The sequence below is a fragment of the Paraburkholderia mimosarum LMG 23256 = NBRC 106338 genome, from assembly GCF_000739815.1.
GTDB classification, from domain to species: domain Bacteria; phylum Pseudomonadota; class Gammaproteobacteria; order Burkholderiales; family Burkholderiaceae; genus Paraburkholderia; species Paraburkholderia mimosarum.
On record NZ_BBJJ01000003.1, the window covers coordinates 1 to 54,894 of the forward strand.

Here is a 54,894-nt window from a genome sequence, read left to right on the forward strand (position 1 = left end):
TACCTGACTACCGGCTTCTTTCTGCGTTGCTGCGTCAGCAGCAGAGAAACGAAATTATGAAGACTGCCGGGCGATCTGTCAACAGGTTTTTTTACTTCGCTTGACCTGCCGCGCAACCTCGAACCACCCGCAGACCCAGACGCCACAAGGCTTTCGCCCGGGCTTCCCGTCTCCCCGCGCCTTCATCGAAAGCGCGAAAGACCGGAATTCTAGTTAGTCACGCCCGTGACATCTTGCAAGCGGTTTTTTGACGCCCAGCAAATTCGCAAAACGCGGAAAAGGAATCGCCTCAGGCGTGGCGCTGCATCACGCGTTCGACAAGCTGCAGATAATGTTCGAGATCCGGCGTCGGCTTGCCCGCCACCTTCGCGAGATCGTCCCAGCGGCGCAGGCGCACCGCTTCCTCTGCATAAGGGAGCGCCGCGAAATCGCGCGCCTGATCCGCGCTAAAGATACCTCCTTGCAATTCGAGACTTCGCACTGAGTCGGCGGATAGGCAGCCGAAATACGCTTCGTCCACCGCGCAGAGATAGCGCTTGGCGTCGACGTGCAGGCGGATCGGTTCGAGCACGCTATCGGGCAGCACGGGGCGCAGAAACGGCAGCGCATAGTACTGGTGCAGATCGTCGATGCCGCGCTCTGTCGGCGTTTCGCCCTGCCGGGTGAGCAGGTGACCCAGATCGTGCAGGAACGCCGCGGCGATCAGCTCTTCGCTCGCACCGTCTTCTTCCGCCAGCGCGCCGCTTTGCAGCGCATGCTCCAGTTGCGTGACCGGCTCGCCGCTGTAGGCCAACGCGCCGTACTTCTCGAACAGCTCACGAATATCCGCGAGGCTCAGTGCCATCTTCTACCCCTCATTATGTGGACAGGGCAGCAGCGAGCCCGCCGCCCATCGTTCCTGATGCCCTCAATCGCCGCACGACTCGCGCATGCGTTTGGCCGCTTCATCGGCATCGCGCGAAGCGAGCGCGTTCAGCAGCGCACGGTATCCCGTATAGGAAGCATCCATCGCGCCATGCGCGGGCGCAGCCCGACGCGGCGAAAGCCGCAGCTCGCTTACCGTCCGCTCGTAGGTCTCGCGCAGCCTGGCATTGCCCGCCGCCGCGAGGAGCGTCCAGCGAAACGCATCGCGCGCCTGCAGAAATGCCTGGGCGTTCTCTCCGACCACAGCGTCGCGCATCGCGTTGAGATGCTCACGCAACGCCGCGACCTGTGCCGCATCGATGCGCCCCGCCAGCATCCGGCACGCTGCTTCACGCAGGGCCGCACACACCTCGCCCAGCTCCTGCGCTTCCGCCGCACCGACGCGGCGCACGAACACGCCCCGATGCTTTTCGTTGCGCACGAGGCCCGCCTGCTCCAGCGCACGAAAAGCTTCTCGAACGGGGCCGCGCGACACCGCGAGGCGAGCCGCCCAGTCGGCCTCGTTGAGCTTGTCGCCGGGCGCCAGCAGGCCCGCCGCGATGCGCCGCTCGATCTCATCGCGAACCAGCGCAGTCAGCGAATGCTGACGCACCATCTCGAGCGGCGTCGTGTCGGACGACGGCGCGGGAGTTGCCGGCACGGCACCCATCGCGCCGCTACCCGCGCGCGCTTCGGTCGCTGGCTCTTGCACGTTCTGCCCTGCCCGCCTGTTGCGCGCCTGCGGCGCATCGGACCGCATGGCCACCATCCGTTCAATCCGCACGCCGGCGCGGCACGCGCGCCGCGATCAGCAAAAGCGCCGCGAGTGAAACGAGCAGCAGGATCAGCGAGAGCGCCGAAGCCGGCAGGTAGTAACCGCGCTCGACCGCGCCCACGACGACGATCGGCACAGTCGCGAACCCCGGCGGATACACCGTTAGCGTCGCACCGAGTTCGCCGAGCGACAGCGCGAAGCCTAGTGCGAGACTCGCGCGGATGGCGGGCACGAGCTGCGGCAGCACCACGCGGCGCAGCACCATCGAAGGCGGCGCACCGAGACTCGCGGCCGCTTCGCGCAGCACGGTCAGCTCGGGACGCAACGCGGCGGCCGCGCATCGATAGCAAAACGGCAGCACCAGCGCGAGCTGCACGAACACGACGATCGCCGCAGAGCTCGACAGATCCACCGGCGCCTTGTGATAGGCGATCAGCACCGCGAGGCCGAGCACCACGCTCGGCACGCCGTTGGGCACCATCGCGAGCGTATCGACGATGGCGCCGAGGCCGCGCCGGTCGCGCCCTTCGAGTGCGAGGGCGAGCCAAAGGCCGAGCGCCGTGCCGAGCACCGCCACGCCGAATCCCACTTCGAGACTCGTTGCGAGCGCATCGAAATCGCTCGAGCCGAGGCGCTCGAACCAGCGCATGCTGAATCCGTCAGGCAGGATCGTGCCCGACCAATGCGACGCGACGCTCGACAATGCGACGACGCCCACTGGCAAGACGAAGAGCCAGAAGCACGACAGTGCTGCGAAGCCGAGCAGTGCCGCGCTGGCAATGCGAGCGACGAGGCTGCGCTCCACGGGCCGCGCGCGATGATGCTTCGGCGGCAGCGCGATGCGATCCGAATCCGCTGCGGGATTAGTTGACATTGCGCGCGCCTCCATAGCTGCGGCGATTCACGCGCCGATAGAGCGCATACAAGGAAAGCGACATCGCAAGCATGACGACGGCGCCTGCGGCGGCCGTCGGCAGATCGAGATCGACCGTCGCCGAACTGTAGATCGCCACCGGCAGGGTAACGAGGTGCGCGCTCCCAAGCACGAGCAAAATGCCGAACTCGTTGAAGGTAAGCAGGAAACAGAGGATCGTGCCCGCGGCGATACCGGGCCATGCCAGCGGCAGGATCACACGCAGGGCGACCATCCGCCCGTTCGCGCCGAGACTGCGCGCGGCTTCGATCAGGCGCATATCGAGCAGCGCGAACGCGGCGAGCGTCGGGCGCACGACGAACGGCGCGTAGAACACCACTTCGGCGAGCACCACTCCGCCTATGCCGAACAGGAAGTTGAGCGGCGGCGCCTGCAAGTGAAAGAGCCTTTGCAGCGCGATGCTCACCGAACCCTGTGAACCGTAAAGAAAGATGAGCGTGAACGCGACGAGAAACGACGGGAACGCCACGAACAGCTCGAGAAAGCGCGTGACGAGACGCGCACCCGGAAACGGCTTGAAAAACAAGAGCGCAGCCAGCGCGACGCCGAGCACCGAAGCGAGGCCCGCACTCAAGAACAGGATCCACAGCGTCGTGGCGATCACGCCGCGCGAATCGGGGTTGCCGAAGAAGGCCCCGTAAGCGTGGAAGCTCAGGCCATGCGCGCCCGAAAGGCTCAACAGCACGAGTCGCACGAGCGGATAGATGACGAGCGGCCCGAGCGCGAACACGAGCAGAAACGCGATATGCCACTGCGCTCGCCGCTCGCGCCGGCGCACGGCGGCCGAGTGCGCTTCAGCGCCTGACAGCGGGAGTGCGGAATCAGGGGTTGATAAGGACGACATCGTCAGCCTCGTAGCGCAGGGACACACGCATGCCTTTCGCCGGCGTCATGCCGTGGCCGCGCTGCATGGTGACGAGCACCGGTTCGTTCGGCATCGCATCGAGCAGCACGGGCACCGAGAGCACCGAGCCATACCACTCGACCGATTCGATCGTGCCGTGCAGCGCGCCTTCGCCGAGCGGCACGATGCGCAGGCTTTCGGGGCGCAGGCACGCCAGTTTGTCGCGCACGTCGTGGCGCGCGTCGCCCACGGCAAACGCGACGCCCGGCGGCAGCAGGTTCGCCGCGCCGAGGTAGCGAGCCACGTAGGCGTCGTTGGGCGTGTCGTAGAGCTCCTGCGGCGTGCCGAGCTGCGCGATGCGGCCATCGCGCATCAGCAGCGTGCGGTCGGAGAGCACGAGCGCGTCGTCCTGATCGTGCGTCACGCACACGATCGTCAGATCGGGCAGCCGCTCGTGCAGCGCCTTGAGTTCCGAGCGCACTGACGCGCGCAGATTGGCGTCGAGCGCCGAGAGCGGCTCGTCGAGCAGCAGCACGTCCGGCTCGATCACGAGCGCGCGAGCGAGCGCCACGCGCTGCTGCATGCCGCCTGAGAGCTGCGCGGGCATGACGTGGCCCGCGTCGCCGAGTTGCACGAGCTTGAGGGCGTCGGCCACGCGCCGCGCGATGTCGCGCGACGGCACGCGGCGCGCCTTGAGCCCGAACGCGACGTTCTCGAATACCGAGAGATGCGGAAAGAGCGCGTAGCTCTGAAACAGCAGACCCAGGTTGCGCTGATGCGGCGGCACATGGGTCAGATCGCGGCCCGCCACGGTGAGCGAGCCCGCGAGTCCATCGGCTTCGATGAAGCCCGCAATGAATCTCAGCAGCGTGGTCTTGCCGCAACCACTGCGGCCCAGCACGGTCAGTAGTTCGCCGCGGCGGATCGTGAGCGACAGATCGTCGAGCACGGTGCGCGCGCCGAAACGCACGCTCAGGTGCTCGATCTGCACGCCCGCCGCATCGCGCGCATCCGTGGCGTCGGTCAGTCCGGACACATCCGGCAGCGCGCGGGCCATGTCGGCCGACGCGAGGCTTGCGGTATTCACCGGGTTCATCTCCTCAGGCGACACTCTGGTAATGCTCGGGTATTGCCAAATGGCGCGCCGCGGCCGCTCTCGCGGGCCGCGGCGGGCGCCCGTTGCATGCCGCTTATTGCTTCGGCTTCACGACTTCCGTCTCTTTGCCCGACGAGCCGATCACTTCGTTCTTCCAGCGCGTCGTCCAGTCGGCCTTCTTCGTCATCACGTGGTTCCAGTCCACCGGAATCAGCTTCACGCCGGCGATCGCCTGCTTGACCGCTTCGCCGTTCTTGCCCGAGAGCGCCACGTCCGTACGGGCCGGAATACCGAAGATATCCGGCACCTTCGATTGCACGTCCGTCGACATCAGGTAGTCGATCAGCTTCTTGCCTTTGGCCTGGTTCGGGCCGTTCTTGATCAAGCCGATCGCATACGGCAGCTGGAACGTCGTGGGATGGCCACCCGGCTCGGCCGCGAGGAAGATCGGCTTGAGCGACAGGCCGCCGTTGGCTGCGTCGTCGAGATCCATCTGCAGGTCGCCGTTGGCCACCGAAATTTCGTTACGCGAGAGCAGCACGTCGAGGTAGCCCGTGCCCTTCGTGTGGAACTTCGCGCTCTGCTCGAGCTTCTTGAGGTAGTCGAACGCCTTGTCTTCGCCCATCAGCGAGGTCGTGAGGATGATCACGGCCATGCCGTCGCCGGCCGTTGCCGGGTTCGAGTAAGCGACCTTGCCCGTGTAGTCCGGGTGCAGCAGGTCAGCAAACGTCTTCGGCTCGGTCTTGACGACTTCGGGGTTGATCGCGAACGAGAAATAGTTGTTCACGAACGTGGCCCACGAGCCGTCCGTCGCCTTCGCGATGGCCGGCACGTTCTTGTAGTTCACGCTCTGGTACGGCTGCAGCAGGCCGTTTTGCTGCGCCTGCTGGATGAACGGCGGCAGCGTGACGATCACGTCGGCCTTCGGCGAATCCTTCTCGACGTTGGCGCGGTTCACCACTTCGCCGCTGCCCGCCGTCACGATATTGACCTTCACGCCTTCCTTCTTCTCGAAGGCCGGGAGCACATCCTTGTAGAGATTCTCGAGGCCGTCGGCCGTGTACAGCACGACTGCGTCTGCGGCGTGCGCGCTCATTGCTGCGCCCAGCAGCGCGGCGGCAGCCGCCATCGGCAGCAGCTTGCGTGCAAAACCCGCGCGATGGAATTTCGTGTGGTTCATGTCACTCTCCGAAGGCAAAAACCCGTTGCACGGGGTTACCCGATGCGTTGTGATTGGATGGATCGAACGATTCGAACTTCGGGCGGACTGCGCCGCCTGCCATTGCCCGCTGGGAATCGCAATCGCGCCGCGGATTGCAGATTGTCTACAATCCGGCGCTTCTCGCCTGAACCGGCCGCTGCGGCGGGGCACCGTGCTGCCGCCCGCTTCGCTCTACCGGCCCGTCCGGACGGGCCCCGCAAGAATCACAGGTTTTGATGACACCGGCATGACGATTTTGGCGTTTGTCAAGAAATTCCACAATTCGCCAATATTCGACAAGCCACATAACGGCACGAATTCCGTTCGCGGCACGCCGGCGGAAGGCTTGCAAACGGTTTGCGGAAAGCGCGGCGTACGCGGCCGCGCAGCGAGGTTCAGGCGATGACGAGTTCGGGGCCGCGGGCCGCGATGGCGCGAGCGATGTTTTTCTCGGGCGCAAGCTCGGTGATGACGTAGCGCGCGTGCTCGAAGCCGTTGATGCGCACGGGCGTCACGCGCCCGAACTTCGAATGGTCGGCGACGACGATTGCGCAGGCCGTGGCCGCGAGCATGCGGCTGCGCACCTCGGCGACCATGCGTGAGTAGTCGGTGAGCCAGCCGTCGGCGGTGATGCCGCCCGCGCCGACGAACGCGAAGTCGGCGTGGTATTGGGCGAGCTGCTGCACCGTATCGAGGCCGAAGGTCGCCTCCTCGTGGTCGGACAGTTCGCCGCCCAGCAGCGTCACGCGGTTCCCGTTGCGGCGGCCGAGCAAAAGCGCGATGCGCCAGTCATTGGTGTAGACCGTGAGCCGGTGGCGGTCGGTGAGCGCACGTGCTAGCGCATGCGTGGTACTGCCTGAATCGATGATGAGGGAGGCGCCATCGGGAACGAACTCTGCGGCGCGCTCGCCAATCGCGCGCTTGGCGCTCGCGTTGGCGGCCTCGCGCACATCGAGATCGGGCTCGCGGCGGTCGCTCGAAAGCGCGCCGCCGTGTGTCGTGACGAGCAGCCCGCGCTCGGCCAGCGTATTGAGGTCGCGCCGGATCGTCTCGCGCGAGACGCGCAGCTCGCGCACGAGATCCGCCACCGAGAGCGCGCCGGTCCGGTTCACTTGCGAGAGGATGTATTGGTGACGTTGTTCTGCAAGCATCTTGGTGGGTGCGGAGGGTGCGTGGGAAACGCGGGCAATGACATGAATCCGGAAAAGCCGCCGTATTGTATTACGCAGTCGCAGCACGAGCCTGTCCTGCCATCGTGCGCTCATCCCTGCTAATCTCGTGCGGATCGGGCGCTCACGCGGCGCTCGCTTCGCCGACACTCGAAACTCATGCGTTCACGACTTCGTCAACTGCGTCTGCTGTTTTGTGCACTGCGTTATGGCTTCCGGTTGATCTGGCTCGCCGCGCCCGAGCATCACAAGCTGCACTGGTTCGTCACGCTCGCCTCGCGCGTGCACGGCGACCCGCGCCTCGCCTCGCGCCTTCACGGTGCTCTGCCGCGCCTCGCGCCGCTGGCCGCGGCGTTCGCACAAACGCTCGCCACGCGCCCCGAGCTCGCAGGCGCGACGTTGCATGACGCCATCGACGCAATCGAGCAATACGAAGAACCTCTCGCCGGAGAAGCACTCGACGCCATCTTGCGGGCGGCGCTCGGAAAGCCGCCCGAATCGGTGTTCATGTGGATCGCGCCCACGCCGGCCAGCAACGGCTGGTGCGAGCAGACACACATCGCGCGGCTCGCGCTGCCGCTGAACGGCCACCAGACGATCACGCTGCGCGTGCTGCGCCCGAAGCAAGTCCAGGAAGTCGACGACGACGCAGCGCTTCTGTGCGCCGTGGCCCGCTGGGTGGAGCGTTTTTCGCGCGCCGCGCGCAAGCTCCGGCTGCACGCGCTCGCGCAGGCGCTGCGCGAAGACTTGCAACGCCGCTTCGATCTGCGCGCCCAGGCCGCGAACCTCAGCCAGAGCGGCCATCAGCTCGGCGACGACCCGCGCATCGTCGTCCCCGACGTAATCTGGGACCTCTGCACCGCGCAGATGATCGCCGTGCAACATATCGACACCGTGCGCGCAACCGATATCGCCGGGCTCGTCGAGCACCGCATCAACCCCACGCGAGTGGCGGCGCATCTGATCGAAGTGATCACGCGCCAGGCATTCGAGCATGGCTTCTTTCATAGCGCGCTCGATGCCCGGCGCGTAGCCGTGAGCGTCGAGCCTGAAACGCAGGGGCGCCTCGTCCTTGCGAGCGCAGCGCTGATGACGAGCCTTTCCTCGCCCGAGCGCGAATTCTTCGTGCACGGCGCGACAGCGTTGTTCGAGCAGGACTATGGGCGGCTCGCGACACTGCATCACATGGCGGGCCACGTGCCCACGCACACGCGCACCGAACAAGTCGAGGCCGAGTTGCGCACGCGCAGCGAGGCGCATTTTTCGGCTCACAACGACGAGCGCAGCGCCGGGGCGCTGTTCCATCATCTGCTGCATTCGGTGCAGCCTTTCGGGGGCGAAGTCTCGCCGCGCCTCGTGGCAGCGCAGCGGACGTTCAGCGAGGCGGAAGCGCTGGCGCGCTCGATTCATCCGGGCGTCGATGCGTGGGGCATTGCGCGGCACACGCTCGCCGATATCGCGCGGCGAGACCTTGGCCACCACGGATGGATCCGGCGGCTTTCGCAGGAGCTGCCGCACCTCGCGCAAATCGCGCCACGCGTGCCGCAGATGCTGTTTCGCTACTTCGAGCATCACGCGAAGCTCTGGCAGGCTCCTGCGGCAGGGCACGCCTCGCAGGGCGCCGTGCTCGATGCCTGGCGACGCGAGCATCGGCGCACGCGCGCGCTGCTGCTCGCTTGTGCGGTATGCGGCGGACTAATCGGCGTAACAGTGGTGCTATTTGGCGGCTAAGCCGCTGCGTGCGAGCTCGGCCAAATACTCTGCTTGCATTCGCGGATGCGGCGCGGATTTGGCTGTTAGTTGCATCTTGACCACTGTTCGCGCAACGACCTTTGCAGCCGCGCCACGCGAGTCCGCAAGTGCAGTCCCGAACAAGACCGCATGGCATGCGGCACGCGATACTCCGAGCCTTTCGCGTATCGCGCGCGCAGCGTCAACGCGCGCCCTCTTTGACTCCGATGCTCGCCACGTTCGCCCCATCCCTGTTCGTCGCCCTTTGGTCAACCGGTTTCGTCGTCGCGCGCGCGATAGCGCCGTACGCCGCCCCCAACCTGTTCCTGCTCGCCCGTTTCGGCGGCACGGCCGCGCTTTTCGCGGTCGTCGCCGTGGGCATGCGCGCACCGTGGCCGCGCGGCCGCGACATCGGCAAGCACCTCTTCGCCGGGGCGCTGCTTCAGGGCGTGTACCTGGGCGCGGGCTACTGGGCAGTCGCGCAAGGACTGAGCGCGGGCGTCATGGCGCTGCTCGGCGCGCTCCAGCCTTTGCTGACGGCCGCGATCGCGGCACGCTTGTTCGGCGACCGCCTGGCGCCGCGGCGCTGGACGGGCATGGCGCTCGGACTCGCCGGCGTCGTGCTGGTGCTGAGCCCGAAACTGTACGCCGCCATACACGCCGCGAGCGGCGCGCTCGCGGACACCGCAGCCGGGCAAGGTCACGCGCACCCGCTGCTGGTGGTGATCGTCGCGGTGGCGGCGGTCGGCTCGATCACAGCAGGCACGCTCTATCAGAAGACCTCGCTCGCCCAGGCGGATATCCGCAGCGCGAGCGCCGTGCAGAACGCCGGCGCGGCGATCGTCGCCGCTGCACTTGCGCTCGGGCTCGGCGAGACACGCTGGGTCGCGTCGCCGACCTTGTGGTTCTCGCTGGCGTGGGGAATCGTCATGCTTTCGGGCGCGGGCGTGACCCTGCTAGTGTGGATGGTGCGCCACGGCGACGCCGCGCGCGCCACGGCGCTCTTCTTTCTCGCGCCGCCGCTCGCGGCGCTCGAAAGCTGGCTGCTGTTCGGCGAAACGCTCACGCCCACGCAGATGGCGGGCTTCGGCGTCGCGCTCGCGGGCGTGCTGATCGCGCGGCGCGCGTAGCCGCAGCGCATCCATCGCTGCGCTGCTCAGGCGCGGCTCCAGGCGGCCGCGCCCGGCGGCGCACATCGACTCAATCCGCGGTGTCGGCGCCGGCCGGCACCTTCGCGCGCGCCTTGCCTCCAGGCACGGGCGACCACGCGGGGCGCGTCTTGCGCTCCGAATCGATCACGACGATGAAGCGCCCCGCCCACGGCGTGATTTCGCGATCGGAGTGGAGCACCCACAGCGACTTGCCCTCGTCGACCAGCGCCTGATATTCGGCGTCGATGATGCCGTAGTGGTCGATGAACGCATTGAGCGTCGCCGGAATCCGCACGCACCCCTTCGAATGGCGGATGCCGAGCAGCGGCTCGAGGCGGTCGGGGTCGGTGGCGTGCATCTGGAAGCGCATCTGCGAATAGCCGCCTTTGCCCCAGCCGCGCTCGCCGTCCACCCAGCCGAGGTCGTAGATGCGCATGTCGCGCCGGCCGTAGCCGCGTATGTTGTTCTGGTTCATGGTCCCTTCCGCGCGGAAGTCCATGTTCTGCGGGGAGTGCTCGAACACGCCCAAGGGCGTGAGGAAATGGTCGAACTCGCCGGGGCGCCCCGTCGCGACCGGCGACGCGCCGATCATCAGCCACGGATCGTCCGGCAACGCGCGGAAGTAGATGAAGAGCGCCTGCACGTTCGCGCTGCGATCGACGAGGATGACGAACTCACCCGCCAGCGCCCCAAGGCCCTTCTCGTCGAGCGCGTCCTGCAATCGCGCGCCGTAGGCCCGCTGGACGGCTAGCGGCACGCGCAGGCGCCTGTCGACGACGCGCGCGAAGCGCTTGCGCATGTCGAGCGCTTCGCGCGTTTGCTCGGCGGCCTGCTCGGGCGTAAGCACGGGGTGGACAGGGAGCGTGAGCGCAGGCGGCTCAGAAGCGGCCAGCGCAGCGGACGCGGACGAAGCCGCCGCGGCTCCCCAAGCCCCTGCCCCAACGGAAGCGGACACCGGCGCGGAAGCCGGCCCGGCCGCCGATGCACCTGACGCAGCAGACGTTGTGGAGATGCCCGAAGCTACCGACGCCGCATGCGCCGGCGCGCCACGCACCGCACCCGAGGTGGCATGCGCTGCCGAAGCGCCTGCGGCCGCAGGAGCGGCACTCGCGCCCCACGAGACGCAAGACCAGGCGCAGAGCACGGCCACCGCTGCGCGCCGCACCGTAGCGCCCCCGCGCGGCGTTTCATGAGGGGCGCGCTTCGGGGCGTCGCCCCGCACGCCGCCGTGGACGCGAACGCCCACGCGCCGCGAAAAAATGTCGTTCATCGTAAGTCCGGCTGATTTTGTGTCTTGTCTAGAGTCGGATAGGTCGGGCGCCGTCATGTGCGGCGTCGCCTGCGGCGCGACGACTACCCGCCATTAGACCAGACAACTCCGGCTAAGCACCGGTATGCAAGCGCGGCGCTGCTCAAAAAGCGCCGGGCGCCGATCGGAAGATCGCGGCGTGCCAGCCCACGGGAAGAAGACGCCAATGGAATCGGCAATGACCTGAGTCGGACGAATGTCGGGAAGGCAAGCCAGTGAGCGACTGGCATGGAAGACGATTTTGAGGTCTACGACGCGACGCGCCGCAAGCGGGTGCTGCGATAAGCACCGCACGACACCTTCGACGATGGGTGCGTTGAACCGGAACGCGAACGGCTCAGGTGCGCCGGGGCGGCTGTGCCTCGCCTTCGAACGGCGTTGCGCTCACCCTCAGCGCGACGCCGGCCAGGCGGCGGGTCTGAAGCTCGCGCGCCACGGCGTCGGCCACGTAGGGCACTTCGGAATCGAGTTCGAGGTCCGCGTGGGCGTTCGGCGTGCCGACGTCATAGACAGTGACGCCCTTCGCGTAATGGCCAAGCTCGCGCTCGAAAAAGCTGCGCACGTCCTGCTCGCTGCAGGTTTCGGGAACGTTCCAGACAGTCACATGCATCACGGCCCATCTCGCGAGATATTCGGATTCGACGTGCGACGTTCAGCGGAAGCGGCGGGGTTGCGACGCTCGCACGCGAGCGGGCCGCAGGCTCGTGCGAGCGCGAGAACGGGCCAATGCGGCCTGACCGAGCAGGGCGGCGACGCCAAGCATCAAAAGGCTGGACATAAGCATTGTTGTGGCTCCCTCTTGTTGATGAATGTCAGCATAGTCGCATTTGCTAACCGGTGCGCTGCGGCATATTGTCTGCGAGCTGGGCACGCCAACGCGAACTGCAACCAGCGTGCCCGAAGACGAAAGGTGCGAGCCAAACGGCGCGTCATGGCCCCTCGTCGCGGCTCGCCGAGGTCGTCTCATCGGCTGCTCCGCCGCAGTCCATGCGAGTGAGGCGGTCGTACTCGCGGACCCAGTTGCCGGTGATCGCGGCCTGCGCCTGCGCCAGTGTCATTCGCCCCGCGCACACGCAGCGCTTCAGACGCACCGTAAGCAGCGACCTGCGGCGCGCGCCGGCGTGGCCGCCCCACGGCAGGAGGTCGAAGTTGGCCGTGGCGTCCGGCGAGCCGCCGAGGACGATCGGCACGCGGCGGTCGAGTGCGTAGCCCACGCCATCGTCGGCGTCGATGCCGCGCGCCGCGAGCATGCGCGCCTTCTGAGCCATCGTCTGGTCGAACGGCGGCGCGACGGTATCGGCGTAGCCCTGGCGGCAAATGGTTTCCGCCACCGACTCCTGCGTGACACGCGCGTCGAGAAGCCCCGGATCTTGCGCGAATACGATCTGCGCCGCGCCACCTGTTGCGAGCGCCACCAGCGCAAGGCGCAGCACTCGCATGCGCCAACCCGGCGCGCTGGCGCGACCAGCAATACCTTCTGCCATGCGTCGCGCGATGGGGCGTCTTGCTGCCATTTCTGCGTTCATGGTTGAGCGCATCGTGCGGCACGATGCGAAATGGAGGGTTGATGCCGGGTTATTAGACCACAATCAAATTGTGTCGTGGCGATTGCGCACATGGGCTTGCCAGCGCCATCTTGCGCCCGCCCGAACGAGCACGCACATCTCAGCCGGAGCCTCTCCGCTCCGCTTGTAACCGCACGGTTTCACGAGGAAATTTTGATCTGCATTCCCAGGCAATTTACCCGTGCGGCAAAACGGGCGACCGTCGCGCGCGCGACGTGCGATTCGGCCGATGGCAGCGCACCACGCGATGGCGCATAATGAGCCGCCCGATCAGCTCCGACGCGGAGCGCATCGCGCGCATTCGAAGAAACGAGGAAACCCCATGTCCATTTCCATGTATCAAGCATCGGTGCCCGTGCTGGTGCGCGGCCTCACCAACCTGCAAAACATCATTGGCAAGGCTCAGGCGCACGCGGCCGAAAAGCAGATCGACCCGTCCGTGCTGACGACCGCCCGGCTCTTCCCCGACATGCTGCCGCTCATGCGCCAGATCCACATCGCAACGGACACCGCAAAGGGCTGCGCCGCACGGCTCGCCGGCGTGGAGGCCCCGAAGTTCGACGATGTCGAGGTGACGTTCGACGAGCTGCACGCCCGCATCCAGAAGACCATCGACTATCTGAACGCGTTCAAGCCCGAGCAGATCGATGGCTCGGAAGCGCGCAGCATCACGCTCAAGATGCGCAGCGGCCCCATCGAGTTCACGGGTCAAAGCTATCTACTGGGCTTCGTGCTGCCCAACTTCTTTTTCCACGTCACGACGGCTTACGACATCCTGCGCCACAACGGCGTGGAGCTGGGCAAGCTCGACTATCTGGGCGCCCCTCGCTGAGCCTGTGCTTTCCGTCCGCTAAGGCGTGCGGCCTGCGCTCGCCGCGCGAGCATCAAACAAGTCGCGGCGCCTTGCGCGCCGCCACTTTCCTGGGGACCTCCCTCACACCGGCGTCAATCGAGCGACAGCCTCAGCGCGAAGCCGATCAACGCCGACGAGAACGCCCACTTCTGCAGCGTCTGCGCGAGCGGATGACGGCGCAGCCACACCGCAATGCGCGCGGCGCCCAGAACGTAAATCACGTCGAAGATCGCACAAACGGCAACCAGCATCACGCCCAGCACGGAAACTTGCAGCCAGACCGAGCCCGCTTCGGGCCGGATGAACTGCGGCAGCAGCACCGAGCAGAACAGCAGCGCCTTCGGGTTCAGCAGGTTCGTGAGCAGCCCCTTGGCGAAATCGGCCCGGCGCGGCCGCGCCACGGCCACGCCCGCCTGCTCGGGCATCGCGAACGCGGGTGCGCGGAAGATTTGCACGGCGATCCACGTGAGATACGCCGCGCCCACATAGCGCACGGCTTCGTACAGCCAGGGGGCATTGCGCAGCAAAGCGGCAAGCCCGCAGGCGGAAAGCGTCACGTGGGTCGCGCGGGCAAGGCCGAGCCCGCAGGCCGCCGCGAAGCCGCTGCGCGTTCCGCGGCTCATGCTGGTCTGCATCACGAGCGCCATGTCGGCGCCGGGCAGCGCGCACACAATGATCAGGGCGATGATGAACATCAACAGCAAGTGGGCGGAAATCATGTTGGCCTCGTGTGAAAGAGGCTCTATCTTGCCGCTCCGCGCGGAGCGATTGGTGGCGTTTTTATCGATCTTTTCGCCCGGGATTGGCGGAATGCGCTAGGATTCTGGAATTCATGAAGGAACTCCTCTCACCGCCATGACCGACCTCGATAAACTCGACCGGGCGATTCTCGGCGCGCTGCAAACCGACGGGCGCATGCCGAACGCAAGGCTCGCCGAAACGGTGGGCCTGACCGAAACCCCCTGCGCGCGGCGTCTCAAGCGTCTCGAACAGGAGGGCTATATCGAGCGCTACCGCGCCGTGCTCTCGCGCCGCGCGCTCGGCTATGGCGTGGTGGGTTTCGTCTCGGTGCGCTTCGCCGTGCATGACCGCGCGCTCGCCGACCGCTTCGAGCGCGAGGTTCTCGCTATCGAGCGCATCCTTTCCTGCCACAACGTGTCCGGCACGGCGGACTATATTTTGCAGGTGGTGGCCCGCGATCTCGACGACTACGGCACCTTCATGCGCGACCAGTTACGCAGTTTGCCCGGCGTCACGTCGGTCGAATCGGCGCTTTCCCTGCGTGAAGTGAAGGCCGAGCGCGGACTGCCCTTGCCTTGAGCGCAGTCACCACACACACGTACCAATGGAGCTTTCGATGACCCCAGAACAGGCACGAGCCGAAGAGGCCGCCGCAATGGAGCGCGTGCTGAGCGCGACCCAACGCGTCAAATCGGCGTTCACCTCCCTGCAGTCGCAGTTTCCTCCGGAAGGCGACGGCCGTCCGTCGCAGTTCGCGCTGCAGACCTTCGACGCCGCGCTCCAGGAACTCGAAGACGCCCAGGCCGCCTTCGATGAAATGCTCAACGATCTGCTCGACGGCGAGCGCTGATTCCGATTTTGGCCGCCTCGCCGGCAGACACGATTCGGATTCCAGATCAATATCGACGAGATATGGCAGACAAGCAAAGCGCTGCGCTCACCGTGCTCGGCGTGGGCATCGTCGTGCGTCATGGCGATGCGTGGCTGCTCGGGCTGCGCAAGAGCGCGTGGGGACGCGGCACGTGGGCCTTCCCGGGGGGCAAGGTAGAACCCGGCGAAGATCCGCTCGCCGCTGCCGCGCGCGAACTGCGCGAGGAAACCGGCCTCGAACTGATCGATGCGCAACCGGCCGGCTGGATCAGCGGCTGGCTCGAAAGCGGCCGCGTGCGCCATGTGACGCTGTTCGTCGAGGCCACCGCATCGGGCACGCCGGTTGTCGCCGAGCCCGATAAGTGCGAGCGCTGGGCGTGGTTCACGCGTGGCGCGTTGCCCGCCGACTTGTTCGAGCCCACGCGCCTCTACTTCGAGAACGACTAGCGCTCTTTGACGAACGCCGCGATCCGCTCGCACGCTTCGACCAGCCGCGGTTCCTCCACGACGAATCCAAGCCGCACGTAACCGTTGGCGGTTTCGCCGAACGCGCTCGCATCGAGCACGGAAACCTTTTGCGCCTCGAAAAGCTGCCAGGTGAACGCATGGGTGTCGAGCCCCGTGCCGCGAATGTCGATCATCATGAACATCCCGGCCTCCGGCAGCAGACACTTCAGCCCCGGCACGGCAGCCAGCCGCTCATAGACGATGTCGCGCCTGCGCCGGTAAATATCGCGCATCCGCGCCACGATCTGCGCGCGCTCTTCGAGCGCCGCGAGCGCCGCCTCCTGAATGAAGCCCGGCAAGCCGTAGAGCATGCAGAGCGCGAGCCGCGCCAGATGCGCGATCATCGCTTCCGGCGCGATCACCCAGCCGAGCCGCCAGCCCGGCATGGCATGCGACTTCGAGAGGCTGCCGAGCGTGACCGTGCGCTCCGCCATGCCGTCGAGCGCGGCGATGCTCACATGGTCGCACTCGAACGTGAGATCGGCGTAGACCTCGTCGGAGAGCACCCACAGGTCATGCCGCTTTGCCAGTTGCGCGACGCGTTCCAGGTGCGCGCGCGACATCACGGCGCCGGTCGGATTGCACGGCGTCGCGAAGAAAATTGCTCGCGTGCGCGGCGTGACGGCCGCGTCGAGCGCATCGCAATCGAGATGAAAACCGCTCTCGGGATCGACGGGCACCGGCACGAGCGTGGCGCCGGACGCCCGGATCGCGGCCTCGTAGGTCAGATACATCGGCTCGGGCACGAGCACTTCATCGCCAGCTTCCAGCAAGCATAGCGACGACGCGAACAGGCCGTTCTGCGCCCCCGCGCAAAGAATCACGTGCTGCGCGCCGACCGCGCGGCCGCTCGAGAGCGCATGCTCGCGTGCAATCGCCTCGCGCAGCGGCTCGCGGCCCATGATGGCCGTGTAATGCGTATCGCCTTCGCGCAGCGCGGCCACGGCGCGCTCGACGATGGGCGCTGGCGTGCCGAAGTCGGGATCCCCAACGCTCAGCACGATCACGTCTTCGCCGCGCGCCGCGGCCTGCACCGCTGCGTGATGAATCTCCCACGCCGTCGTGCGGCGGCCCTGCAAACGCTCGACCAGATTCGAATACTTCATCTCTCGCGACTCTCCCGAACACGCGGCGCGTCTCATGCACCACGGCATTCAAACCGTACCTGCTGCTCCGTGTGCGCAACGATACCAAGGAACGATGCCGCAGAGGAATGTCGATGCGCAGCGTGTCCAGCCCGAAGAAGCAACGGCGGCAATCGCATGCTTCGCGGCGTTCGTCGGCGTGACCGCGCTCGGCATGCGCGTGGCCGTACGCGTGAGTCTGCCGACGCGCGCCGGGAAAACCGGCTCGCGATCGCGGTGATCGAGATGGCGCAACCCATCGGCAAGGCGTTCTAACGAGGCTCCCCGAACGCGGCGGCGCGCTTCGCTCACGTGCTCAAGCGCTTTCGCGCGGCACGACGGTGTAGTGAATGCGCGTTTTCGCGGGATGCTGAGGGCTCGCGCCGTCCGCGGCCGCGAGTGCGGCGAGGATGGCCTCGCCCGTGCGCTGGCCGATGCCATAGGCATCGACGGAGACCGTGGTGATCGCCGGATAGCAGCACGCCGCGATCTCGAAGTTGCCGAAACCCGCAACCGCGATATCGCGCGGCACGCTCAGTCCGCGCCGCTGGCACTCCATGATCGCGCCGAACGCCGACATGTCGCTCACGCACATGACGGCCTGGGTGTCGGGCCAGCGCTCGAGCAGCGCGGCCATGGCCGGACCGCCGTGGCTCATCGTGACCGGCGAATCGCCGAGTTGCACCACGCGGTGCCTTTCGAGTCCTAGCGCCTTCATTTCCATCTGGTAGCCCTTGAGGCGATCCAGGCCGCGCCGGTCCAACTCGCCCGCGCCGCCAAGAAAGCCGATGCGCCGATGGCCCTTGTCCGCGAGATAGCGCACGATCTCGCGCGCGGCGCTCACGTTGGAAAAGCCCACGGCCATGTCGATCGGCTCCGCGGGCATATCCCACATCTCGACGACGGGCACGCCCGAGCGCTGCAACAACGTGCGCGTGGCCTCCGTGTGCTGCGCACCGGTCAGGGCGATGCAACGCGGCTGGTGGCGCAGCATCTGGCGCACGAGACGCTCTTCGCGATCGAGAAAATAGTCCGTGTCGCCGATCAGCAGTTCGAGCCCTTGCGGTTCGAGCACGGCAGTGAGCCCGCTCACGGTGTCCGAGAAGTTCGAGCTGGAGAGCGAGGGCACGAGGACCGCCACGAATGACGAGCGCCCCGAGGAAAGCGCCCCGGCCGCGGCGTCGGCCACGTAGCCCAGTTCGTCGATGGCGCGCTGCACGCGCTCGCGCGTGGCCTCGGAGGCGCTGCGCCCCGCCATGACCCGGGACACCGTCATCTTCGAAACGCCCGCGAGACGAGCGACATCGGACATACGGGGCGGCGTGGCTTTCGGGGCGCTGGTTTTGGACATCGCGGCTGAACGGCAAAATAAAAAGAACGCATATGATAACGGCTGCGCCCTTCTTTCTCCGTTTCCACAGCGCCACATTCCCCGTCGTCGTAGGCGCCCATTTAATTCGCGATCCTTATTTTCTGCAAAGCCGCCGTGAGAACGGAAACCGTTCGATCCGGGATTCCACGATTTCGGTCACAATCTGGCGCAAGCGGACATCAGGCACAAGCCAAAGCCCGCACGACGCTGCTCGCATTCCGGCGGAGACACTCCGCCGCCCCCAATCAGCAACGAGGAGACGCTCCATGTCAGGACCCGCCCGCACCATTGCCGAGAAACGCGCCGACTTCCGCGCGTTGCATGCCGCCGGTTGCTTCGTGCTGCCAAACCCGTGGGACGCGGGCAGCGCGCGCTATCTCCAGGGCCTCGGCTTCAAGGCGCTCGCGACCACCAGTTCGGGATTCGCATGGTCGCGCGGCCATGCCGACAACAGCTTGCCGCGCGAGGCGATCCTCGCGCACCTGCGCGTGATCGTCGAGGCCACCGACCTGCCCGTGAACGGCGATTTCGAAAGCGGCTTCGGCGCGGATCCCGCCGCCGTTGGCGAGAGCGTAGGCCTCGCCGTCGACACCGGCGTTGCCGGCCTTTCCGTCGAAGACTCGACCGGCGACGACGCCGCGCCGCTATTGCCCGTCGAAGTGGCCGTCGAGCGCATGCGCGCGGCGCGGCGCGCAATCGACGAGCGCGGCGGCGACACCTTGCTCGTCGGCCGCGCGGAAAACTTCGTGGCGGGCGTGCCCGACCTCGACGACGCCATCGCGCGTTTGCAGGCCTACGCCCAGGCGGGCGCGGATTGCCTCTACGCACCCGGCATCCAGACCCGCGAGCAGATCGCGGCCGTGGTCGCGGCAGTCGCGCCGAAGCCGGTGAATGTGCTGATCGGCGCGAACTCTGCTTTCACGCTGGACGATCTGGCCGCGCTGGGCGTGCGCCGTGTCAGCGTAGGCGGCGCGCTCGCGCGCACCGCGTGGGGCGGCTTCATGCATGCCGCGCAACGGCTGGCCGAAGGGCATTTCGACGGCTTCGAGGGTGCCGCATCCGGCGCGACACTCAACGCCTTTTTCCGCAGCCAAATGTGAGGTCGCCTCGACGCTAGCGCGCTCCCTGCCGCTTGCGCGCGGAACGACGAACGGGAGTCGACGCCGGCGCCGGGACACCCGGGCCAGCCACGCCAAAGCGCGCCAGCGCCCACGCCACGAAGGCCCGCTGTTTGGGCGCCTGCGAGCGGCGATCGGCGTAGAGAAGATGCATGGGCCGCACCGGCGCGGCATAGGCCCCGAGCAGCGGCACCAGCCGCCCCGCCGCGACCGACTGCGCAAGATTCGGCTCCCCTGCCAGCACGATTCCCGCCCCCGCCTCCGCCGCCGCGATCAGCGCGCGGCTGTCATTGGCACGGAGCTGGCTGCGCGGCTCGACTTCGATCGACGTGTCGCCGTCCTTGAAAATCCATGTTTGCGGCGCCGGGAAGCTGTCGAACGCATAAGCGAGGCACACGTGCTTTTCCAGTTCGCGCGGATGCGCCGGTGTGCCGAACGTCGCGAGGTACCCAGGCGCCGCGCACAGCACGAGCCGGTATGGCGCGAGCGGCCGCGCGACCAGTTGCGAGTCGGGCAGCGTACCGATGCGAAAGGCGACATCGAAGCCGTCCTGCAGGAGATCGGCCTGCCGGTCACTGAGCACGAGATCGACGTTCACGTCCGGGCAATCGGCGAGAAAGGTCTTGATTTCATGCGCGAGCCGATAGGTGCCGAACGCGACCGGCGCTGTCACGCGCAAGGTGCCTTGCGGGTGGGCGGTCTGCGCGAGCGCGACGGCTTCGGCGGCGGCCGCTTCTTCGAGCACGCGCCGGCAGGCTTCGAAATAGGCGCGGCCCGCTTCCGTCAGCGCATGCCTGCGCGTGGAGCGCTGGAGCAGACGCACGCCAAGCGCCTTTTCCAGCGCATCGACGTGCTTGCCCGCCATCTGCGGCGTCATGGCGAGCATGCGCGCCGCCGCGGTGAACGAACCGGACTCCGCCGTCTTGACGAACACGGTCATGCTGGTCAATTTGTCCACGATTCCAAACCTGCCGTTTCAAGTGTTTCACCCGACCGGCCGATTATCGCATGGGAGTTTCGTCGCTAAGCTCGGGTTTCCATTGTGAAATACGGGAATTCCCATGAACGAACATCGCGAACTCCATTTTCGTGTCGGCATGCTTGGCGCGGGCGAGATCGGCTCCGCCTTGGGCAGGTTGCTCGCACAGGCGGGCCATGACGTGATGCTCTCGTCGCGTCACCCAGAAGCGCGCGCGCAAGAGGCAGCGGCGCTGGGCTGCCGGATCGGCACGCTGGAAGAAGCCGCTGCGTTCGGCGAGGTCGTGATCGCCGCGCTGCCGCTGCTCGCGCTCGGCGAGATACCGGCACGCCCGCTCGCGGGCAAAGTCGTCATCGATACCATGAACTACTATCCGCCGCGTGATGGCGCGATTGCAGCCTTCGATGACCACAGCATGACCACGAGCGTATACGTCGCGCAGCACCTGAAGGGCGCGCGCGTGGTGAAGGCATTCAACGCGATCCTGGCGTACGACCTGCCGCGCGAGGAGCGGCCGCCGATCGAGGCCGGCCGCCGCGCGCTACCGGTCGCAGGAGATGATGACGCAGCGAAGGCGCTCGTGGCCGCGCTGCATGCGCAGCTCGATTTCGACGTGCTCGACGCAGGCTCGCTCGCCGAGAGCTGGCGTTTCGAGCGCGCGAAACCGGCCTATTGCATTCCGTTGAGTCACACACAACTGGGCGCGGCACTCGCCGCCGCCGAGCGCGACAAGGAATTGCCACATGGGTCGTGGCGCCGCAAGCCGCGGCCGGATTGACGCAGCGGGAGCACCACGGCGCGCGAGGTGTGAGCCGCGTGCAGGTCGTTGTCACTGGCGGGAACCTGGAAAATCGCCTGGCATAACGAAACAAATTCGCCATGATCCGGCGCCTAACCGGAACCCATCGCGTTTAGAAGGCGAACGAAGCGCAACGGCGAGCGCCGCCGGACACGGCGGCGCGAAGACGATGCCGGGCAAGGCGGAGCAGCCTATGGCCGATCCGTCCTGGCAGGCGTCTTTAGTCGTAGTCGTGGTGCTTGTGGTGACGCTTGCCGTGATAGCCGTGCGAATAGTCGTGCGAATAGTCGTCGGCGTACGAGTTCGAGCGCGAGATGTTGCCGCCGAGCGCCGAGCCTGCGCCGCCGCCCACGGCCGCGCCGATCAGGCCGCCGGTGCGGCCGCCCATGGCGTTGCCCGCGGCCGTGCCCGCGCCGCCGCCGAGCGCACCGCCGATGATGGCGCCCGTGCGCTCGCGGCGATTCGACGTGACCGCGCCACCCGCGCCGCCGCCCACCGCACCGCCGATCACCGCGCCGGTGCTGCCGCCCACGGCGCCACCCACGGCCGCGCCCGCGACGCCGCCGAGCGCGCCACCCAGTGCGTTGTTCATATCGCCGGCCAGCGCCGGCAGCGAGGCCGCAGCGGTCAACGCAGCAACGGCAACCATCTGGATGATTTTCTTCGACATAGTTGTTCTCTTACGTTTTTGAGACGGACCTGAGTATAGCGGCCCAGCGAAAGCGCTTTGTAACGCCATAGGCCGAACGCCGTAAGAGGTGTAACAAATCGCTCAGCGAGCCCAGCGAAGAGGCGGACGAGGCAATCGCACGATTTACAGGGTCGCGACGCCGAGCCGCTCAATCGAGCCTGAACACCTTCACCGCACTGGCGAGCAGTTCCGTTTGGCGATGCTGCTGCGCGACCTGCTCGACGGTATCGGCGACATGAGCGGCGTTTTCGCGTATTGCCGCGTCGATGCCGGCTATGTTGTCGCCCATCTGGTCGATGCCAGCGCGCTGCGCGCTCGTGGCCGTCGCCATCTCGTGCACGATGGATGACAGGCGCGTGACGCTCTCCAGCACCTCGCCCACCGTGTTGCCGGCGCTTTCTACGAGACCATTGCCCGAGCGCGCGCGCTCGACCGATTCGCCGATCAGCACCCGGATTTCCTTCGCCGCGGCGGCGCTGCGCTGGGCCAGCGTGCGCACTTCCGAAGCCACCACCGCAAATCCCCGCCCCTGATCGCCCGCGCGCGCGGCCTCGACCGAAGCGTTGAGCGCGAGAATGTTGGTCTGGAAAGCGATGCCGTCGATCACGCCGATGATGTCGGTGATGCGCTCGCAGGAGCGGTAGATGTCGCCCATCGTGTCGATCACGGCCTTGATCGCGCTGCGCCCCTGCGTGGCGACCTCGCTCGCCGAGCCGGCCAGCGCGCTGGCGGCCGAGGCGTGATCAGCGTTTTCGTGCACGCTCTGCTTGAGCTGCTCCATCGCCGCGACCATGCCTTCGAGCGAACGGCGCTGCTGCTCGGTGCGATCCGAGAGAACCACATTGCGCGCGCTGGTTCCCGCTACGGACTCCGAAACTTCGACTACGCTGTCACGCACCTGCAGCAGCGTCTTGCGCACGGCCGCCAGCGTGGCATGGAACGCGCCGGCGACGTCACTGACGGGCCGGCTCGATTGTTCGCCGAGCGTGATGTAGCCGGACTCCTGCCCGATTCCCTCCGACATGGCGGCGAGTTCGCCCGCGATGTTGGCGTCGCGCTCCTGACGAGCGGAAATTGCCGCAATAAAAAACGTCTGGAGCCAGAGAAACGCCCAGTGCTGGACGACGATGTCGAAGCCGGTCTGCGAAAAGACCTTGACCGGCCAGCCCCACGCCTGGAAATAGTTGAACGCGAATTGTTGAACGGAGATGAAGCCGCTGGCCACCAGCACGACCCGTACGTCGCGATAGGCGAGCAGCAATGAGAGCAGGATGAACACCACGAAGTGAAACTCGTCCTGGCCGCCTCCGATGTCGATCAAAAGCGCCGCGCCGCCCATGAAGGTGAGCGCGGACGCCATCCTGGTGAGCGCGAGGCCCGGCACGGCGAGCGCGAGCGTCGTGGAGACGAGTGCGAGCGGCAGCCCGACCACGAACACTGGCATGAGCGCATCGACGTGCCAGCCAATGCCGAACGAAGCCGCCAGAAGGATCCAGTTGACCAGCGCGCAAGCCCGATCGGCTCGTTTGCGTGCGTTCGTCAGCGGGCTGTCAATGACGGCTCCGCGGCGCGCGGCACTGGCTGAGGCGTTCGCCCCGCCAAACGGGGCTTGTGCGAGACTGCTTGTCATGAAAATTCTATCTCCTGATTGACAATGCAACTTATAACGCCGAGGCATAACTTGGGCTGTTGCGAACCTTCTCAGTTATCGACGCACATTCATTCGTCTTAATAAGGGAAATCCATCTCTACTTTCTACTTGACTTATCAACCATATTATCGAGTCGTGGATGCGCCGCGTCGTCGCTAATGGCGCAATCCCCTTTCCCGGTGCGATCCGGGGCCGCCGCAAGGCTGTGCGGGATGCCTTTCGCCCGGCCTTCGAGCCTTCGACGTTGCCTTGCCTTTCAAAAGAGGAACAACCCTCTTGAAATGAGTGCCATCGTCCATATCGTATAATTCCGATATATACTTCGGACAGTTACGATTCAGCTGAAAATGAAGAAGCCCTCAACCACTCCGCCCCTGGACGTCGATGCGATCTGCAAGGCGCTCGCCAACCCCGTGCGCCGGGAGATCCTCGCCCGCCTGCGAGAGCCGCAAGCGCACTTCGGCGACCAGGAGATTTCGTACGAGCATGGCGTGTGCGCCGGAAAGATCGACGCGCATTGCGAGCTTTCGCAATCCACGGTTTCCGCGCATCTGGCCGTTCTGCAGAAGGCCGGGCTCATCACGTCCAGGCGTGTGGGGCAGTGGGTGTTCTTCAAGCGCAACGAGCCGGTCATCGAGGCGTTCATCGCCCACATGAACGCGCAGTTGTGAGCCCATTTCGGCTGTTTCGTTCCCCTAACCGTTTCAGCCCGCGGGCCGTGCCCGCCGACAAGGTAAAACTATGGCAACGCTTTTCGACCCCATCCAGATCGGCGCCCTCACCCTGCCGAACCGCATCATCATGGCTCCGCTCACGCGTCAGCGCGCCGGCGAAGTGCGCGTGCCCAACGCGCTCATGGCGAAGTACTACGCAGAACGCGCGACAGCGGGCCTCATCATCAGCGAGGCGACTTCGGTGACGCCGCAAGGCGTCGGCTATGCCGAAACGCCGGGCATCTGGTCGCAGGAGCAGGTGGAAGGCTGGAAGATCGTGACGGATGCCGTGCACGCCGCGGGCGGCCGCATCTTTCTGCAACTGTGGCATGTGGGCCGGGTGTCCGACCCGGTGTTCCTGAACGGCGAACTGCCCGTCGCGCCCAGCGCGATCGCGCCGCAAGGCCATGTGAGCCTCGTGCGCCCGCAGCGCGCCTACGTCACGCCGCGTGCGCTCGAAACGGATGAAATCGCTGGCGTGATCGCCGCATTCCGCCAGGGCGCCGTCAACGCGAAGGCAGCAGGCTTCGACGGCGTGGAAATCCACGGCGCGAACGGCTACCTGATCGACCAGTTCCTGCAAGACAGCACCAACCAGCGCACCGACGCCTATGGCGGCTCGCTCGAGAACCGCGCGCGCCTGCTGCTCGAAATCACCGACGCGTGCATCGATGTGTGGGGCGCGGACCGCGTGGGCGTGCATATCGCGCCGCGCGGCGACGCTCACACGATGGGCGACTCGGACCCGGCAGCGACGTTCGGCTACGTCGCGCGCGAACTGGGCAAGCGCAAGATCGCGTTTCTCTTCGCGCGCGAAGCGCTGGGCGATAAGCGCCTCGGGCCGCAGTTGAAGGCGCAATTCGGCGGTCCGTTCATTGCGAACGAGAAGTTCTCGCTCGAATCGGCGCAGGCCGTGCTCGCGGACGGCGAAGCCGACGCCGTCGCATGGGGCCAGTTGTTCATCGCGAACCCCGATCTGCCGCGCCGCTTCGAACTGAACGCGCCGCTCAATGCGCCGAATCCGTCGACGTATTACGCGCGCGGCGAAACAGGCTATACGGACTATCCGTCGCTCGAAACCGCGGCATAACACCCCGCATACAGGCCAGGCAATCGTAGAAAGACTGCGGCCTGTAGACGCACGTCACCGGCGGCCACGGCGAGGCAGAATGCCTGTACCGTGGCCGTTCTGCGCTGGAAAGGCCTGAAGGCCCGGGGGTTGCACGGGTATGGACGATTAACCTCAGACAGATCGCGTGCCCGCTCCCTCCCTTGGGAGCCGTACGATAGCCGGATTCAATTGGCATCCCGTGCGCGCATATCCTTGAATTCAATACCCGGCCTCCCACCCCTTTTTCGCTGACCGGAGCCAAGTCATGCCGAAAGCCGACATCGCCAAAATCGTGCACACCATCGCCGAAGAAACGAATACACCCGAGGAAACCGTGGCGCGCATTTACGCCGACACCCTCGATGAATATCGCGCCGAAGCGCGCATCCACGACTACCTCACGCTCTTCGCCGAGCGCAAAGTGCGCGCGACGCTGCGGCAAAACAGCACGAAGCACTAGCCGCACACACTGTCGCGCCTGCTTTTTCGCCTGCCGCGTCCGGCCGGCTGTCTCCTGCCACGCTCCCTCCCGCTGCGCACCTCGATCGGGTTCGCGCGGCGTCCCCGCGGCGTCCTCTTCACACGCAGCGGCGCGCGCATCGTCATCTCTTAAGGTTGGTTTAATTCTTTGCTGCAACCATAGGTTCAACCCCTGTTGAGCCGCCGGATCATCGGCGGCGTTTTTTTGCGCGGCAAATCTAGGAGGAGGAAGTCATGGTTGAAGACGACGTGCTGGTGCACCTGCAGTCCCTGCTGCGCGAGGGCGCCGCTTCGACGGTCGCGTCATGCCGTGTCTCCACGCCGCTCCAGCATCCGTGGGGCCGCGCCTACCGGCTCGTCGAATGGACGACGCCGCTCGACGACGGCGCCCGCCGCCAGGTCGTGCCCGCCGAGAGCACGGCGCTCGAAATCGCGCGCCTCGTCGCGCAGCACGTGCCCGGGCGCCGCATCCTGCTCAACGGCGAACCCGTCGCCGACGAAGCCCCGCGCACGCGCCGCCGCCGCGCGTCCAGCGCGGCGAACGCCCGCGCGGCGCGCTAGAAGCGCCGCTTTCGGGCGCCGTCGCGGCGTCAGACCGCGAGCCGCGCCAGCGACTCCTCAAATTCACGGCTCGCGCACGTCATCGGTGCGCGCAGTTCATTGCGGATCAGCCCGCGCGCCGCCAGCCCCGCCTTCACCGGCCCCGGATTCGGCTCCGCGAATGCCGCGCGCACGAGCGGCACCAACGTGTGCCAGATCGCGCGCCCATCGGCGAGACGCCCTTCCTGCAACGCGCGCGCCATTTCCACGAAACGCTCGGGACGCCAATGCGCCGACGCTGCAATCGCGCCGCTCGCGCCCGCGCACATCGCGCCGAACATCTCGATGTCCTCGCCGCATAGCACCTGCAAGCGGCCGTCGAGGATCAGGGCGAGCGTCTTGTCGAGCGAACCGCCGCAGTCCTTCACCGCGACGATGCGTTCGTGCGCGGCGAGTTCGAGCAGGCTCGTCAGCTCGATGCCCACGCCCGTGCGCGCGGGAATGTCATAGACGATCAGCGGCTTGCGGCTCGCGTTGGCGAGTGCCGAAAAATGGCCGATCACCCCGGCCTGCGAAGGACGAACGTAATAAGGCGCCGACGCCAGCACGCCCGCGATAGGCAACTCGTTGAGCGCCGCGATGCGCTCGCAGACGGCCGCCGTGTGATTGCCGCTCACGCCCGCCACGACCGGCAGGCCGCCGGCCGCGGCGAGCACGGTGGCGAGAACGTCGTCCGCCTCTTCTTCGCTCAGCGCGGCGGGCTCGCCGGTCGTGCCGAGCGCGACGAAACCGGCCACGCCGGCCTCCACGTAATGGCGCACGAGCGCGTCGAGCGCGGCGTGATCGACGGCGCCCGCGTTGAACGGCGTGATGAGCGGAATCCAGATACCCGAAAACTCAGTCATGACTTTCCCTTGAACTCGACCGTATGGAAGGTCCATCAGCGGTGCGCGGGAGGGAAGCAAGCCGGGGTTACGCGGGAGGCAAGGCGCCTTCGACTGGCTGTTCCATCGCAACATCTGACGGAACAGCAGACTCCGGTCAGATGAGCGGCTGTTTTTTGGCTTTGGCTTTCACCCACACCGACGAAGCCTGCGCGAGCGGCGACACCGCGTGCAACGCGGCGGTGACAGTCGGCAGATCGTGAGGGAGCGGGTGATGTGGCATGTCGCGCAGTGTAACCGGGTTTGGTCATCGGCGTGCGCAAGCGCGCGCTTATTCGCGCGGCAGCACCTCGAATTCCGGCGCGTCGAGCAGCAGGCCCGGCGCTTCGCCCTGGGCGCCGGGATCCCGCTTCGTGAGCTTGCCGTCAACCGAAGCCCCGCAGTCCATCTGCAGTTGCTGGTAGTAGATGTTGCCGACCACATGCGCGTTGGACTGCAGTTCGACGAAGTGATCGGCGATCACGTCGCCCTGGATACGCCCGTTCACCACGATGTCGTAACCGTGCACGTTGCCCTCGATCGCGCCGCGCTCGCTCAACACGAGCAGCGTCTTCGCGCCGGCCTTGCTCGCGACCTTGCCGCGCACCCGGCCGTCGAGACGCAGCCCGTCGGCATATTCGAGGTCGCCCGTGAGCGTGATGTCCTGGGCGATCAGCGTCGCCAGCTTGGTTTGTTCGATGCCGGGCTGCGGCTTCTTCTTGCTGCGGAACATGAAAAGCTCCCGTGAGGGGTGGATGACGAAGAGAGATGGCGCGTGCGGAGTGTCAGCGCGAACCGGCGCCGTGGCTGCGCAGGAACAGCAGCTCGGCCTGCAGCTTCGCGATCGTGGCCTGCGCGCCATCCGCCGTGGACTGGAGCACGGCGCGCGCGGCGCGCTCCTGCTCGAGCCGCAGTTGCGTTTCACTCAGTTCGCGGCTCAACGCATCGGGGGAGACCACGGGGCAGCGCACCTCGCCTTGCGGTCTGAGCAGCCACGCCGCGACGCCCGCGCCGGCCGCCGCCGCGAGCGCGGCCCACAGCAGCGCGCCGCCCAGGCGCCACGCGCGCGAGCGGACCGGTTGCAATTCGTAAGCGCGATCCGCGTGCGTGTGCACGCGTGCGGTGCGTCGCGCGTCAGCCATTGAGCGGCGCCGCGAAGAGCGCGAGGTAGTCGGCCGGATCGACGGGCTGTCCGTTCACGAGCACTTCGAAATGCAGGTGCGGGCCGGTCGAGCGGCCGGTCGAGCCCACGTCCGCGATGTGCGCCTGCGGCAGCACGATCTGGCCCACCCGCACGTCGATCTTCGACGCGTGGCCATAACGCGTGACGAAGCCGTTGCCGTGGTCGATCTCCACTGCGTTGCCGTAGCCCGCCTTCGGGCCCGCGAACATCACGCGGCCGCCCGCGGCGGCAAGAATGGGTGTGCCGGTCGGCGCGACCAGATCCATGCCCGGATGAAAGCTCAGCCGGTGCGTGAACGGGTCGATGCGATTGCCGAACGGTGAGCCGTCGCGACCACCGTCCACGGGGCGGCGGCCGGGAAACGCGGCCCACGCGGCCGTGTGCGCGGCCGTGGCCTGCTCGAGAGCGGAAAGCGTCGCGGCCATGCAGTCCAGTTCACCGTTGACGCGCTTCGCATTCGCCCGCGCAGCCGAGCCTTCCGCGCAGCGGCGCGGCGCGAGCGCGGGGCCGCCCTCGCCGTCCGCGTCGTTGCCCGTCTCGCCTGCGTCACCCTGATCGCCCGAGCGGCCTGGCACGGCAGAAGGCGTGGCGCCTCGCACGGGCCGCGCGCGCAGTCGCTGATCGAACTGCCGCAATTGCGCAAGCTCCGCTGACAGGCGCCCGATGCGCGGATCGAGCAAGGCAATCGACGCGTCCATCCGCCCGATTTCGCCGACGACGTAGTGGTGCTGGCTTGCCCCGGGCAGGCTCGCCCCGGCGACGCCCGACATGACTGGCGGTCGCGTGAAATGGCCGATCGCGACGCCGCCGGCGAGCGCCAGCACGGCGGAAGCGCACGCCGACGCGATCGCGGCGCGCCGAGCCGCGTGGTGCGTGACAAAGCGGACATCGCGCTTCGTCAGATCGTCGGCGGCACTGGACCAGGGGAATTTCATGAGCAGCCTCCTGGGGCGCGCACGCGCTGCATAGGCGCGCTCCGGAAGCGAAGTGGCGGAGCTAATGCGGACATCTTCGGCTGACATAGCCGGCATACGCCGGCCTGGAAAAATCAAAGCGTCGATTATCGTCGCGTCGCAAAAAACCCCATCCCAATTTAAATTGCGCGTCGCGCGCGCCGCCTGGAAAGGACCGGGCGAACGAGCCCCGCGGCGCGGTCTTGCGGGCGATAAACCCATGCCCGCACAGGCGAAAACGACTCGCACCGCTCGCGTCCTTCGCTGACTGCGTGGTATTGACGCACCGCTGCCGCAGCGCGTGAAGCGGCGCCTGGGCACTCCCACGGCAGGGCCGCTTTTTGGCAAAAGAACTTGACTTCTCGCGCCGCCGAACTAATATACGCACCGCGTACATCAACCAGCCATCACGGGTGCCAGCATGAGCGTTCCGCAACAAGCCTTCCTCCGTGACGCCATGCGGCGTCTGAACATGACCCGCGATGCGTTCGCGAGCCGCATCGGCGTCTCGCGCCGCGCGCTCGATACGTGGCTGCTGCCCGAAGAGTCGCAGGAATCGCGCGCCATGCCGGAAATCGTCGAGCGCTTCGTCTCGGAAATCGTCGGCAGCGCCGAGCCGCGCGAAGGCTATACGCAAAGCGTAGATTCACAGTCGCTCGCGAGCCAGATGCAGTTCGAAGGCAAACCGCAGCTGCTTTCCGTCGATCAGTTCTCGCGCGACGCCGTCGAGAAGCTGTTCCGCGTGGCGGACATCATGCAGCCCATCGCGCGCCGCCGGAAAATCTCGCGCGTGCTCGAAGGCGCGGTGCTCGGCAACCTGTTCTTCGAAGCCAGCACGCGTACGCGCGTGAGCTTCGGCGCCGCGTTCTGCCGGCTGGGCGGTTCGGTGTGCGACACGACGGGCTTCACGTTCTCCTCGATGGCGAAGGGCGAATCGATCTACGACACGAGCCGCGTGATGGCCGGCTACGTGGATGCCATGGTGATTCGGCATCCTGATCAAGGCTCGGTGGCCGAATTCGCGCGCGCCGTGAACATTCCCGTGATCAACGGCGGCGACGGTCCCGGCGAGCACCCGAGCCAGGCGCTGCTCGACCTCTACACGATCCAGCGCGAGTTCTCGCGTCTGGGCAAGATCGTCGACGGCGCGCATATCGCGCTCGTGGGCGACCTCAAGTACGGCCGCACGGTGCACTCGCTCGTGAAGCTGCTCGCGCTCTATCGCGGCATCAAGTTCACGCTGATTTCGCCGCCGCAGCTGGAAATGCCGGCGTACATCGTCGACAAGATCTCCACCAACGGCCACGTGGTCGAGCAAACGCACGACCTGCGCGCGGGCCTGCGCGGCGCAGACGTGGTGTACGCCACGCGCATCCAGAAGGAGCGTTTCGCCGACGAGTCGTTCGAAGGCTACACGCCCGAGTTCCAGATCAACCAGGCGCTGATGGACGAGTGCTGCAGCGCCGAGACGCTCGTCATGCACCCGCTGCCGCGCGACAGCCGCCCGGGCGCGAACGATCTCTCGACCGATCTGAACCATGATCCGCGCCTCGCGATCTTCCGCCAGACCGACAACGGCATTCCGGTTCGCATGGCGATATTCGCGGTGCTGCTGGGCGTGGAGAATCTCGTGCAGCACTCGATGCGCGACGCCGTATGGCGTCCGCCTGCGTACCTCGGCCCGGACGACGCCGTGTTTCACGGCATCGACTGAGCCTCGTTGCGCTCACAACGCAATCGGCCCGCACGCGTCACGCTGCGGGCCGTTTGTTTTAGCGAGTACCGCCCGTTACGACGTGCAGACCGTCACGCACGTCAGCCCTTCCGCTTTTTCGGCGGCATCGATCGCGGTTTCCAGCGCTTCGAGCGGATGGTGCTCCAGCTCAATGGCATCGAGCGGCACCTGCCCCGACCGCACGAGCGCGATCAGCGCCCGAAAGTCCGCGCCGCTGTACATGAAGTGCCCCATCAGCTCCCAATTGTTGATCAGCATCTCCCGATACGTGATGGGCAAGTCCACCTCCATACTGCCCATGAGCACCACGCGGCCGTTGCGGCACAGGCTGCGCAGCGCGGCGAGCGTAGCGTTCGGATCGGTGGCGTGACCATGTCGAAAGCGAGGTCGGCGCCGCCGTTCGCGGCGGCTCGGATCGCCTCGACGTCGCGCGCCATTTTGGGCGCCATTCATCAGCCGATTGAATCGGCGAACGGTTCGCATGCGCGCCGCCTATACTGCATGAGCGTCGCCCTTCCCTCGTCGTTTGCTGCTTGCACGCTACCTTGCGAAGCCATGCTGACCTTAGACGAAATCCGCGCGGTCCCGCTTTTCTCCTCGCTCCCCGAAGCCGAACTCGAGCGCCTCGCAAATTCCTCTGCAGACTTGCACCTGTGCCCCGGCGAATACGCCGTCCATGAAGGCGGCGAGCGCGCGCTCTACGCCGTGCTGTCCGGCAAGATGGAGGTCGTCAAGCTGTTCGACGGCGTCGAGCGCACGCTTGGCTGGCGCACGCCCGGTACGATCTTCGGCGAAGTGCCGCTCGCGCTGAGCTCGCCGTTTCCCGGCGCCTATCGTGCTGCCGTTCCCTCGCGCGTCATGCGCGTGGATGCGCAGCACTATTACGCGCTCGCCGCCGCCTCCTCCGAAGTCGCCACCCGCATGGGCGCGCTCGCGCGCGAACGCATAGGCGGCTTGCAAGGCCTTTCCGCGGAACCGCCGAAAACGCGCGTCACCCTCGTGGGCGCGCGCTGGGACCCGGCTTGCGCAAACCTGCGCCAGTTCCTCGCGCGCAACCAGATCAGCTGCGAGTGGATGACGCCCGACGCACCCGATCTCAACTCCCGCTGGAGCGGCCCCTGCCCCGAGGAACGGGACTGCCCTGCTTTGCGCCTCGCCGATGGCACGGTGCTGAGCCGCCCTGCCACGCGCGAGCTTGCCGAGCGTCTCGGGCTGCAGACCAAACCGCGTCTGATGGAATACGACACGCTGATCATCGGCGGCGGGCCCGCAGGGCTCGCCGCTGCCGTCTATGGCGCATCCGAAGGACTCCATACCATCGTGGTCGAGCGCGAAGCGCCAGGCGGTCAGGCGGGCACCTCCTCGCGCATCGAGAACTATCTGGGCTTTCCAGGCGGCATATCCGGCGACGAGCTGGCGAGCCGCGCGTTGCAACAGGCCAGACGGCTTGGCGCCGAGATCCTCGTCACGCGGGCCGTCGATCGCGTGGATGCCGCTGCGCGCGAAGTCCACCTCGACGGCGGCGACGTGGTGCGCGCGCGCACGCTCATTCTCGCAACGGGCGTGACGTGGCGGCGCCTCGCGATCGAAGGCTTCGACCGCTTCATCGGCAAGGGCATCTACTACGGCGCGGCACGCAGCGAGGCAAGCGGCACGCATGGACTCGACGTGTATCTGATCGGCGGCGGCAATTCATCGGGGCAAGCCGCACTGTACTTCGCGAGTCATGCACGCGCCGTTACGCTCCTCGTACGCGGCGACTCGCTCGAGAACAAGATGTCGCGCTACCTGGTCGAACAGCTCGCGGGAAAGACGAATGTGCGCGTCGAACTGAACGCCGAAGTGGTCGGGGTGCATGGCGATACGCACCTCACCGCCGTCGACGTTCGCGACACGGCGAGCGAGAGCGTAAGCCGCCGCGAGTGCGGCGGCCTGTTCGTCTTCATCGGCGCGGACGCGGAAACGGGCTGGCTGCCGCCGGAGATCGCCTGCGACAAGCGCGGCTACGTGCTGACCGGCGACGATAACGTAAAGGCCGGGCGCTGGGCGCACCGGCGCGACCCTTATCTGCTCGAAACGAGCGTGCCCGGCATCTTCGCCTGCGGCGACGTGCGGCTGAGCCCGGTGAAACGCGTGGCCTCGGCCGTTGGCGAAGGCAGCATGGCCATCGCCTTCGTGCATCGATATCTTCAGGAAGAGCGCGCGTAGCCTTTTCGCAAAACAGGATCGCGTGCGCCATCTTTCAAAGCGCTTTTTTCGGCCTTCAGTATTGCAAATCTGTCCGCAGCGACAGCTGCGTGCCACGCTCGCGTCAGCCACGCGACAGCGCTACGACAGTCAACCCTCTGCACTGAAAAATTCACACGTTAGCGCTTTACTTTCGCGCTCTGGAAGTGCAATTTTCAGTTCCTGGCGTGCCCGGCCGATCAACCGCGGCACCGGAATTGCTGCGCAAAAGAGGCGCGACGCTGTGAAGAAGAAGCCCTGCGCATTCATGCGCAGCTAGCGCTAGAAGTCCCGGTTCACGTTATTCATCCTGGAGTCCGCAGACCGCCATGTCCAACGAACGTCCCCTCGATGCGCCGTGCGACTGCGACGACGCCTCTCAAACTCCCAACTCGCGCGCGCCCGCCGACGTCGCGCGCCGCCGTTTTCTGCAATCGGCCGCTGCCGCTGCCGCACTGGGCGCAGCGCCTCATCTGCGTGCGCAGAATGCGCCGGGCGCCCAAACGCCAGCGCCAGCGCCCGCGCCTGCACAACCGGTCAGGCTCGACATCAACGGCCGCGAATATGTGCTGCATATCGAGCCGCGCGTCACGCTGCTCGATGCGCTGCGCGACTATGCAGGCCTCACCGGCACGAAGAAAGGATGCGACCGCGGGCAGTGCGGCGCATGTACGGTGCTGGTGGAAGGCCGGCGCATCAACAGTTGCCTCACGCTCGCAGTGATGCATGAGGGCGAGCGCATCACCACGGTCGAAGGCCTCGCCGGCGCGGCCGCGCTGAGTCCCGTGCAGCGCGCCTTTATCGAACGCGACGCCTTCCAGTGCGGCTTCTGCACGCCAGGTCAGCTGTGTTCGGCAACGGCGTGCCTGAGCGAATTCAGGACTGGCGCAGCCAGCGCCGCAACGCCCGACGTTCGCACGCGCCCCGCGCAACTGAGCGATGCGGAAATACGCGAGCGCATGAGCGGCAACCTCTGCCGATGCGGCGCCTATGTCAACATCGTGGCCGCAGTGCGCGACGCGCACGCCGCCAGCGCGTGAGAGCGGAGGCACGGCCATGGATGCCATCTCTTACCAGCGCGCCGCCGACGTCGATGGCGCGATCTCTGCCGCACAGCGTCCCGGTGCGGCTTTCATTGGCGGCGGCACGAATCTGCTCGATCTCATGAAGGGCGGCATCGAGCATCCGGTGACGCTCATCGACATCACGCGCATCGAGGCGCTCGATCGCATCGATACGCTGCCTGATGGCGGCCTGCGCATCGGCGCGCTCGTGCGCAACAGCGACGCAGCCAATCACACGCTCGTGCGCACGCGTTATCCGCTGCTCTCGCAGGCCCTGCTCGCGGGCGCCTCGCCGCAACTGCGCAACATGGCGACCGTGGGCGGCAATCTCATGCAGCGCACGCGCTGCGCGTATTTCTACGACACCGCTTTCGCTCAATGCAACAAGCGCGCGCCAGGCAGCGGCTGCGCGGCAGTCGGCGGCTTCAACCGCATGCACGCGATCCTCGGCGCGAGCGCGCAATGCGTGGCCGTCAATCCGTCCGACATGAGCGTCGCGCTCGCGGCACTCGACGCCACCGTGCAGGTGCGCGGCCCGCGCGGCGCGCGGACCATCGCGTTCGGCGCATTCCATCGCCTGCCCGGCGACCGGCCCGATCTCGACACGACGCTTCAATCAGGTGAACTGATCACGTCTGTCGATTTGCCGCCGCCCTTGTTCAGCGAGCATGCGCACTACCTCAAGGTCCGCGACCGCGCGAGCTACGCCTTCGCGCTGGTCTCGGTGGCCAGCGCGCTCCAGCTCGACGGGCACCGCGTCCGCACGGCGCGCATCGCGCTCGGCGGCGTGGCGCATCGGCCCTGGCGCGCAAACGTGGCGGAGCAGCATCTCGCGGGCCGCACGCTCAGCGCTTCGACGCTGCGCGAGGCGGCCGCGGCGGAACTCGCGCAGGCAAAGCCGCTCAGCGGCAACGCCTTCAAGGTCGGGCTCGCCCAGCGCGCGATCATCCGCTCGACGATGCTCGCTGCCGGGCAAGGCAACCGCGATGGAGACTTCGCATGAGCATGCTGACCGGACAACCCATGGACCGTATAGACGGCGTGCTCAAGGTGACGGGCGGTGCCCTCTATGCGAGCGATTTCCCCGAAACGCGGCTAGCGCATGGCGTGCTGGTGACGAGCACGATCGCGAGCGGCACCATCGCGTCGATCGACACGAGCCGCGCGCAGTCCATGCCGGGCGTGCTGCTCGTCATGACGTACCGGAACGCGATGCGCCTGCCCAACGGCGGACGCACACCGCTCAAACCGCCGGCAGGACGACACCTCACGCTGCTGCAGGACAACGTCGTGCGCTACAGCAACGAACCGGTTGCGGTCGTGGTGGCCGACACGCTGGAGCACGCCACCGACGCCGCGCATCACGTGAGCATCACCTACGCTCCCACGCAGGCCACGCTCGACTTCGACAGCGCGAAAGGCGAGGCCCATGCGCCGCCGAGCCCGATGGGGCGGCCCGTCGAATCGACGCGCGGCAACGTCGAAGCGGGCTTGCAGGAAGGCGCGGTGCGCGTCGAGGCGGTCTACACCACGCCCACGCAATTCCACAATCCCATGGAGCCGCACGCGACGATGGCGCACTGGGATGGCCCCGACCTCACGCTTTACGACGCCACCCAGGGCGTGAGCGGCGCCCGCACCGCCGTAGCGGCCGTGTTCGGCATCGCGCCCGACAACGTGCGCGTGATCTCGCCGTTCCTCGGCGGCGGCTTCGGCTGCAAGGGTTCGTCGTGGTCGCACGTGAGCCTGTGCGCGATGGCTGCGAAGCAGACGGGGCGCCCCGTGCGGCTGGCGCTCGCGCGTCCCCAGATGTTCGGTCCGGTCGGCTCGCGCCCGCACACGGAACAGCATCTCTCGCTTGCCGCACGCCCGGACGGCACGCTCACCGGACTGCGCCACGACACGCTCGCCCACACCTCCTCGTTCGAAGACTGGCTGGAGATGTGCGGCCTCGTCACGCGCATGATGTACGCGGTGCCCAATTGCAGCACGAGCCATCGTGTCGTACCACTGAATGTCGGCACTCCGACCTTCATGCGCGCGCCGGGTGAAACGACGGGCTCGTTCGCCCTCGAATCGGCGATGGACGAACTCGCCTGGCAACTGAAGATGGACCCGGTCGCGCTGCGCCTGAAGAACTACGCCGAAAGCGAGCCCCAGGATGGCAAGCCGTGGTCGTCGAAGGCGCTGCGTCAATGCTACGAAACGGGCGCGCAACGCTTCGACTGGTCGCGCCGCATCGCGACGCCGCGCGCCATGCGCAACGGCAACACGCTCATCGGCCTTGGCATGGCGAGCGCGACCTATCCCGCGAACCGCAGCGAGGCGGCCGCCGTGGCGCGCATCCTGCCCGACGGCACGGCGATGGTCGCATCGGGCACCCAGGATATCGGCACGGGCACGTACACGGTGATGACCCAGGTCGCCGCCGACGCGCTCGGCTTCCCGCCCAACCGCATTCGCTTTGCGCTGGGCGATTCGACGCTGCCGCAAGCGCCCGTCTCCGGCGGCTCGCAATCGGCCGCGAGCGTCTCGCCGGCGGTGCAGGCCGCTGCCACGGCGGCGCGCGACAAGCTCATGGCGCTTGCGCGCGCCGATCGCGCATCGCCCGTCTACGGTCTCGCCGCCGATGACGTGACCGTGCAGGACGGCTGGGTCGTGAGCCGCAGCGACAGTGCGCGCCGCGACCCGGCCGCCGCCGTCATCGCGCGCGCGGGCGGCCAGCCGATCGAGGCGCAGGTGGCCGCGAAGCCGGGCGCGGAAAAGCAGCAGTACGCGTTTCACTCATTCGGCGCCGTGTTCGCCGAAGTGCATGTCGATGCGGATATCGGAACCATACGGGTGGCGCGCATCGTCGGCGCCTACGACGTGGGGCGCGTGCTCAACGAAAAGACGGCGCGCAGCCAGCTGATGGGCGGCATGGTGTGGGGCGTGGGCACGGCGCTACACGAGGAGGGCCTCTTCGACACGCGCATGGGCCGCATCGCCAACAACAACCTCGCGGAGTATCACGTGCCCGTGAACGCGGACATCGGCGAACTCGACGTGCTGTTCGTCGGCGAGCCGGACCTGCGCTTCAACCCGGTCGGCGTTCGCGGCATTGGTGAGATCGGCATCACCGGCGTGCCGGCGGCCATCGCGAACGCCGTGTTTCACGCCACCGGCGTGCGCGTGCGCGACTTGCCGATCACGCTCGACAAGGTCGTTCCGCAGATGAATTCGCTTGCATGATCTGCACTGAGGCGGCTGCAGTGCAGGACCTGCACTCGCGCGGTGCATGAGGTGTCGGCGAATGCCGAAGTATGCGCGCGCGCCACTTGCCTCACGCGCGCGCGCGCCGCACAATCACTGATCACCCTCTTCGCGGCGTTCCACACCCATGGCCTATGCTTCGCTCGCCACCGGCGTGCTGCTCGCCGCCGGCACCGGTTCGCGCTTCGATCCCCACGGTCTGCGCAACAAGCTCCTCGCTCCCCTTCCCGAGGGCACCTGTGTCGCCCGCGAATCCGCGCAGCGGCTGTTGCGCGTCGTGCCCAAAGTCATCGCGGTGGTGCGCCCCGGTGCGGAGACGCTCGCGCATGTGCTCAACGACGCCGGTTGCGACGTGGTGTTCGCGCCAGACGCCGGGCGCGGCATGGGCGCAAGTCTTGCCGCGGGTGTGGATGCCGACCATGAAGCGGAGAGCTGGATCGTCGCGCTCGCCGACATGCCGTGCATTTCGGTCGAATCGATCGAAGCCGTGGCGCGTTCGCTGGACGGAGGAGCGCCCCTCGTCGCGCCGTTTTATCGCGGGCAGCGCGGGCACCCGGTGGGTTTCGGCTACGCGCACCGCGCGGCGCTCGTCGCGCTCGACGGCGACGCGGGCGCCCGATCGCTGCTGAGCTCGCACCCGGTCACTCGCGTCGAAGTGGACGACCCCGGCATTCTGCGCGACATCGACACGCCCGCCGACCTGAACGGGCTCTGATCGATTGCGGGGCCCATGTGCGGCGCGGTGTTCCGATTGCAGGCGCGCGTGACTGAAAAGCGCTGAAGATTGCGATTGAAAACCGCCCCCCCGATTGTCCACCAGGCATGACATCGATCGCCTAGGCTATAAGGTGACGCGCACAACGCGGCGAAACGCTTTTAGCGCAAGAGGAACTCGCGATGATCTGTTCGCATACGAATCCGCTTCCCGATCCGCTCGCCGATCCGACGCGGGACCCCGAGCGCGACCCCCTCACCCCGCCGCCACCGGGACATCACAACGACGAACCCCAGCAGCCCGAGGGGCCGCCCGACAAAGACCCGGTGTGACCGCCTGCCCGGTCTCGATGACCGGGCGTTGCATTCCACGCGGGAAACGGCGCTTGCCGGCGCAATGCAGGAGCGCCGCGGTTCTTCTTGTGGTTCGCGTCGCATGCATTTCCGAGACGGCTGGCGCGCCGGGATTTCGCATGAGCGTGCCGATGATGCGCCTGCACCGCTGGTTCGGTCCCGGCACCGCGGGTTTCCTCTTCCGATTCCGACGATGCCCCTCGTCCATCCGCCGCAGTCCGTAGGCGCGCTCGCCGATGTTTGCTCCACATCAAAGTTTGTTGTTTTGTATGAGGAAAAGCTGCCTAGGCAAGGGTTCCCCCTGGGTCGCGCGCACGTTTGCGCGAGCCGTTAACACAGGCTGACGGCCTCGTTCGCACCCACGTCCGGACCGTCAAGCAGCCCATCTCGACACCCGACCGACCATGCAGAAGATGACCCTCAACAAGAAACTCCGCTCGATGATCGCGATTCTCTGGATCGGCCTGATCTTGATCGTCGCGTTTGGCGCCTGGCAAAGCCGCGAGGCGATGATCCGCGAGCGCCGCGCGCAGCTCACCACGCTCGTGGAAGAAGCGGCGAGCGTCGCGAACTACTACTACGGCCTCTCGCAACGCAACGCGCTATCCGAAGCCGACGCCCAGAAGACGGCGCTCGCCGTGATCGGCTCGATCCGCTACGGCTCCGACGGCTATCTGAGCGTCAACAACTCGCAGGCGGTCATGCTGATGCACCCGATCAAGCCGGAGCTCAACGGCAAGGACCTCAGCGCCTCCACCGACCCCGCGGGCACCCACATATTCACTGGGCTCGTGAACGCGGCGAGCGGCCCGAACGGCGGCTTCCTCGACTACCTCTGGGCCAAGCCCGGGCAGAGCGAACCGGTGCAGAAGACGAGCTACGGACGCCGCTTCGCGCCGTGGGACTGGGTGATCGTGACCGGCATGTACATGGACGACGTGCGCGCCGAGTTCTACGACAGCCTGCTGCACTGGCTCGGCGTCACCTTCCTGCTGGGCGCCGCCGCCACCGCCGTGATGGTGTTCGTGGTGCGCAGCGTGCGCAGCAGCATCGGCGGCGAGCTCGAAGGCGCGGTGGACGCGGCCAACCGCATCGCCAACGGCGACCTCAGCCTGCATCTGCAGGTGGAAGGCTCGAACGAGCACAGCCTGATGCGTGCGCTCGCAACGATGCAAGCCTCGCTCGTGCAAACCGTCTCGCGCGTGCGCAGCGGCGCGGAGAACATCAACGTGGGCGCCAACGAGATTGCGGCAGGCAACACCGATCTCTCGCAGCGCACCGAAGAGCAGGCGGCGGCGCTCGTGCAGACCGCCTCGAGCATGGACCAGATGACGGCGAACGTGCGCCAGAACGCGGACAGCGCCCAGCATGCGGCGACGCTCGCGAGCGAGGCCGCCAACGTCGCGACGCGCGGCAGCGCCGTGGTGGACGACGTGGTGCGCACCATGGGCGAGATCACGACGAGCTCGCAGCAGATCGGCGACATCATCGGCGTGATCGACGGCATTGCGTTCCAGACCAACATCCTGGCCTTGAACGCGGCCGTGGAAGCCGCGCGTGCGGGCGAACAGGGCCGCGGCTTCGCAGTGGTGGCCGCCGAGGTACGCAGTCTCGCGCAGCGCTCGGCCACGGCCGCCAAGGAGATCAAGGCGCTGATCGAAAAGTCCACCGGCACCGTGACCGAAGGCCAGCAGCTCGTGACCAATGCGGGCTCGACGATGACCGAGATCGTGCAGTCGGTGCGGCGCGTGCACGAGATCCTCGAGGAAATCAGCAACGCCTCGCGCGAGCAGAGCGCCGGCATCGAGCAGGTCAACCGCGCCGTGGGCGAGATGGATCAGGTGACACAGCAGAATGCGGCGCTCGTCGAACAGGCCGCGGCCGCTGCGCATTCGCTCAAGGATCAGGTGAACGTGCTGCGCGAGTCGATCGCGAGCTTCCAGTTGCCGGCGCACGCTTGACGCCGCGGCGCTGATTCCCCCGCCTTCCTGCCGGGCCGCGTTCGCGGCCCGCTTCGTTTTCCGCCTCCCCTGTTCGCCCCCAGCCGCATGACGGCCCGCCACGCGCGCCCGGCCGCGTGGCGCGCGTGCGCGCAGCATTTCAATTCAATTACACAATGTTTACAATGTGACGCTGCCCCCCACCCCGCCTTGCCGATGATCCGCTCCAGGAAACCGCCGCGCGACCCGCACGCGGCCGCGACCCGTCACCCGATGCTTGCGCCGCGCCTGCCCGCGTGGCGCTCCAGGTTCATCGTGTTCGTCACGTTCGCGGCCTTCGCGGCGCTGGCGGGGCGCGCGTTCTGGGTACAGGTGGCCAATCACGGCTTCTACGTGAAGCAGGGCCAAAAGCGCTACCAGCGCACGCTGGAACTCGACGCCATGCGCGGGCGCATCGTCGACCGCAACGGCGCGCTGCTGGCCGTGAGCCTCGCGACCTTCGAAGTCTGGGTGAATCCCAGGCTGCTCGATGCGGCCGCGCACGCGCCGCTCGCACGCCTGCTCGACATGCCGCTCGCGGAGCTGGACCGGCGCGTCGGCAACGACCGCTCCTTCGTGCTGCTCAAGCGCCAGGTGGACGCAGAAACCGCGGCGCACATCGACGAGATGGGCACGGGCGGCATCACCCTGATCGCGGACTCGAAGCGCTACTACCCCGAGGGCGAATCGGCGGCGCACGTGGTGGGCTTCACCGATATCGAAGACGCGGGCCAGGAGGGCGTGGAGCTCGCCGCCAACGCGCGGCTGCGCGGCACGCCGGGCCAGCGCGAAGTCATCCGCGACCGGCTCGGGCGCGTGGTTTCGGAGCCCAGCTCACGCGTGCAGCCGCGCAACGGCGAAACCGTGCAACTCACGATCGACCGCCGCGTGCAGCAACTCGCCTACACGCAGCTCAAGGCGGCCGTGGCCAGACACCACGCCCAGGCAGGCAGCGTCGTGGTGCTCGACGCGCAGAACGGCGAAATCCTCGCGCTCGCGAACTGGCCTTCATTCGACCCGAACGACCGCGCGCGGCTCACCGGCAATCAGTTGCGAAATCGCGCCGTGGTCGACACGTTCGAGCCCGGTTCGACGATCAAGCCCGTGGTGGTCTCGCTCGCGATGGATCTGCGCAAGGTCAACGCGAACACGATCATCGACACATCGCCGGGCACGTACCGCATCGGCCCCGCAACGATCCACGACACCTCGAACCACGGCCGCATGACCGTGGCCGAGGCCATCCAGAAGTCGAGCAATATCGCGCTCGCCAAGCTCGCGCTGAATCTCCCCGCGCAGACCATCTGGGACAAGTATCAGGCGTACGGCCTTGGGGAGAAGCCCGGCGTCACGTTCCCCGGCGTGGCGGCTGGCCGCGTGCGGCCGTGGGCGCGCTGGCGGCCCATCGAGCAGGCGACGATGGCGTACGGCTATGGCCTTTCCGCGTCGCTCCTGCAGATGGCGCAGATCTACACGGCCTACGCCGGGGACGGCACGCTGCATCCGGTCACGCTGCTGCGCGATGGGCAAGGCGACCCGGGCAGCGCGCAAATGCCAACGCAGGCACGGGGCCCGCGCAGCGTCACGACGCCGGCCACGGCGGCCGCCATGCGCAAGATGCTGGAGATGGCGACGAGCGACGGCGGCACGGGGCGGGCCGCCAACGTGGACGGCTATCGTGTGGGCGGCAAGACGGGCACGGCGCGCAAGCAGATCGGCGCGGGCTATGCGAAGAACCGCTATCGCGCGCTGTTCGTCGGCATGGCGCCGATGAGCGCACCGCGCGTGATCGTGGCGGTGATGATCGACGACCCGGCGGGCAAGGCCTTCTATGGCGGCACGGTCGCTGGGCCCGTGTTCGCGGGCGTGACGGCCGGCGCGCTGCAACTGCTCGGCGTGCCGCCGGACACCGCGGCCAGCGCGGAGGGCACCTCGGCATCCCGGATGGCGGCGTGCGGCGCGGCCGATACGAACTGCGCCGCCCGGTCGACACGCTGATTGGGGCAGTGCGCGTCGGCATCCCGCGCACGGCTCGCGCACGGTTACCGAGCGGAGCGTCTCTTAACGTCGAACGGCGCTGTCAATGATGGCGATACACGCGCGACGGCTCGCCGCCTGACACGGTAGCGGGCCCGCCACTTTCCACGTTCACCGCAGGCGGGTCGCCATAACCGGATTGCGCGACCGGTTCCTGGCGCTGCCGCTCTTGCGCGAGGCGCGCTTGTTCGGCGCGCTTTTCCGCGAGGCGGCGCATGGCGAGTTCCACGTCGTCGGGATACGTGGCGTTGTTCGCCGCCGACGGGTTGTAGCCCACCGACTCCAGATCGATCAGCTCCTGGGACACCTGAGCGCGCGTCACCGGGCCATTGCCGTTGCCGGCGGACTGGGCAAACGACACAGCGGGCACGATCGCCATCATAGAAACCACCGCCGCGCGGAGCATTACATTCTTCACCTTGCTTTCCTCTTTGTTCAAGGACTCACGGCCCGTGTGGCGCGATGAGTCGATGCGCAAAGTCTACGCAGAGGTGCAATGGGCAAAAACCGGCTCGCGCGGGAGAGAGTCTTCTATTCCGCGCAAGATTGGTGAGGACTTCTGTGCGCTCAGATCTGATCGCGGCCGAATGCGCGCAGCCCATCGAGATCGAGCACATCCACGCGGTTGTACGAGAGCGAGACGAGCCCGTGCCGCTCGAGCGTCTGCAAGGCCTGGTTGATTCGCTGCCGCGACGCGCCCGCCAGCATGCCGATCTCCTCCTGCGAGATGTCGAGCGCACGTCCCGTCTCGGGATAGAGATCGGGATTGAACATTTGCGCGAGCGACTGCGCGACCCGCGCATCCACGTCGAGCAACCGGCTGTTCTGGATCAGCGCGATGAACTCGCCCATGCGGTTGTTGAGCTGGTGGATCACGAAGCGGTTGAACGGCAGGCTGCAGTCCATGAGCCGGTGAAAGGTGTCCGCGGGCACGGCCATGACGAGCGACGGCTGCAGCGCGATCACGTCGTACTTGCGCGGCTCGCGCTTGATGACACTGCCCTCGCCGAACCAGCCGCCATGCGGCACGCCCGAGAACGTGCAGCCGCGCCCCGAAGCGTTGAAGATCGCGAGCTTCACGAGACCCTGGCTCACGCCGAGCCACCAGTCGGAGGGCGCTTCGCGCGCGGCGACGATGGCGCCCGCGGCATAGCCCTGGGCATGCGAGGAAGCCAGCACCCAGGCGCGATGCTCGGGCGCGAGTGCGCGAAACCACGTGCAGCGCTCGAAGAGCGCGGCAAGGCGCGGCGCGTTCGCGGCGTCGATGCGTTCGCCCTCGCGCCATGAATCGCGCTCGGGCGGCGCCGGGTCTGGAGGCATAATGGATTGCGACATCGCGCTTTCCTGGGTTAAGTCAATTTTTGGCTGGATCGTATCGATCGGGATCGTGCAAAGCGGCCTGCTCTGTCGTGCCGGCGACAGACTGGCAGGCGCGCCCCTGCTACGGTAGCGCGAATCATACCTATAAACCGATAACCGGCCGCCCCGGCCCAATCTATCGTCTGGAGACAGCCATGTTGCACCCGTACGAAGAAGGTCTCGCGCAGTGCGAGGCCAATTATGTGCCGCTCACGCCCATCGATTTCATCGCCCGCGCCGCCGAAGTCTATGGCGACCGGCTCGCGGTGGTCCACGGCGACGTACGCCGCAACTGGCGCGAGACCTACGCGCGCACGCGGCGGCTGGCCAGCGCGCTCGCGCAGGCGGGCATCGGCCGCGGCGACACCGTGGCGGCACTGCTGCCCAATATCCCCGCTATGGTCGAGGCGCACTTCGGCGTGCCCATGGCGGGCGCCGTGCTCAACACGCTCAACACGCGACTCGATGTCGCAACCATGCTGTTCATGCTGCGTCATGGCGAAGCGAAGGCGCTGATCGTCGATACCGAATACGCCGCGCTCGCGCAGCGCGCGGCAATCGCGTTTCCTAACCTCAAGATCATCAGCGTGGCCGACATCGCGCCCGCCGATCCCGAGAGCTTCGCGCGTGCGACCGACTACGAGGCCTTCCTCGAACAGGGCGACCCCGAGTTCGCCTGGACGCCGCCGAGCGACGAATGGGACGCCATCGCGCTCAATTACACCTCGGGCACCACGGGCGACCCCAAGGGCGTGGTCTATCACCATCGCGGGGCCTACCTCAACGCGGTGAGCAACATCCTCGAATGGGATCTGCCCAAGCACGCCGTGTACCTCTGGACGCTGCCGCTCTTTCACTGCAACGGCTGGTGCTTCGCCTGGACGATCGCCGCGCGCGCGGGCGTGAACGTATGCCTGCGCAGGTTCGACGCGAAGCTCGTGTTCGATCTCATTCGCAGTGAGCGCGTCACGCACTATTGCGGCGCGCCGATCGTGCAGGGCGCACTCGCCGACGCCCCCTCCGAATATCGCGAAGGCATCGCCCACACGGTGCACACGATGGTCGCCGGTGCGCCGCCCGCACCCGCCGTGATCGCGAAGATGAAGTCGATCGGCATCGAGCTCACGCATGTCTATGGATTGACCGAGGTGTACGGCCCCGCGGCGGTGTGCGCGGTGCAGGAAAGCTGGAAGACGCTGCCCGAAGACGAGCAGGCGCGCCTCGCCGCTCGCCAGGGCGTGCGCTATCACCTGCAAAGCGGCGTGAGCGTGCGCAACGCACAGACAATGGAGCCCGTGCCGGCGGACGGTGAAACGCTCGGCGAGATCATGTTCCGCGGCAACATCTGCATGAAGGGCTACCTCAAGAACGAGCGAGCGACTGAAGAGGCGTTCCGCGGAGGCTGGTTCCACACGGGCGACCTCGGCGTGATGACGCCCGACGGCTACGTGCGCATCACCGACCGCAGCAAGGACATCATCATTTCGGGCGGCGAGAACATTTCGAGCATCGAAGTCGAAGACACGCTGTATCGCCACCCGGCCGTCGCGCTTGCCGCAGTCGTGGCGATGCCCGATCCGAAGTGGGGCGAAGTGCCTTGCGCGTTCGTCGAACTGCGGCCCGGCGCGAGCGCCACGGCCGAGGAGATCATCGCGCACTGCCGGCTCTTTCTCGCGCACTACAAGGTGCCGCGCGCCGTGAGATTCGGCGAGCTGCCGCGCACGGCAACGGGCAAGATCCAGAAATATGAGTTGCGCACGCAACTGAATTCGCAAAGCGCAATCGATTTGAGCAGCGCAGAAGCGGCGCAAGCTCCGCAATCGCCGCCTCAGACGAACCGGTAAAAAAGGCATTGTGAGTCTTTGCGGCATGCATCGACTGCGATCCACGAGACATTCGGGCGGCCACCGCAGCCCGAATGTAACGTCAGTTGACAGCCCGACCCTCGGGCGCTTTCCGTCATTTGCGAAGGGCGGCGTTTAATCCTTTCTGCATCAAGGGCCGATTGTCAGATCGGCCCTTTTGCGCCTTTTGTGCAGGAAGAATCGTATGAAACGAAAGCTTACAAGTAGTCACGCATTGCCCCTCTTCCGACCGATAAGCTTTGAACCGTGGTCGCAACGCAAGGCACATCGCTGCCGTGCGACGACGCAATCGAAGAGGAGGTAACTGCAATGAATACGAAGAGCTGGAAGACCCCCGCCCGCGCTATCGCTGCTGCGCTCGTCGCCGGCGGCGCCTTGCTGGGCGCATCGAGCGCGTTTGCTCAGTCCGCGCCGTTTGGCGCGCGTGCCGATTCGGCACACCAATACGGCGCGCCGCACATGATGCCGGTGGACGCACACGTGTCGATTGGCTGGCACGAGGGCCGTTACTACGATGGCCACCGCTACTGGGAGCACGACGAGTGGATGCACCGTCATCCGCATGATCCGGGTCCCCCGCGCTACCGCGACGACGACCGTCGTCCGCCACCCCCGCCGCGTTACTGATCCGTGATCCAGAAGCCGCGCTCGCTCGCGGCGCCCGATAGCGGCACACCGAGGCCGGTCCTCCCGAGAGGGAGACCGGCCTCGGCACATTTCCGGGCCTGACTTCTCCGCGCGTGGATGTTGGCGAAAAAATCGTTCGCTATCCGAATCGTTTTTCCGAAACGGGCCGCCATACAGTGCATCCAGCGCGCGATGCAAACGCGGGCCGGCGCCGCGAAAGGTCGCGGTCAGTAATGGCGGGTAATGCGCGTGCGTTGCCGGCCGCGCGGGCGGCAGGTACCGTTAATGGGCGTTTCGTTCCCCGGAGCGCACCGTGTATTCTCATTGCCCGGCAGCGATGGCCGGGATTTTTTGCGCGCTCGCGGCGGCGCAACGCCGGACACTAGCGCGCTTCAGGCGCCACGCGCACCAGGTTTTTTTTCCGATTGCGCCAACCATTTTGCGGACGTAAGGTGCAACTGCCTCTTGAGAACAGGCGAGCCTTGTAACCCCGGTCGTGAGACATTCCGACCGGGGATTTTTTTGCACGCCTGGCGCCTGGCTATTCGTCCGACGGGCGTGGGCGATGGGAGGCTTGCGCGTCGGCGCCGGAACGGCGCCGCGAGAGAAGGGATATGACGGATCACCGAATGAGGAGTTCGGCTTCGCTCCAGCCAGAGCTAGATCCGTCATGGCGAGCATTATCAGGCCACAAGGCCGGTGCGTCACTAGCACCTGGCGCAAGAAACCCTTACATAAATTGGCACGATAGGGGGACGGACGAGGAAAGCCGCCCGTGCGCATCGGTTAACATGGTGGCTTAGCCCGCGTCACCCACCTGCCGTACCAACCCGCCTGTGCCTACTTTCACGCTCGCCCATCCCGTCAGCGCGGAACTCGAGATCCGCAAGAGCCGTTTCATCGCGCACGCCATTCCCGTTGCCAACCGCGAAGCGGCCATGGCGGAAATACACCGTCTGCGCGACGAACACCCCACCGCCGCGCACGTCTGCTGGGCGCTGCTCGCGGGCGGCCAGTCCGGCATGTCGGACGACGGCGAACCTTCGGGCACCGCGGGACGGCCGATCCTCGAAGTCCTGCGCCACCACGACCTCGACGGCGTGCTCGCTGCCGTGGTTCGCTACTACGGCGGCGTGAAGCTCGGCGCGGGCGGCCTCGTGCGGGCCTATACCGACGCCATCGCCAGCGCGTTGCATGGAGCCGTGCGCGTCGAACGCATCGAGCAGGCGCGCCTTACCGTCGAGATGGGCTACCCCGACGAAACCCGCGTTCGCCACTGGATCGAGCAGGCGCAATTCGCGCTCGTCGAGAGTCAGTACACGATGACCGTCCGCCTCACGATCCAGTTGCCCGCCAGCGCCATTGGCACCGCCCGCGACGCGCTGCGCGACCTCACGCAGGGCCGCGCGGGATTTCCGGAGCACGTCTGAGGCCGCGTCGCGCGCGATGCCGCGCGACGAAGCGCGTGATTCTTTCAACTTATTTTCGATACTTACATAAAGTTTCCAGCAAGCTTGCCGTAATGAAAGCATGGCCGCGCAATCGCGCGTCCCGTCGATCCGACGCACCAGGAACGAACGGACCTCTTTCATGGCAAGCACGATCACGAACACCACCAACGCCACCAACGCCACGATTGCCAGCGCGAACAGCGCCTTGAACGACGCCGCGCAATCGATCATCAGCGGCGCCACCCACTCCTCGCTCGACGTCAACCAGCTCGTCAAGGCGCTCGTCAATGCGAAGATCGCAGGGCCGAGCGCGATCCTCGTCGCGAAGCAAAACGCCAGCAACACGACGCTGTCGGCGCTCGGCACGCTGAAGTCGGCGCTCGCCTCGCTTCAGACCACACTCGAACCGTTCAAGGACGGCGCCGCGCTGCAACGCTTCACCGTCGCGACGAGCGAGAAAGACAAAGGTTTGAGCGCGGTGGCCGGCAAGGGCGCCGTGGCGAGCCGCTTCACCGTGGAAGTCGATCATCTGGCGACGGCGCACAAACTTGCCTCGGATGCATTCGACACCAGCGAGACGCTCGGCGAGGGGAGCCTCGACATCTCGGTGGGCGGCAGCGCCATGCGCCTGACCCTCGCCGCGGGCAGCAACACGCTCACGGACGTCGCCGCGGCGATCAACCGGGCGAAGGATAATCCGGGCGTCACGGCGTCGGTCATCAACGGCTCGGACGGCCAGCATCTCGTGCTGACCTCGAACAAGACGGGCGTGGTCAACGCAATCGAGGTGACGCCGGGGTCGGGTGTCGACGCGCGCCTTGGGTCCGCACAAATGCGCGAAGTCGTGGCGGCCGGCGACGCCGAAGTGCGCATCGACGGCACCCGCGCGACGAGCGCGAGCAACACGCTGGAGGACGTGGTCAGCGGGCTCACGATCAAGCTCGAAAGCGCCTCGGCGGGCACGAAGCAGACGCTCACCATTGCGCCCGACACCGAAGCGACGGGCACCGCTATCCGCAATTTCGTGAAGGCGTACAACAGCTATGTCGATGCCCTCAACGGGCTGACCTCCTACACGGCCGGCACGGGCTCGACTGGCGCGCAGGCGGGCGCGCTGCTCGGCGACTCGATTGCGCGCACGCTCGCGGCGGCGCTGCCCGCGGTCGTTGCGGCGGGTGCGAAGGGCAGCGACGGCACGCGCCATTCGCTAGGCGAGCTCGGCATAAAGCTCGACAAGAGCGGCAAGCTGGAGATCGACGACGAGACGTTCAAGACAGCGCTGCAACCGGGCAACAGTGCCATTGCCGCGCTGTTCCGCAGTGACGGCATGGCCGCGAAGATGAACAGCGCCATCACGCCCTACGTGCAGTCGAGCGGCATCATCGAGCGGCGCAGCACGGCGATCAACAAGGAGATCGAGGACACCAGGAAGCAAGCGGCCACGCTCGATGCGCGCGCCACTCAGCTCACCGCGCAATTCAACCGCCAGTTCACCGCGCTCAATACGCTGATGTCGATGATGAACCAGAGCCAGCAATACCTGACGCAGCTTTTCGGCGGCGCCAACAGCGCGGGCGCGCTGGCGACCAACCACAAATAGCGCTTGCCGGAACGCGGCGTCGAGCAACGTGGCAAGCGCGCGGCTCGACGCCGGCAAACCCGAACCGCACGCAAAAAAAAGCCGCCGAACTTTTCGGCGGCCAACAGGGGACGTGAAGAACAACTGCGAATCGAACTATCGAATCGAACTATCGAAGCGACCCGACGAGCCGATCATGGCGACCCAAAATTAAGACAAACTTAAACGCGCGCAAAAAACGATCAAGAATTCCGGCGCGGTGACACTGAAAAGCGAATGAACGCGTGATAATGGGCTCGCTATAATTCGTTTTGGGTCTGGCCGCTCGTTCAATCGCGCCTGCATGGCCGCCCATTACCCTACCGGAAAAGACGCCATGTTTGATCGACTGCATCGGTTTATCGAAGGCGCAGGTCCCGAGCGACGCCATCGCGTGTGGAGCAAGATGCGCATTTTCGTGGCGGCCATGGGCACGCTTGGCTCTGCCGCCGGCATTGCCATCGCGGTGGTCGGCCTCATCAACTTCGACCGCCAGAAGGTCATCACCGGCGTGGCGGTCATCATCGTCTGTACGGCGATTTACGTCACCATCCTCGTGCGCGATCGCAATCGCGTCGATTAGCGTCGCCTGGGGTTCGCCTGGGATTCGCCTGGCGTTGATTAGCGCGCTTCGGCAGCGGCACCGAGGCCAAAGCGCGCAACGCCACTCGATCAGGCGCACTCCGGCGTCACCTCACTGCACGGGCTGGCCACCGCGCGTGACCTGCACCGCCGTCGCGCCCACATAGTCGGCGCGAATGCTGTCACCCACCTTGATCGACTCGAGCGGCACGTCCGGCGGCGCCACCACCACGACCGTGCGATTCGGCCCGCGCAACGCGACCTTGCGGCTCTTGCGATCGATCTTCTCCACCGTCGCGACCACCTGCACGCTGCGCGCGGTCGCCGCAACGCCACCGGAAGCGGGCGTGGTAGCGACCGTATCGACGCGCGAGCGTATGCCCCTCGTCGCCACCTTGTCGGCACGCAGCAGCAGCGCCTCCTTGTAGAGGATCTTCACTTCGTCGCCGGGCTTGAGCTTGCTCACGTCGCCCACCGTGGGATCGACCGTGACCGTCACCTGCTTGCCGCGCGCGCCGCGGAATGTGACCGCATTGTTGGCGGCATCGATGCTCACGACTTTTGCCGTAGTCTGGACTTCGCCGATCTGGAGCGTGGCGCCTGGCGCACTCTCGGGCGCGGCTTCCGATGCCGTCTGCGCACGCAGCGGCACGTTCGGCGACACGCCAAGGGCAAGCACGAGCAGCGCGCCGAGCAACGGCGAGGACGAACGATAGCGCAACATCATGGGAGGTCTCCTTCGGTGGACCATCAATGGCAGTACCGCATAATCAGCCCCACCCGGTTCCCGGGGCGATGCGAATCCGACGTGTTTCGTTCATTTCGAACGAATCCAATCCGCATTGAAATCGATTCCATGGATTTGCCAAAACCATTTTGCACAGAAAAATCAAATCGCTCCCTGAAACTGCCCCACATTTACCCGCATTGATCATTAGTCCGTCAATATGTCACAGCATGCAAGAAACGCTAACAAACATCTTTAAAAATGCATCGCCTATATTTAATTCGCATTGAATGGCGACGGACCTCGCGGGACACGTCCCGAATCGCGCGATTACTCATACAAAACGGCTCGGGGTTGAATCCTTGAGCGAAACAGTCAAGCTATAGCGCGGCCCGCGAAGGAAGGATCGCATTGCACCATCAAACGGGAAACGGCCACGCCCATTGTTGAGCGATCCGGGTCGGTTGATTTTTCTCATTAGTTCAGGATTATCCACAAGTCAAGCAGACTATTTTTCCGCTAGCTATACACATTCCCTACAAAAACAATTATTAATATCCGCTGCGGAACACGGAGGCGTTTCGCAGAATGCGCCCTTTGTCCGGGCGTCGATTTCGCCGTCCGTCATGGTTTCTCGCGTCACCGCACCCGCGCGGGAGCCATGGCAAGCGACAAGACCCGCATGCAGGAAAAGGGTTACAGGAGCGGCACGTCCTCATTGCCGCATGACCGGAATCTTTCGTCGACGAGTGAACACATGCTTACCCGAACCGAGAACCTGCCGAGCGTCGCGAGAAGAATGGCCGCCGGCCAGATGTTGATGGAAGGCGCGACGGTGAATTCCGTCGCCGATTCATTGCACCTTTCCGCCCAGACGGTGAGGCGCTATAAGTCGATCGTCGAGGACGGCGGTCTCGCCGCGCTCCAGCAGATGAGCGTGGGCGGCCGACCTTCGGTACTCGATCAAGCCGCGCTAGGCTGGATCGCGAGCGCCCTGCACGGCTCCGCGCGCGACCACGGCTTCCCGAGCGACGCATGGACCAACAGCCGCGTGCGCGAGCTGATCGGCCGCCAGTTCGGCGTGCACTATTCGCGCGTCTATACCTGGCAGATCGTCTCGAACCTCGGCCTCGGCCACCGGCTGTCGAAATCGGCCCGCTGACCGGCGCGGCCCGGCGCCGCGCGCCGCTCACAAGGCGGCGCGCCTTGGGCTGCCGCAGGTCGCATAGTCGCATCGCGTGGCATCAGGTGGCATCAGGTCGCATCGCGCTGGGGCGCCTCGCGCCTCGGGCTCCGGCTGCGGAGTCCACCAGCGGCTGCACCGTCTCGCCCGTCCACTGCTGCGACCGGACCTGATTGCGGCCCGCGTCCTTGGCCTCGTAGAGCAGGCGGTCGGCGGCGGCCAGCAGTTGCGCGCCGCTGCCGCCTTCCGGCGGATTGCAGCTCGCGCACCCCGCGCTGACCGTCACGCACCCGCGTTGCGTACCGCTCAGCGTGAGATTGGCCGACTCGATGCCTTTGCGGATCTTCTCCGCGATGCCCGTCGCGGCGTCTAGCGGCGTGCCCGGCAGCACCACGGCGAACTCCTCGCCGCCAATGCGGGCGGCCAGGTCCGTCGCGCGCCGCGATCCCGAAGCAATGCGCTCGGCCACGAAAGTCAGCACTTCGTCTCCGGCGGCGTAGCCGTACGTGTCGTTGAAGAGCTTGAAATGATCGATGTCGAAGAACAACAGCGACAACGGCGTGCGCTCGCGCACCGCGCGCCGCCATTCCTCCGCGAGACGCATATCGAGTGCGCGCCGGTTCGGAAGGCCCGTGAGCGGGTCCGTCACCGCGAGGCGCGTAAGCTCCGCCTCGGCCCGCACCTTGCCGCGCAGCGCGAACGCGAGCATCCACGAAACCACGACCCACGCGCCGCCGAACACCGTAGTCATCACGAGCGCGATACCGCTGCGCCGCCGCCACTCGGCAAGCACATCCTGCACGGCGGGCGCCGCGACGACGATGAACGGCGAGTTGTCCACGTGCGCAAAGGTGTAGATGCGCTCCACGCCGTCGAGCGCCGAACGCGACGTGAACGTGCCGCCATCGTGTCGGGCGTCGCTACGCCGGGCGTCGCCACCTCGCGCGTCGCCATGCCGGGCAAAGACCGCGTAATTCGGCAAGCCCGACTCATTCGCCCCGGCGCCCTGCGGCAGTGCCGGCTTGCTCGCGAGCAGCGTGCCGTCGTGCATGAGGATGAACAGATTGCTGCCCGGCCCCAGGTCGACGCGCTCCAGCAACTGCTGAAAATAGTCGAGGCGCACGCCGAGCAGCGCAACGCCCGCGAACGCGCCATCGGGCGCGTCGATGCGGCGCGTGAGGCCGATGGTGAGCAAGCCGCCGCGCAGGCGCGAACGGTACGGCCTGGAGAAGAAGAGCCCCGCGTGCGCGTCGCGCTGCTCCGCGATGAAGTAATCGCGGTCGGCGAACGAGACGCTACCCGCCATGGGCTCGGCCACGCTGCTCTGCGACGCTTTCACGTGGCCCTCGGCGTCGATCACATAGGCGCCGCCCAGGTTCGACGCCGCCGTCGCCCGGTCGAACAACATGCGGTAGCGCAGCGCCTCGGGCATCTGCCAGGTCGCCGGTTGACGGGCCGCCGCGACCACGGCTTGCAGCGAGAGATCGTAGATCTCCACATTGCGCGCAATGTCGTTGCTGATGAGCTGGACGACGTTGCGCGAGTTGTCGGCCGCGTGGCGCAGCGCTTCGGCGCGGCCCGCATAGATCGCCGCGTAAGTCAGCACAGCCATCACCGTCGCGATGAGCGTGCCGGAAAGCCCGGCGAAGAAGGGATGGTTGCCGATCAGGCGCGTCGCCGCCCTCGCCCGCGCGACGGCCCATCGACGCATCAGAATACGCAGCGAAAGAACCCGTTTTGGCATCTGCGCTAACCCTCGATCACGATTGCCAGGGCATGGGTGGCACAAAACCGTCATCAAACCGACACCTCAGCGGTTCACGATCGGTAACGAACCTCTGTCCGTCTTCACCCCGGGAGTCCGACTGCCATGCCAGATCTTTCCCTGTCACCGCAACCGGACACCGCCCCGGCGCGCGGGCGCAACGTCAGCCTGCTCGTCTTCCTGATCGTCGTCGCCGCCGGCGCGGTGTACGTCGGGATGAATCTCGCGAGTGACCTCTCGCCCGTGCGCGAAAGCTCTGCGCTCCCGTGGCTCCTGCTTGGCATCGCGCTCCTCATCGCGCTCGGCTTCGAGTTCGTGAACGGCTTCCACGATACCGCGAATGCGGTCGCAACCGTGATCTATACGCATTCGCTTTCGCCCAACGTCGCCGTGGTCTGGTCGGGCGCGTGGAATTTTCTGGGCGTGCTCCTGTCGACGGGCGCGGTGGCTTTCGGCATCCTGCAACTGCTGCCGGTCGAACTGATTCTGCAGGTGGGCAGCAGCGCGGGCTTCGCGATGGTGTTCGCCCTGCTCATTGCCGCGATCATCTGGAATCTGGGCACGTGGTATTTCGGACTGCCGTCGTCGAGCTCGCATACGCTCATCGGCTCGATCATCGGCGTGGGTCTCATGAACCAGCTCATGCACGGCGCGAATGGCACGAGCGGCGTGGACTGGAGCCAGGCGCTGGGCGTGGGCAAGTCGCTGCTCTTTTCGCCGATCATCGGTTTTCTGCTGGCCGGCTTGCTGCTGCTGATCCTGAAAGCCGTCGTGCGCGTGCCGGCGCTCTACGCCGAGCCGAAGGGCAAGGAGCCGCCGCCGTTCTGGATCCGCGCGCTGCTCATCCTCACCTGCACGGGCGTTTCCTTCGCACACGGCTCGAACGACGGTCAGAAAGGGATGGGCCTCATCATGCTGATCCTGATCGGCACGGTGCCGACCGCCTATGCGCTGAACCGCGCCGTGACGGCCGAGCAGACGCAAACCTTCATCGCCGTTGCGCACGACGCCACCCGCGCGCTCGAGCGCTACACGAACGGCGTGGCCGCACCGGCCGACTCGCGCGGCGA

At 66.5% G+C, this 54,894-nt stretch carries 54 protein-coding genes and 1 pseudogene (1 of these 55 only partly in view); 30 read left to right on the top strand and 25 right to left on the bottom strand.

The window, feature by feature from the left end; genetic code table 11:
- Window positions 1-289: 289 nt before the first annotated feature.
- The 6 genes from BMI01S_RS03565 to phnS form a co-directional block, all read right to left on the bottom strand.
- Window positions 290-844: a phosphonate degradation HD-domain oxygenase gene (locus BMI01S_RS03565; RefSeq protein WP_028230628.1), complete on the bottom strand. Its 555-nt coding sequence runs from the start codon at window positions 842-844 to the stop codon at window positions 290-292.
- A gap of 63 nt (window positions 845-907) precedes the next feature.
- Window positions 908-1,573, bottom strand: a complete 666-nt coding sequence (locus BMI01S_RS03570; protein ID WP_081723384.1) for a GntR family transcriptional regulator — start codon at window positions 1,571-1,573, stop codon at window positions 908-910.
- A 103-nt stretch (window positions 1,574-1,676) separates the two neighbouring features.
- Window positions 1,677-2,552, bottom strand: a complete 876-nt coding sequence (gene phnV, locus BMI01S_RS03575; protein ID WP_042288326.1) for a 2-aminoethylphosphonate ABC transport system, membrane component PhnV — start codon at window positions 2,550-2,552, stop codon at window positions 1,677-1,679.
- Entirely contained in the window at window positions 2,542-3,456 is a 915-nt protein-coding gene (locus BMI01S_RS03580) for a 2-aminoethylphosphonate ABC transporter permease subunit (RefSeq protein WP_028230630.1), read from the bottom strand. Before BMI01S_RS03580 ends, phnV begins: the two co-directional genes overlap by 11 nt.
- Window positions 3,434-4,513 carry a 2-aminoethylphosphonate ABC transport system ATP-binding subunit PhnT gene (gene phnT, locus BMI01S_RS03585; protein ID WP_154671210.1) on the bottom strand — a complete coding sequence of 360 codons (1,080 nt, stop codon included), beginning with the start codon at window positions 4,511-4,513 and terminating at the stop codon, window positions 3,434-3,436. The genes BMI01S_RS03580 and phnT overlap by 23 nt, the downstream gene beginning before the upstream one ends.
- A gap of 133 nt (window positions 4,514-4,646) precedes the next feature.
- Window positions 4,647-5,732 carry a 2-aminoethylphosphonate ABC transporter substrate-binding protein gene (gene phnS / locus BMI01S_RS03590; protein ID WP_028209588.1) on the bottom strand — a complete coding sequence of 362 codons (1,086 nt, stop codon included), beginning with the start codon at window positions 5,730-5,732 and terminating at the stop codon, window positions 4,647-4,649.
- Here phnS and BMI01S_RS40625 point away from each other — a divergent pair.
- Window positions 5,731-6,159, top strand: a complete 429-nt coding sequence (locus BMI01S_RS40625; protein WP_154671203.1) for a hypothetical protein — start codon at window positions 5,731-5,733, stop codon at window positions 6,157-6,159. The genes phnS and BMI01S_RS40625 overlap by 2 nt on opposite strands.
- Here BMI01S_RS40625 and BMI01S_RS03595 read toward each other — a convergent pair.
- On the bottom strand, window positions 6,149-6,904 hold the full coding sequence (locus tag BMI01S_RS03595; RefSeq protein ID WP_028209589.1) for a DeoR/GlpR family DNA-binding transcription regulator: 756 nt from the start codon (window positions 6,902-6,904) through the stop codon (window positions 6,149-6,151). The genes BMI01S_RS40625 and BMI01S_RS03595 overlap by 11 nt on opposite strands.
- Before the next feature lie 177 nt (window positions 6,905-7,081).
- Between BMI01S_RS03595 and BMI01S_RS03600 the strand changes: the two genes are divergently transcribed.
- Window positions 7,082-8,653, top strand: coding sequence for an ABC1 kinase family protein (locus tag BMI01S_RS03600; protein WP_028230631.1), 1,572 nt, complete (start codon window positions 7,082-7,084; stop codon window positions 8,651-8,653).
- 227 nt (window positions 8,654-8,880) lie between these two features.
- Window positions 8,881-9,783, top strand: a complete 903-nt coding sequence (locus BMI01S_RS03605; protein ID WP_028230632.1) for a DMT family transporter — start codon at window positions 8,881-8,883, stop codon at window positions 9,781-9,783.
- 70 nt (window positions 9,784-9,853) lie between these two features.
- Here the strand turns inward: BMI01S_RS03605 and BMI01S_RS03610 are convergent, their stop codons facing one another.
- The 3 genes from BMI01S_RS03610 to BMI01S_RS03620 all read right to left on the bottom strand — a co-directional run bounded on the left by BMI01S_RS03610 (window position 9,854) and on the right by BMI01S_RS03620 (window position 12,597).
- Window positions 9,854-11,074, bottom strand: coding sequence for a L,D-transpeptidase (locus BMI01S_RS03610; RefSeq protein WP_154671204.1), 1,221 nt, complete (start codon window positions 11,072-11,074; stop codon window positions 9,854-9,856).
- Window positions 11,075-11,450: 376 nt separating this feature from the next.
- Complete coding sequence (locus BMI01S_RS03615) at window positions 11,451-11,723, bottom strand: RNA-binding protein (RefSeq protein ID WP_028209592.1); 273 nt, start codon at window positions 11,721-11,723, stop codon at window positions 11,451-11,453.
- A gap of 319 nt (window positions 11,724-12,042) precedes the next feature.
- Window positions 12,043-12,597, bottom strand: coding sequence for a hypothetical protein (locus tag BMI01S_RS03620; protein WP_407668976.1), 555 nt, complete (start codon window positions 12,595-12,597; stop codon window positions 12,043-12,045).
- A gap of 403 nt (window positions 12,598-13,000) precedes the next feature.
- Here BMI01S_RS03620 and BMI01S_RS03625 point away from each other — a divergent pair, with 403 nt between their 5' ends.
- Window positions 13,001-13,510 carry a DUF1993 domain-containing protein gene (locus tag BMI01S_RS03625; protein WP_028209593.1) on the top strand — a complete coding sequence of 170 codons (510 nt, stop codon included), beginning with the start codon at window positions 13,001-13,003 and terminating at the stop codon, window positions 13,508-13,510.
- A gap of 113 nt (window positions 13,511-13,623) precedes the next feature.
- Here the strand turns inward: BMI01S_RS03625 and BMI01S_RS03630 are convergent, their stop codons facing one another.
- On the bottom strand, window positions 13,624-14,250 hold the full coding sequence (locus BMI01S_RS03630; RefSeq protein ID WP_028209594.1) for a LysE family translocator: 627 nt from the start codon (window positions 14,248-14,250) through the stop codon (window positions 13,624-13,626).
- Window positions 14,251-14,386: 136 nt separating this feature from the next.
- On the opposite strand from BMI01S_RS03630, the gene BMI01S_RS03635 reads away from it, so the two are divergent.
- The 3 genes from BMI01S_RS03635 to BMI01S_RS42550 all read left to right on the top strand — a co-directional run bounded on the left by BMI01S_RS03635 (window position 14,387) and on the right by BMI01S_RS42550 (window position 15,589).
- Window positions 14,387-14,851, top strand: coding sequence for an Lrp/AsnC family transcriptional regulator (locus tag BMI01S_RS03635; RefSeq protein ID WP_028209595.1), 465 nt, complete (start codon window positions 14,387-14,389; stop codon window positions 14,849-14,851).
- Window positions 14,852-14,888: 37 nt separating this feature from the next.
- On the top strand, window positions 14,889-15,122 hold the full coding sequence (locus BMI01S_RS03640) for a hypothetical protein (RefSeq protein ID WP_028209596.1): 234 nt from the start codon (window positions 14,889-14,891) through the stop codon (window positions 15,120-15,122).
- A gap of 62 nt (window positions 15,123-15,184) precedes the next feature.
- Complete coding sequence (locus tag BMI01S_RS42550) at window positions 15,185-15,589, top strand: nucleotide triphosphate diphosphatase NUDT15 (RefSeq protein WP_028209597.1); 405 nt, start codon at window positions 15,185-15,187, stop codon at window positions 15,587-15,589.
- On the opposite strand, the gene BMI01S_RS03650 is transcribed toward BMI01S_RS42550, so the two are convergent.
- Window positions 15,586-16,755, bottom strand: coding sequence for a pyridoxal phosphate-dependent aminotransferase (locus BMI01S_RS03650; RefSeq protein WP_028230635.1), 1,170 nt, complete (start codon window positions 16,753-16,755; stop codon window positions 15,586-15,588). The genes BMI01S_RS42550 and BMI01S_RS03650 overlap by 4 nt on opposite strands.
- Window positions 16,756-16,849: 94 nt before the next feature.
- Between BMI01S_RS03650 and BMI01S_RS40630 the strand changes: the two genes are divergently transcribed.
- Window positions 16,850-17,014 carry a hypothetical protein gene (locus tag BMI01S_RS40630; RefSeq protein ID WP_154671205.1) on the top strand — a complete coding sequence of 55 codons (165 nt, stop codon included), beginning with the start codon at window positions 16,850-16,852 and terminating at the stop codon, window positions 17,012-17,014.
- Window positions 17,015-17,089: 75 nt separating this feature from the next.
- Here the strand turns inward: BMI01S_RS40630 and BMI01S_RS03655 are convergent, their stop codons facing one another.
- Window positions 17,090-18,085, bottom strand: coding sequence for a LacI family DNA-binding transcriptional regulator (locus BMI01S_RS03655; RefSeq protein WP_028209599.1), 996 nt, complete (start codon window positions 18,083-18,085; stop codon window positions 17,090-17,092).
- Window positions 18,086-18,411: 326 nt separating this feature from the next.
- Between BMI01S_RS03655 and BMI01S_RS03660 the strand changes: the two genes are divergently transcribed.
- Window positions 18,412-19,245 (top strand): isocitrate lyase/PEP mutase family protein, encoded by an 834-nt coding sequence (locus tag BMI01S_RS03660; protein ID WP_028230636.1) that lies wholly within the window; start codon window positions 18,412-18,414, stop codon window positions 19,243-19,245.
- A gap of 13 nt (window positions 19,246-19,258) precedes the next feature.
- Here the strand turns inward: BMI01S_RS03660 and BMI01S_RS03665 are convergent, their stop codons facing one another.
- Window positions 19,259-20,221: a LysR family transcriptional regulator gene (locus BMI01S_RS03665; RefSeq protein WP_081723380.1), complete on the bottom strand. Its 963-nt coding sequence runs from the start codon at window positions 20,219-20,221 to the stop codon at window positions 19,259-19,261.
- A 103-nt stretch (window positions 20,222-20,324) separates the two neighbouring features.
- On the opposite strand from BMI01S_RS03665, the gene BMI01S_RS03670 reads away from it, so the two are divergent.
- Window positions 20,325-21,020 (top strand): NADPH-dependent F420 reductase, encoded by a 696-nt coding sequence (locus tag BMI01S_RS03670; RefSeq protein WP_028230637.1) that lies wholly within the window; start codon window positions 20,325-20,327, stop codon window positions 21,018-21,020.
- A 241-nt stretch (window positions 21,021-21,261) separates the two neighbouring features.
- On the opposite strand, the gene BMI01S_RS03675 is transcribed toward BMI01S_RS03670, so the two are convergent.
- Window positions 21,262-21,711: a hypothetical protein gene (locus BMI01S_RS03675; RefSeq protein WP_028209602.1), complete on the bottom strand. Its 450-nt coding sequence runs from the start codon at window positions 21,709-21,711 to the stop codon at window positions 21,262-21,264.
- A gap of 169 nt (window positions 21,712-21,880) precedes the next feature.
- Complete coding sequence (locus tag BMI01S_RS03680; RefSeq protein ID WP_051381385.1) at window positions 21,881-23,362, bottom strand: methyl-accepting chemotaxis protein; 1,482 nt, start codon at window positions 23,360-23,362, stop codon at window positions 21,881-21,883.
- Between the two features lie 368 nt (window positions 23,363-23,730).
- On the opposite strand from BMI01S_RS03680, the gene BMI01S_RS03685 reads away from it, so the two are divergent.
- The 4 genes and pseudogenes from BMI01S_RS03685 to BMI01S_RS03700 all read left to right on the top strand — a co-directional run.
- The gene (locus BMI01S_RS03685; protein WP_028209603.1) at window positions 23,731-24,054 is read left to right on the top strand and encodes an ArsR/SmtB family transcription factor; all 324 of its coding nucleotides are present in this window, start codon (window positions 23,731-23,733) and stop codon (window positions 24,052-24,054) included.
- Between the two features lie 70 nt (window positions 24,055-24,124).
- Window positions 24,125-25,186 (top strand): alkene reductase, encoded by a 1,062-nt coding sequence (locus BMI01S_RS03690; protein WP_028230638.1) that lies wholly within the window; start codon window positions 24,125-24,127, stop codon window positions 25,184-25,186.
- Between the two features lie 286 nt (window positions 25,187-25,472).
- Window positions 25,473-25,667 (top strand): DUF3562 domain-containing protein, encoded by a 195-nt coding sequence (locus BMI01S_RS03695; RefSeq protein WP_028209605.1) that lies wholly within the window; start codon window positions 25,473-25,475, stop codon window positions 25,665-25,667.
- 254 nt (window positions 25,668-25,921) lie between these two features.
- A pseudogene (locus BMI01S_RS03700) lies at window positions 25,922-26,152 on the top strand (DUF2866 domain-containing protein); the annotation flags it as partial.
- Between the two features lie 125 nt (window positions 26,153-26,277).
- Here the strand turns inward: BMI01S_RS03700 and dapA are convergent.
- From dapA to BMI01S_RS03720, 4 genes are all read right to left on the bottom strand, one after another.
- On the bottom strand, window positions 26,278-27,132 hold the full coding sequence (dapA, locus tag BMI01S_RS03705) for a 4-hydroxy-tetrahydrodipicolinate synthase (RefSeq protein WP_028230639.1): 855 nt from the start codon (window positions 27,130-27,132) through the stop codon (window positions 26,278-26,280).
- Between the two features lie 310 nt (window positions 27,133-27,442).
- Complete coding sequence (locus tag BMI01S_RS03710; RefSeq protein WP_028230640.1) at window positions 27,443-27,883, bottom strand: bactofilin family protein; 441 nt, start codon at window positions 27,881-27,883, stop codon at window positions 27,443-27,445.
- Between the two features lie 52 nt (window positions 27,884-27,935).
- Window positions 27,936-28,292, bottom strand: coding sequence for a hypothetical protein (locus tag BMI01S_RS03715; protein ID WP_042288342.1), 357 nt, complete (start codon window positions 28,290-28,292; stop codon window positions 27,936-27,938).
- Window positions 28,285-29,268: a M23 family metallopeptidase gene (locus tag BMI01S_RS03720; RefSeq protein WP_036044717.1), complete on the bottom strand. Its 984-nt coding sequence runs from the start codon at window positions 29,266-29,268 to the stop codon at window positions 28,285-28,287. Before BMI01S_RS03720 ends, BMI01S_RS03715 begins: the two co-directional genes overlap by 8 nt.
- A gap of 439 nt (window positions 29,269-29,707) precedes the next feature.
- Here BMI01S_RS03720 and BMI01S_RS03725 point away from each other — a divergent pair, with 439 nt between their 5' ends.
- Window positions 29,708-31,000 (top strand): aspartate carbamoyltransferase, encoded by a 1,293-nt coding sequence (locus tag BMI01S_RS03725; protein WP_028209610.1) that lies wholly within the window; start codon window positions 29,708-29,710, stop codon window positions 30,998-31,000.
- Between the two features lie 75 nt (window positions 31,001-31,075).
- Here the strand turns inward: BMI01S_RS03725 and BMI01S_RS40635 are convergent, their stop codons facing one another.
- A complete protein-coding gene (locus tag BMI01S_RS40635) occupies window positions 31,076-31,474 on the bottom strand; it encodes an MDR/zinc-dependent alcohol dehydrogenase-like family protein (RefSeq protein ID WP_154671206.1) in 399 nt (132 codons plus the stop codon).
- A 102-nt stretch (window positions 31,475-31,576) separates the two neighbouring features.
- On the opposite strand from BMI01S_RS40635, the gene BMI01S_RS03735 reads away from it, so the two are divergent.
- The 8 genes from BMI01S_RS03735 to BMI01S_RS03765 all read left to right on the top strand — a co-directional run bounded on the left by BMI01S_RS03735 (window position 31,577) and on the right by BMI01S_RS03765 (window position 42,608).
- The gene (locus BMI01S_RS03735; RefSeq protein ID WP_028209612.1) at window positions 31,577-33,229 is read left to right on the top strand and encodes an FAD-dependent oxidoreductase; all 1,653 of its coding nucleotides are present in this window, start codon (window positions 31,577-31,579) and stop codon (window positions 33,227-33,229) included.
- Window positions 33,230-33,576: 347 nt separating this feature from the next.
- Window positions 33,577-34,287 (top strand): (2Fe-2S)-binding protein, encoded by a 711-nt coding sequence (locus BMI01S_RS03740; RefSeq protein WP_028209613.1) that lies wholly within the window; start codon window positions 33,577-33,579, stop codon window positions 34,285-34,287.
- A 16-nt stretch (window positions 34,288-34,303) separates the two neighbouring features.
- On the top strand, window positions 34,304-35,314 hold the full coding sequence (locus BMI01S_RS03745) for an FAD binding domain-containing protein (RefSeq protein ID WP_028230644.1): 1,011 nt from the start codon (window positions 34,304-34,306) through the stop codon (window positions 35,312-35,314).
- Entirely contained in the window at window positions 35,311-37,542 is a 2,232-nt protein-coding gene (locus tag BMI01S_RS03750) for a xanthine dehydrogenase family protein molybdopterin-binding subunit (protein ID WP_028230645.1), read from the top strand. Before BMI01S_RS03745 ends, BMI01S_RS03750 begins: the two co-directional genes overlap by 4 nt.
- 148 nt (window positions 37,543-37,690) lie before the next feature.
- The gene (locus BMI01S_RS03755; RefSeq protein WP_028209616.1) at window positions 37,691-38,278 is read left to right on the top strand and encodes a nucleotidyltransferase family protein; all 588 of its coding nucleotides are present in this window, start codon (window positions 37,691-37,693) and stop codon (window positions 38,276-38,278) included.
- A 182-nt stretch (window positions 38,279-38,460) separates the two neighbouring features.
- On the top strand, window positions 38,461-38,610 hold the full coding sequence (locus tag BMI01S_RS41845) for a hypothetical protein (RefSeq protein WP_167334413.1): 150 nt from the start codon (window positions 38,461-38,463) through the stop codon (window positions 38,608-38,610).
- Window positions 38,611-39,044: 434 nt separating this feature from the next.
- Entirely contained in the window at window positions 39,045-40,592 is a 1,548-nt protein-coding gene (locus tag BMI01S_RS03760; RefSeq protein WP_028230646.1) for a methyl-accepting chemotaxis protein, read from the top strand.
- Between the two features lie 195 nt (window positions 40,593-40,787).
- Window positions 40,788-42,608: a peptidoglycan D,D-transpeptidase FtsI family protein gene (locus BMI01S_RS03765; RefSeq protein ID WP_042288349.1), complete on the top strand. Its 1,821-nt coding sequence runs from the start codon at window positions 40,788-40,790 to the stop codon at window positions 42,606-42,608.
- 82 nt (window positions 42,609-42,690) lie between these two features.
- Here BMI01S_RS03765 and BMI01S_RS03770 read toward each other — a convergent pair whose 3' ends face one another.
- Window positions 42,691-43,065 (bottom strand): DUF4148 domain-containing protein, encoded by a 375-nt coding sequence (locus tag BMI01S_RS03770; protein WP_028209618.1) that lies wholly within the window; start codon window positions 43,063-43,065, stop codon window positions 42,691-42,693.
- A 149-nt stretch (window positions 43,066-43,214) separates the two neighbouring features.
- Window positions 43,215-43,967 carry a Crp/Fnr family transcriptional regulator gene (locus tag BMI01S_RS03775; RefSeq protein ID WP_154671211.1) on the bottom strand — a complete coding sequence of 251 codons (753 nt, stop codon included), beginning with the start codon at window positions 43,965-43,967 and terminating at the stop codon, window positions 43,215-43,217.
- Between the two features lie 194 nt (window positions 43,968-44,161).
- On the opposite strand from BMI01S_RS03775, the gene BMI01S_RS03780 reads away from it, so the two are divergent.
- From BMI01S_RS03780 to BMI01S_RS03805, 5 genes are all read left to right on the top strand, one after another.
- A complete protein-coding gene (locus BMI01S_RS03780; protein WP_028209620.1) occupies window positions 44,162-45,850 on the top strand; it encodes an acyl-CoA synthetase in 1,689 nt (562 codons plus the stop codon).
- Between the two features lie 330 nt (window positions 45,851-46,180).
- Window positions 46,181-46,498, top strand: coding sequence for a hypothetical protein (locus BMI01S_RS03785; RefSeq protein ID WP_028209621.1), 318 nt, complete (start codon window positions 46,181-46,183; stop codon window positions 46,496-46,498).
- A gap of 836 nt (window positions 46,499-47,334) precedes the next feature.
- Window positions 47,335-47,928 carry an IMPACT family protein gene (locus tag BMI01S_RS03795; protein ID WP_028230648.1) on the top strand — a complete coding sequence of 198 codons (594 nt, stop codon included), beginning with the start codon at window positions 47,335-47,337 and terminating at the stop codon, window positions 47,926-47,928.
- 160 nt (window positions 47,929-48,088) lie between these two features.
- Window positions 48,089-49,549, top strand: a complete 1,461-nt coding sequence (gene fliD / locus BMI01S_RS03800; RefSeq protein WP_036044723.1) for a flagellar filament capping protein FliD — start codon at window positions 48,089-48,091, stop codon at window positions 49,547-49,549.
- A gap of 355 nt (window positions 49,550-49,904) precedes the next feature.
- Window positions 49,905-50,150 carry a DUF2964 family protein gene (locus BMI01S_RS03805; RefSeq protein WP_042288352.1) on the top strand — a complete coding sequence of 82 codons (246 nt, stop codon included), beginning with the start codon at window positions 49,905-49,907 and terminating at the stop codon, window positions 50,148-50,150.
- 111 nt (window positions 50,151-50,261) lie between these two features.
- On the opposite strand, the gene BMI01S_RS03810 is transcribed toward BMI01S_RS03805, so the two are convergent.
- On the bottom strand, window positions 50,262-50,876 hold the full coding sequence (locus BMI01S_RS03810; RefSeq protein WP_028230650.1) for a hypothetical protein: 615 nt from the start codon (window positions 50,874-50,876) through the stop codon (window positions 50,262-50,264).
- A 757-nt stretch (window positions 50,877-51,633) separates the two neighbouring features.
- On the opposite strand from BMI01S_RS03810, the gene BMI01S_RS03815 reads away from it, so the two are divergent.
- On the top strand, window positions 51,634-52,038 hold the full coding sequence (locus BMI01S_RS03815) for a helix-turn-helix domain-containing protein (RefSeq protein WP_028209627.1): 405 nt from the start codon (window positions 51,634-51,636) through the stop codon (window positions 52,036-52,038).
- A gap of 82 nt (window positions 52,039-52,120) precedes the next feature.
- On the opposite strand, the gene BMI01S_RS03820 is transcribed toward BMI01S_RS03815, so the two are convergent.
- Window positions 52,121-53,803 carry a sensor domain-containing diguanylate cyclase gene (locus tag BMI01S_RS03820; RefSeq protein WP_063619590.1) on the bottom strand — a complete coding sequence of 561 codons (1,683 nt, stop codon included), beginning with the start codon at window positions 53,801-53,803 and terminating at the stop codon, window positions 52,121-52,123.
- A gap of 126 nt (window positions 53,804-53,929) precedes the next feature.
- Here BMI01S_RS03820 and BMI01S_RS03825 point away from each other — a divergent pair, with 126 nt between their 5' ends.
- Window positions 53,930-54,894, top strand: partial view of an inorganic phosphate transporter gene (locus tag BMI01S_RS03825; RefSeq protein WP_028230651.1) — the 5' portion only. The gene runs 625 nt beyond the window's last position; 965 of the gene's 1,590 nt are visible here — the first part of the coding sequence; the start codon lies at window positions 53,930-53,932; its stop codon lies beyond the right edge, outside the window.

What these genes read in the sequence shown, in the direction of transcription:
- BMI01S_RS40630 (WP_154671205.1), top strand. Translation starts at nt 16,850, where the DNA reads ATGCCGCAGAGGAATGTCGATGCGCAGCGTGTCCAGCCCGAAGAAGCA.
- BMI01S_RS03580 (WP_028230630.1), bottom strand. Translation starts at nt 3,456, where the DNA reads ATGTCGTCCTTATCAACCCCTGATTCCGCACTCCCGCTGTCAGGCGCT.
- BMI01S_RS03620 (WP_407668976.1), bottom strand. Translation starts at nt 12,597, where the DNA reads ATGGCAGAAGGTATTGCTGGTCGCGCCAGCGCGCCGGGTTGGCGCATG.
- BMI01S_RS03810 (WP_028230650.1), bottom strand. Translation starts at nt 50,876, where the DNA reads ATGATGTTGCGCTATCGTTCGTCCTCGCCGTTGCTCGGCGCGCTGCTC.
- BMI01S_RS03805 (WP_042288352.1), top strand. Translation starts at nt 49,905, where the DNA reads ATGTTTGATCGACTGCATCGGTTTATCGAAGGCGCAGGTCCCGAGCGA.
- BMI01S_RS03670 (WP_028230637.1), top strand. Translation starts at nt 20,325, where the DNA reads ATGAACGAACATCGCGAACTCCATTTTCGTGTCGGCATGCTTGGCGCG.
- BMI01S_RS03735 (WP_028209612.1), top strand. Translation starts at nt 31,577, where the DNA reads ATGCTGACCTTAGACGAAATCCGCGCGGTCCCGCTTTTCTCCTCGCTC.
- dapA (WP_028230639.1), bottom strand. Translation starts at nt 27,132, where the DNA reads ATGACTGAGTTTTCGGGTATCTGGATTCCGCTCATCACGCCGTTCAAC.
- BMI01S_RS03605 (WP_028230632.1), top strand. Translation starts at nt 8,881, where the DNA reads ATGCTCGCCACGTTCGCCCCATCCCTGTTCGTCGCCCTTTGGTCAACC.
- BMI01S_RS03720 (WP_036044717.1), bottom strand. Translation starts at nt 29,268, where the DNA reads ATGAAATTCCCCTGGTCCAGTGCCGCCGACGATCTGACGAAGCGCGAT.
- BMI01S_RS03610 (WP_154671204.1), bottom strand. Translation starts at nt 11,074, where the DNA reads ATGAACGACATTTTTTCGCGGCGCGTGGGCGTTCGCGTCCACGGCGGC.
- BMI01S_RS03690 (WP_028230638.1), top strand. Translation starts at nt 24,125, where the DNA reads ATGGCAACGCTTTTCGACCCCATCCAGATCGGCGCCCTCACCCTGCCG.
- BMI01S_RS03675 (WP_028209602.1), bottom strand. Translation starts at nt 21,711, where the DNA reads ATGTCGAAGAAAATCATCCAGATGGTTGCCGTTGCTGCGTTGACCGCT.
- BMI01S_RS03565 (WP_028230628.1), bottom strand. Translation starts at nt 844, where the DNA reads ATGGCACTGAGCCTCGCGGATATTCGTGAGCTGTTCGAGAAGTACGGC.
- BMI01S_RS40635 (WP_154671206.1), bottom strand. Translation starts at nt 31,474, where the DNA reads ATGAATGGCGCCCAAAATGGCGCGCGACGTCGAGGCGATCCGAGCCGC.
- BMI01S_RS03765 (WP_042288349.1), top strand. Translation starts at nt 40,788, where the DNA reads ATGATCCGCTCCAGGAAACCGCCGCGCGACCCGCACGCGGCCGCGACC.
- BMI01S_RS03815 (WP_028209627.1), top strand. Translation starts at nt 51,634, where the DNA reads ATGCTTACCCGAACCGAGAACCTGCCGAGCGTCGCGAGAAGAATGGCC.
- BMI01S_RS03740 (WP_028209613.1), top strand. Translation starts at nt 33,577, where the DNA reads ATGTCCAACGAACGTCCCCTCGATGCGCCGTGCGACTGCGACGACGCC.
- BMI01S_RS03780 (WP_028209620.1), top strand. Translation starts at nt 44,162, where the DNA reads ATGTTGCACCCGTACGAAGAAGGTCTCGCGCAGTGCGAGGCCAATTAT.
- BMI01S_RS03695 (WP_028209605.1), top strand. Translation starts at nt 25,473, where the DNA reads ATGCCGAAAGCCGACATCGCCAAAATCGTGCACACCATCGCCGAAGAA.
- fliD (WP_036044723.1), top strand. Translation starts at nt 48,089, where the DNA reads ATGGCAAGCACGATCACGAACACCACCAACGCCACCAACGCCACGATT.
- BMI01S_RS03760 (WP_028230646.1), top strand. Translation starts at nt 39,045, where the DNA reads ATGACCCTCAACAAGAAACTCCGCTCGATGATCGCGATTCTCTGGATC.
- phnV (WP_042288326.1), bottom strand. Translation starts at nt 2,552, where the DNA reads ATGTCAACTAATCCCGCAGCGGATTCGGATCGCATCGCGCTGCCGCCG.
- BMI01S_RS03820 (WP_063619590.1), bottom strand. Translation starts at nt 53,803, where the DNA reads ATGCCAAAACGGGTTCTTTCGCTGCGTATTCTGATGCGTCGATGGGCC.
- BMI01S_RS03710 (WP_028230640.1), bottom strand. Translation starts at nt 27,883, where the DNA reads ATGTTCCGCAGCAAGAAGAAGCCGCAGCCCGGCATCGAACAAACCAAG.
- BMI01S_RS03650 (WP_028230635.1), bottom strand. Translation starts at nt 16,755, where the DNA reads ATGAAGTATTCGAATCTGGTCGAGCGTTTGCAGGGCCGCCGCACGACG.
- BMI01S_RS03655 (WP_028209599.1), bottom strand. Translation starts at nt 18,085, where the DNA reads ATGTCCGATGTCGCTCGTCTCGCGGGCGTTTCGAAGATGACGGTGTCC.
- BMI01S_RS03625 (WP_028209593.1), top strand. Translation starts at nt 13,001, where the DNA reads ATGTCCATTTCCATGTATCAAGCATCGGTGCCCGTGCTGGTGCGCGGC.
- BMI01S_RS03715 (WP_042288342.1), bottom strand. Translation starts at nt 28,292, where the DNA reads ATGGCTGACGCGCGACGCACCGCACGCGTGCACACGCACGCGGATCGC.
- BMI01S_RS03745 (WP_028230644.1), top strand. Translation starts at nt 34,304, where the DNA reads ATGGATGCCATCTCTTACCAGCGCGCCGCCGACGTCGATGGCGCGATC.
- BMI01S_RS03725 (WP_028209610.1), top strand. Translation starts at nt 29,708, where the DNA reads ATGAGCGTTCCGCAACAAGCCTTCCTCCGTGACGCCATGCGGCGTCTG.
- phnS (WP_028209588.1), bottom strand. Translation starts at nt 5,732, where the DNA reads ATGAACCACACGAAATTCCATCGCGCGGGTTTTGCACGCAAGCTGCTG.
- BMI01S_RS03615 (WP_028209592.1), bottom strand. Translation starts at nt 11,723, where the DNA reads ATGCATGTGACTGTCTGGAACGTTCCCGAAACCTGCAGCGAGCAGGAC.
- BMI01S_RS42550 (WP_028209597.1), top strand. Translation starts at nt 15,185, where the DNA reads ATGGCAGACAAGCAAAGCGCTGCGCTCACCGTGCTCGGCGTGGGCATC.
- BMI01S_RS03685 (WP_028209603.1), top strand. Translation starts at nt 23,731, where the DNA reads ATGAAGAAGCCCTCAACCACTCCGCCCCTGGACGTCGATGCGATCTGC.
- BMI01S_RS03635 (WP_028209595.1), top strand. Translation starts at nt 14,387, where the DNA reads ATGACCGACCTCGATAAACTCGACCGGGCGATTCTCGGCGCGCTGCAA.
- BMI01S_RS03785 (WP_028209621.1), top strand. Translation starts at nt 46,181, where the DNA reads ATGAATACGAAGAGCTGGAAGACCCCCGCCCGCGCTATCGCTGCTGCG.
- BMI01S_RS03630 (WP_028209594.1), bottom strand. Translation starts at nt 14,250, where the DNA reads ATGATTTCCGCCCACTTGCTGTTGATGTTCATCATCGCCCTGATCATT.
- BMI01S_RS03595 (WP_028209589.1), bottom strand. Translation starts at nt 6,904, where the DNA reads ATGCTTGCAGAACAACGTCACCAATACATCCTCTCGCAAGTGAACCGG.
- BMI01S_RS03600 (WP_028230631.1), top strand. Translation starts at nt 7,082, where the DNA reads ATGCGTTCACGACTTCGTCAACTGCGTCTGCTGTTTTGTGCACTGCGT.
- BMI01S_RS03775 (WP_154671211.1), bottom strand. Translation starts at nt 43,967, where the DNA reads ATGCCTCCAGACCCGGCGCCGCCCGAGCGCGATTCATGGCGCGAGGGC.
- phnT (WP_154671210.1), bottom strand. Translation starts at nt 4,513, where the DNA reads ATGGCCCGCGCGCTGCCGGATGTGTCCGGACTGACCGACGCCACGGAT.
- BMI01S_RS40625 (WP_154671203.1), top strand. Translation starts at nt 5,731, where the DNA reads ATGTCACTCTCCGAAGGCAAAAACCCGTTGCACGGGGTTACCCGATGC.
- BMI01S_RS41845 (WP_167334413.1), top strand. Translation starts at nt 38,461, where the DNA reads ATGATCTGTTCGCATACGAATCCGCTTCCCGATCCGCTCGCCGATCCG.
- BMI01S_RS03570 (WP_081723384.1), bottom strand. Translation starts at nt 1,573, where the DNA reads ATGGGTGCCGTGCCGGCAACTCCCGCGCCGTCGTCCGACACGACGCCG.
- BMI01S_RS03640 (WP_028209596.1), top strand. Translation starts at nt 14,889, where the DNA reads ATGACCCCAGAACAGGCACGAGCCGAAGAGGCCGCCGCAATGGAGCGC.
- BMI01S_RS03755 (WP_028209616.1), top strand. Translation starts at nt 37,691, where the DNA reads ATGGCCTATGCTTCGCTCGCCACCGGCGTGCTGCTCGCCGCCGGCACC.
- BMI01S_RS03660 (WP_028230636.1), top strand. Translation starts at nt 18,412, where the DNA reads ATGTCAGGACCCGCCCGCACCATTGCCGAGAAACGCGCCGACTTCCGC.
- BMI01S_RS03680 (WP_051381385.1), bottom strand. Translation starts at nt 23,362, where the DNA reads ATGACAAGCAGTCTCGCACAAGCCCCGTTTGGCGGGGCGAACGCCTCA.
- BMI01S_RS03750 (WP_028230645.1), top strand. Translation starts at nt 35,311, where the DNA reads ATGAGCATGCTGACCGGACAACCCATGGACCGTATAGACGGCGTGCTC.